Consider the following 57,147-nt stretch of genomic DNA (forward strand, 5'->3'; position numbering starts at 1 on the left):
GGACAATCGAACCGGATCGCTCGCACCCGAGTCGAGCGAGGGATTCATCGATATTCCACAAGCGGCCTGTGTCCGCCCGTGCGGTCTCGAATCCCCTTCCCTCGGGGCGAGCCGCAACGGAACGAGATCGCATGAGTGCAACACCAGCCGGCTGGTATCCCGACCCCGACGACAGAACGCAGCTCCGCTGGTGGGACGGGGAGACGTGGACGCAGAGCCGGTACACGCCGCCCGCCGGCGACGCACCGCCGGCGCCGCCGGCGTCACCGCCGAACGCACTGCGACCCTGGATCCCGACGATCATCGGAGGCGCTGTCACAGCCTTCTTCGCACTCGTCTTCGGCCTGACCAGCGGGCTCGCCGGCCTTCTCACGGTTCTCGGCCTGGCCGCCCTCCTCACCGGGATCTACGTCACGATCACCGGTCGACGGTCGTGGCTGCGCCTGCCCTCGCGCAACATCGGTGCGATCGTTCTCGCCGTCGGAGCGATCGCCTTCGTCGTCGGCCCGGTGTACGGAGCGGCGAACACATCGATGAACTCCTCACTCGACTCGGCGTCGATCGCCGAGCACTCCTCCCCCACTCCGTCGGCGACACGCACGCCCACCCCGACGCCCACGCCCGTCGTGACGCAGAAGGAGATCCAGGAGGTCGCCCCGATCCCCTTCGAGCGTGTCAACCTCGATGACACGAATCTGGATGCCGGCACGACCGTCGTGACCGTCGGTGGGGTCGACGGCGAGCAGACGACGACCTACACCGTGACCTACACCGACGGAGTGGAGACGGCTCGCACTGTCGCACGGCAGGAGGTCACCCGGCAGCCGGTCGCCGAGGTCACCAACGTCGGAACACGTCAGCCGCCGCCTCCCGTCGAGGCGCCGGCAGCACCCGCCGAGCCGGCGCCCGAACCCGCGCCCGCTGGGGACTGCGACCCGAACTACTCGGGCGGCTGCGTTCCCGTGGCGAGCGACGTCGACTGCGCGGGCGGAAGCGGCAACGGACCGGCCTACGTGGACGGCCCGGTCTACGTGGTCGGCAGCGACGTCTACGACCTCGACCGCGACGGAGACGGAACCGCCTGCGACTGACTCAGACCGCGTCGAATGAATTCGGCGCACACCTCCCTCCGCCGAAATCAGATCACGTTTACACGCCTGCCACATCTCTCTCGTAGCATGCGGTTATGCGACCGATTCGCACCGCCGTCACCGTATTCGGTTCCCTCCTCGCAGCCGCTGCGCTCATAGCGGTCGCCGGCCTGCCCGTCTACGTGTTCCCTCGCACCGATGATCCGGCCCCCACGGACGTCGTGGTCGTGCTCGGACCCCCGCGAGAAGAACGCGTCGAGGAGGCCATGCGCCTCCTCGACGCCGGGCTGGGCGATGCGCTTATGGTGTCGGTGCCGTCTCACGGAAAATACAGTGCAGCGGAGTTGGACGTCTGCACAGAGAAGCACAGCTACCCCGTCTACTGCGAGGTCCCCGATCCCTTCACCACACGAGGTGAAGCCCGATGGCTCAGACAAATGGAAGAGACCCACGGTTGGAGCAGCGCGACGGTCATCACCTTCACTCCTCACATCTCGCGTGCACGCGTGCGAATGGAACGGTGCTTCAGCGGGGAGATACGCATGATCGCAGCGGATCCCGAGATCCCACTGCTCGAGTGGGCGCGCCAATACATCTATCAGACGAGCGGATTCGTCAAAGTCGCCTTTGAGAGCGACTGCTGACCGCCGGCTCAGACCGCGTCGAGCCCGTACTGCGGGATGAGGGCCTCGATGTACGCGGCCGTGTCCTCCCAGCCCTCGACGGCCTGCGTGTCGACACCGAGCGCCTTGACAGGGTAGTCGTTGCCGTCGGGGTCGAGGCGGTCGCCGACGAAGAGCATGTCGTCGAGCGGGATGCCGGTAACCTCGGCGAGCTTCTTCATGCCGTAGGCCTTGTCGATGCCCCGGCGGGTGATGTCGATCGACGTCGAGCCGCCTGAGCGCACCTCGAGGTCGGGAAGCAGTGCGGCGACGCGTTCGCGCAGAGCGCCCTTCTTCTGGCCCGTCGGATCCCACTGCGACTTCGCGGCGACGGGCGCGGCCTGCCCGAGCGCGGAGAACGTGATCTGCGAGCCCCGGTCTTCGAGGATCGGGCCCCACGTCTCGTCCGCCCAGAAGCCCAGGGCCTTCGCCTCGGTCTCGAGGGCGTCGAGCGCGCGCGCCTTCTCGTCGTCGCTCAGGTTCTCGGCGTACACGAGCTGCCACTCGCCGTCTGCACGGTGGTAGTACTGCGTGCCGCAGGTGGGCATGAGGTGCAGCCTCTCGAGCACCGCCTCCGGGGCCACCGGCAGACGTTCGAGCACCTGGGCCCGGAACTGCCCGATCTGGCCGCCCGAGATGATGCACACCGGGGCGACCTCGAGCAGCCCGACGAGCAGCTCACCCATACGCGGGTCGATGGGCGATTTGGATGCCGCGAGAGTGTCGTCGAGGTCGAACGCGACGAGTCGGGGCGCAGGGGTGGCAGTCACGGCCTCCACACTATCGAACGCCGATGGTGGCTGACGTCGCCACTCGCCGCACGCACAACGCGCAGGATGCCGTGCCCGACTCCCCGCACGAGGGGCACCCATAGATGGGCTTCACGGCGTCCACCCGATGTGATTGCATCGAAACATCCCCAACCATATTTAACCGGAGTTAATGGATGCCCCCCGAAACCGTTCCTCCTGTCATCACGCGCCGATTCGGCTCAGAGAAGGCAAAGCCGAAAATCACCGCTCTGTACCATGCGAGCAAGGGCTGGATTCCGCCGCACACGCGTTCAGTGGTGCTGGCCCACGACACCGCGCAGCATTTCCGCCGCCAGGGTTTCACCATGGTGCGTGCGAGCTGGCGTCTTCAGACTCATGAGTTCTCGCTGTCTGAGATCGCGCCCGGCACGACCCTCTGACCCAAGACCCCGAACGACAGAAGGCCCCGGGATTTCTCCCGGGGCCTTCTGTCGTATCGCTTCTTGTACTAGAAGAGTTGCTTAGTGTCGGTTACCAACACCCTCTAGCAGGCTTCAGGCCTGTGCGCGCTGGCGGCGAACGATGCCCAGCACCACCACGAGGGCGATACCGAGAGCGAGGGCGCCACCGGCAGCCCAGATGATGAGAACGGGTGCGTCGTAACCGGTGGACGGAAGTCCACCGCCTCCACCGCTGCCCGAACCGGCATCAGCCGGTGCGACGGTCAGCGTGCCGACAGCAGTGACGCCGCCCGCCGTGACCGTGATCGTGTAGGTGCCCGGAGCTGTGGCCGACGCCGTGTAGCTGACCGCGCCATCGGCGTTGGTCGGCTTCGAGAGCGTGGTGGCCTTGAAGACGGCGAGCGTGACGGCGTCAGGCGCCGTGGCGGTGCTCGGCACATTGGCCGGGAACCCCGTGAACGTGAGCGTGGTCGAGCCGCCGACCGTCGTGGTGGCCGACGGTGCGCTCGGTGTGTAGCCGGCTGCGTTAGCAGCGGCAGGAACCGCGAAAATGGCCAAAATGGCCAGAACTACGGCCGCGAATGCCTTTTTTGCCATAGAAACTACCCCCTAAATAGTTTTGTTGGTGTGTCGCCGACACTGGCTCCCCCAGAACGAGGTACCTCTACCATAGAGCATTCTCACAGCTAAGGTCGAGTCGGGATGTTTCCAGACTGTAAACAAGAGGCGTATTTTCGATCACGATCCTCTTCTTCACGGGCTCGTCTCCGAGGAATCCGAACTCGTACGTCGCGGATTCTCCCGGGGCCAATTCGACCTGCAGGTAGCTCAGCGTGTACCCGCTGTCGCTCGTCGGCTGATATGGGGCGTCCTCACCGTCACGGGCGACGCCGAGGTTGTATGAGCCGGGCGGGCCGTAGACGGCGATGTTGGTTCTGATGCTTCCCGGCGTCACTCCGTAGACTCCCCCTCCAGTTACATAGGGGGGCAGCGAAGTGGCGGCGTCAGGCGGCGCAGTGTTTGCGAGAGTTACCCTGATACCGTAATTCGGCAGCCCGTCTCTGCGACAGATGACCTGACCAGTGGCGATCGAGACGTCCAGGTACGGGTCCATTTTGGCGCCCGTCGCATCGTTGAGGTAAACCCCAAACCGCTCTTCATCAGGCGTGCTTTGCGGTAAGCCGCCTGACAGCGTCGTTCCTGTGAGAATGTTTTGCGTGGCCGAATCCGAATTCCAGATCAGGATCCGGCGCTCGTTGCCTGCCTTCGCAAAAGCAGAGATGAGTTTGAGTGGGTCAACTTCACCGGATGCGACGGCAGAGAACACCGCGACAGCGGCTGCTTCGAAGAAGTCATCCTGCTCGCTAGATTTGGAATAGCGCGAGTAGACATCACGAAGGAGTAGCTGAACCGCGTTCTCGCTCGACAAAGTATCCCCTGTAGGCAGCATGATCGGGCCCGAGGCTTCCAGGATGTAGGACAGCGCCACGGGGTCGATCGCTATGACTCCGTCGATCGTGCCGCCGAATGCGTTTTGCCACATTCCGCTGGCGATCTGCGCGGCAAGCGGAAACTGAGGCGTGAGGTTGACGTCCTGGATATAGCGGGTCGTGTCATCGCCGTAGAGCGCCTTCGTCTCGATCGGCAAATCGAAAGGAGGAGGCTCGAAGCGTTGGAAGTCTCCCGACGACGCCTGCGCCGCGAGCTGAAGGGCGCCGTTGTCGGTGTGGATGAGCGCGATCGCGCCCGAGATCCCGCCCGTCGACCGCAGCTCCGCGTTGTTCTGGAACAGCACGAGGTAGTTGCGGGGGCCCTCGGCGCCGAGCATGGCCGGCACGAGCTTCACCGCCCCGTCGAGCGCGGTGACGGCCGTCGATGCGTCGCCGAGCAGATCGCTCAGTTGGTCGTGCGCGTCGGCGAGCGGGCCGATGACCCCGGAGCTGTCGATGCCCGATGCCCGTTCCTCCGCGTGTCCCAGCGCGTTGGCGGCGAGCGCGACGCTCGGTCGCGAGTCGATCATGGGCTGCAGATCCACCTGCCCGCCGACCGGCTTGAAGTCGCTCAGCTGGATGGAACCCGCGAGCTGGCTGAGGGGCAGCACGGCACCCTGCGCCACGTCGTCGACGGTGCCCGCGAGTTCGCGCATGACGGTGAGGTTCTTGCCGATCCACGGCAGCGTCTCTGCCGCTCGCCAGACCGGGTCGCTCGTGAGCTGTGCCGCGGAGGTGGCGTGCACCGTCAGCCGGGCGCCGTCGGCCTCAGCCGCCGCGCCGTCGGCGGCGACGATGTCGGACTGCACCTTCTTGGCGAGCGGCAACGCCGCCTCAAGCTCGCCCTTCGCCAGGAACGCCCGCACCCCAATCCAGGCGATCCCGGCCAGCAGCACCGCGAGCACCCCGACGATCGACCACAGCCAGATCCTGCGGGCACGACGCCTGCGACGGCGGCGGCTGCCGTGGCTGCGACCTCCGCCTCCATGGCTGCGGCTGCCAGCGCTACGTCCGTTGCCGCTGCGCCCGCTGCCGCTGCGACTGCCGCCCCCGTGGCTGCGGCCGGCGTGCTCGCTCGATGAAGGAGTCCCGGTCATCGGGCTATTCAAACAGACGAAGCTGCGATCACGGGCGACCCATCCCGCGGTAGGTCCAACCGGCGGCACGCCAGGCCTCGGCGTCGAGGCAGTTGCGGCCGTCGATCACGATGGCGTTCGCCACGAGCGCTTTCGCCGCGACCGGGTCGAGCTCGCGGAACTCTTTCCATTCGGTCACCACGACAACGGCTTCGGCTCCGTGCAAGGCGTCTTCGACGGTTTCCGTGAAGGAGAGCTGCGGATGTTTGCGCGCCGAGTTGGCGATGGCCTCCGGGTCAGTGGCCACGACCTCGGCGCCGAGGCCGTGCAGCTGCACCGCCACGTCGAGCGCCGGAGAGTCGCGGATGTCGTCGGAGTCGGGCTTGAAGGCGAGGCCGAGCACGGCGATCTTCTTCTGATAGACCTGGCCGCCGAGAGACTCGACGACGAGGTCGACGGCGCGCTGACGGCGGCGCAGATTGATCGCATCGACCTCTTTGAGGAAGGCGACCGACTCACCCCGCCCGAGCTCCTCCGCGCGCGCCGAGAAGGCGCGGATGTCCTTGGGCAGGCAGCCGCCGCCGAAGCCCACGCCGGCGTTGAGGAAGCGACGGCCGATGCGGGCGTCGAAGCCGATCGCGTCGGCCAACTGCGTCACATCCGCACCCGTGACCTCGGCGATCTCGGCCATGGCGTTGATGAAGGAGATCTTCGTGGCGAGGAAGGCGTTCGCCGAGACCTTCACGAGCTCGGCGGTCGCGTAGTCGGTGACGACGAGCGGGGTGTCGTTCGAGAGCGCGGTCGCGTAGATCTCGTCGAGCAGGGCCTTGGCGACGAGACCCCTCTCTCCCTCCGGGATGCCGTAGACGAGGCGGTCGGGCGAGATGGTGTCTTTCACGGCGAAGCCCTCGCGCAGGAACTCGGGGTTCCAGGCCAGGAGCGCGCCCGAGCCGGAGGCGTCGATGCGCGCGGCGAGCCGCGCCGCGGTGCCCACGGGAACCGTCGACTTGCCGACGAGCAGGTCGCCCTCCGACAGCTGCGGGATGAGCGACTCCACGGCGAGGTCGACGTAGGTCAGGTCGGCGGCGTACTCCCCCGCTTTCTGCGGCGTGCCCACCGCGAGGAAGTGCACCTTCGCGCCCTTGAGCTCGGTGACATCCGAAGTGAACCTCAGCCGGCCGGATGCGGTCGCCGATTTCAGGATCTCGGGCAGGCCGGGCTCGAAGAACGGCGCCTCCCCCGCGCTCAGCGACCTGATCTTGGCCTCGTCGACGTCGAAGCCGATGACGTCATGCCCGAGCTCCGCCATCGAGGCCGCGTGCACGGCCCCCAGATAGCCGCACCCGATCACAGAAATCTTCACGCGGTCGTCCCCTTTCACAGCATGATTCTCACATCGTTCCCTTGTATAGCGCAGGGAGACGACACGATCCTTTGGTTCCGCGCGACTCTACGAGGCGCGGGCGACCCGCAGGCCAATTATTCGCGAACGTTTCCGGTGTGTTCGCGATACCACTCGACGGTTGATCTCAACCCGTCCTCGAGGCCGATCCGCGAGGTCCATCCCGCGTCACGGAGCTTCGAGACGTCGAGCAGCTTCTGGGGTGTGCCGTCGGGCTTGCTCGTGTCCCACACGGTCTCGCCCTCATAGCCGACGACGCGGGCGATCGTCTGCGAGATCTCCTCGATCGTCACATCAGTTCCCGTGCCCACGTTGACCTGGGCCGGCCCGTCGTAGTGCTCGAGCAGGTGCAGGCTCGCCTCGGCCATGTCGTCGACGTGCAGGAACTCGCGTCGCGGCGTTCCCGTGCCCCAGTTCACGACGCTCGTCGCCCCGGATCGCACCGCCTCGTCGTACCGGCGGATCAGCGCGGGCAGAACGTGCGAGCCCGTCGGCGAGAAGTTGTCCCCCGGCCCGTAGAGATTGGTCGGCATCGCGGAGATCCACGGCAGCCCGTACTGACGCCGCACGGCCTGGATCTGCATGATCCCGGCGATCTTGGCGATCGCGTATGCGTCGTTCGTGGGCTCGAGGTGCCCGGTCAGGAGACTGTCCTCCACGATCGGCTGCGGCGCGAACTTCGGGTAGATGCATGAGGAGCCGAGGAACAGCAGGCGATCGACACCGTGCTCGAGCGCGGCATCCAGCACGTTGCCCTGGATGCGCAGGTTGTCGCTCAGGAAGTCGACGGGATAGGTGCTGTTCGCCAGGATGCCGCCGACCTTCGCCGCAGCGAGCACGACGTAACGCGGCTTCTGCTCGGCGAAGAACGCGAAGACCGCGTCCCGGTCTTTGAGGTCGAGCTCGGCGGAGCTGCGGCCGACGAGATCCTCGAACCCTTCGGCCTGCAGCCTGCGCCAGATGGCCGAGCCGACCAGGCCGCGGTGGCCGGCGACGTAGAAACGGCTCGAGCGGTCGAGCGGCGCCGGGGTGAAGTCGACGGCGTCTCGGTCGTCGTGCACGACCTGGGTTGCGTCGCTCATGGTCAGTTCGTGCTCCAGCTCGCGAGCTTCACGGTGTCGATCCACGGGCGGCCCGCGCATTCGAGCGCCTCGATGTCGGCATCGACCATGATCCGGGCGAGCTCCGCGGTGTCGACCGTGGGAACCCAGCCGAGCTTCTCGGCGGCCTTCGACGCGTCGCCGACGAGGGCGTCGACCTCTGTCGGGCGGAGGTAGCGCTCGTCGAACTTCACGTGATCCTGCCAGGTCAGCCCGGCGTGGCTGAAGGCCGTCTCGAGGAAGTCGCGCACCGTGAAGTTGCCGCCGGTCGCGAGCACGAAGTCGTCGGGCTCATCGGCCTGCAGCATGCGCCACATGCCCTCGACATACTCGGCCGCGTAGCCCCAGTCACGGATCGCGTCGAGGTTGCCCAGGTAGAGCGCATCCTGCGAACCCGCCTTGATGGCGGCGACGGCCCGGGTGATCTTGCGGGTCACGAAGGTCTCGCCACGGCGAGGCGACTCGTGGTTGAACAGGATGCCGTTGACGGCGAACATGCCGTACGCCTCGCGGTAGTTCTTCGTGACCCAGTAGCTGTAGACCTTGGCGGCGCCGTACGGCGAACGCGGGTAGAACGGCGTCTCCTCGTTCTGCGGAGGCGGCGTCGCGCCGAACATCTCCGACGACGACGCCTGGTAGAACCTGGTCTCGATGCCGGTCATCCGCACGGCCTCGAGCAGGCGCATCGATCCGACGCCGGTCGTGTCGCCCGTGTGCTCGGGCTCGTCGAACGAGACCCGCACGTGCGATTGCGCCGCGAGGTTGTAGACCTCGTCGGGGTTCACCTGGCCGAGCAGGCTGACCAGACGGGCACCGTCGCTCAGGTCGCCGTAGTGCAGGAACATCCGCGCCTCGGGATCGTGCGAGTCCTTGTACAGGTGGTCGATGCGCGCCGTGTTGAACGTCGATGAACGGCGGATGAGGCCGTGCACCTCGTAGCCCTTGTTCAACAGGAGTTCGGCGAGATACGAGCCGTCCTGGCCGGTGATACCCGTGATGAAAGCTTTCTTAGCCAAGCGGCCCCCTAGTCGCAATGGAAAATGTCGGTCGCGGCCTCATGGGCAGGCGCGGTGCGCACTCGACTGTCTTGTCAGCATACTGCTCAGCAGATTGCGAGCTGGTTAACGGTTGATGCGCGCGGTGTTACGTGCGGCAAGACTCTGGAGCCAGGTGTCGAAATGGTCGATGGCCGCGTCCTCGGCGAGCACCGCCTCCCGATACCGCTTGCCCGCGGCACCCAGCCGAGCCGCCCGCTCCGAGTCCGCGCCGAGGGAGACGGCCACCGCGACGAGCGCCGCCGGATCCTCGGCGTCGATCCTCAGACCGCCCTCCGACGCCTCGATCTCGCCCGCCGTGACGCTCTGCGCGTCGGTCGCCGCGACGACCGGCAGGCCGGTGCTGAAATACGAGGTGAGCTTGCTCGGCACGGCCATCTCGGCCACCCCCGCCTTCTCGTTGACGAGGAGCACGTCGGCGCTCGCCATCACCCGCTGGTACTCCCCCTCGGGCAGCGGGTCGATGAACTGGATGCGCTCGACACCCGCGGCGAGGCGCCCGAGCTGCTCGCGCTGGCTGCCGCCGCCGAGCAGCACGAAGCGCACGGGGGCGCCGTCGCGATCGGCGAGCCTCGCGGCATCCACGACGTTCTCGAGCGCCTGCTTGGTGCCCTGGTTGCCCGCGTGCAGCACGATGACCTCGTTCTCGCCCCAGCCGAGCCGAGCGCGCTCCGCCGTGCGATCGACCTCGGGCGACGGCGGCAGGTGCGTCCAGTTGCGGATGACCTCGACGCGGTCGCCGGGCACCGAGAGCCGCTTCACGAGATAGTCCTTGAAGCGCGTGTGGATGACCGCGACACCGGTGGCCGAGCGGGCCGTCCAGCGTTCGGTGGCCCCGAGGATGCCCGCGACGCGCGAGCCGCCCGCACCGGTCTCCACGATCCCGAGGCTGTAGATGTCCTGGATCCACACGGCGCTCGCGGGGCGCCGAAAGCCCCAGCGCACCCGCAGCATGGCGATCGCGCTCGAGATGAGCGCCGGCGAGACCAGGATCACGACGTCGGGCTTCTCCCAGCGCGCAAAGAGCGTGCGCACTCCGAAGGTCACCTCGGAGAACAGACGCCGGATGCCGCTGGGCCGAGCCGGCACGTAGTGCAGCACGCGCGTCAGCGGCACGTCATTGTGAAGTTCTTGTTTCGTCCATCCGCCGTACCCGTCTGCGATCTTCCAATCCGGATAATGTGGATGAGCGCTGATGGCTCGAATCCGATGACCGCGCTGGTGCAGTCCACGCGCCAGAGACGTCGTGTAGGGCGCGATGCCGGTGGGCTCCGGGGCGAAGTTGAGCCCCAGTATTGTGATTCGTGCAGGAGAGTGGGCCACAGCGGCACACTAGCGGAATCGCGTTTCAAGATTGTGACGCTGGTCAAGGCTGAGGGGGGCCTCCGACGATGAACGAGTCAGAGCAGGAGACGATCCCGATCGTCTCGCTGAAGAACGCACCCGGCGAGCGAGCGGCGTGGGATCGCCCGCGCGGCGTCGTCTACCTCTGGGCGATCATCGAGTTGCTCTTCGTCACCAATGCCTGGCAGATCAGCTCGTCGCTACGTGTGCGGATGCTCCGGCTGTTCGGCGCGGAGATCGGCTCGGGCGTGACCTTCCGCCCGCGCACCCGCGTGAAGTTCCCGTGGAAGCTGCACATCGGCGACGACTGCTGGATCGGCGAAGGCGTCTGGTTCCACAACCAAGACCACATCTGGGTCGGCCGCGACGTCGTGCTCTCACAGGAGACGATGCTCACGACCGGTAGCCACGCCCACCGCACCGACATGGCGCTCATCACCAAGCCGATCCGCATCGAGGACGGCGCCTGGGTCACCTCGCGCTGCATAGTGCTCGGCGGCGTAACGATCGGCCGTTCGGCCCTCGTCGGCCCCCTCACGGTCGTGCGCACGGATGTCGCGCCCAACACGGTCATCGGCCAGGCCGACCCCGTCGTGCGCGGCGAGCGTTTCCGCCGCAGCCCTCTCCGTCAGGAGCGCTGAGGTGCGCATCCTGCACGTCGCCACCCTCGTGACACCTGACGGCGCATACGGAGGGCCGATCCGCGTCGCGGAGAACCAGCTGCGCGAGCTGTCGAGCCGCGGCCACGAGGTCGAGCTCATCGCAGGCCACCGAGGTTTCGACACGGTTCCCACCGAGGTCGGCGGGGTGCTCGCCTCGCTCTTCCCCGTCTCGCGCATCGTGCCCAAGACGGGCTTCGCCGGGCTCACCTCGCGTCGGCTGCAGGCGCATCTCAGACGACGGTTCGCCGAGGCGGACGTCGTGCACGTGCACCTCGCACGAGATCTGATCACCCTGCCCGCCGCACGGGCCGCGGTGCGCGCCGGCGTGCCCCTCGTCGTGCAGACGCACGGCATGATCGACGAGTCGGCCAACCCTCTCGCCGGGCCGCTCGACGCCCTCATGACCCGATCGGTGCTCGCGAACGCCCGAGTGCTCACCCTGACCGGCGAGGAGGAACAAAGCCTCGTCTCCGTCGCGCGCAGGCCGCTCGACATCACGCGCATCCCCAACGGCGTGCCCACACAGGGACTGCCCGCCTCCTCCGACGATTCGCGCGAGGTGCTGTTCCTCGCTCGCCTGCACGCTCGCAAGAGGCCAGCTGTCTTCGTCGAGATGGCGCAGCGGCTGCTCGCCGAGGGCGTCGACGCGAGCTTCGTGCTCGTCGGGCCGGACGAGGGCGAAGGCCGTGCCGTCCGCGAGGCCATCCTGGCCGCGGGACTCGGCGACCGCGTGCGCTGGGAGGGCCCTCTCGCGCCATCGCAGACCCTCGAACGACTCGCGCGCTGTGCGGTCTACGTGCTCCCCTCGGTCAACGAGATCGTGCCCATGTCGGTGCTCGAGGCGATGTCGCTCGGCCGCCCCGTCGTCATCACGCAGAGCAATGGGCTCGCTGAGCCCTTGCGTGAGGCTGAGGCCGCTCTCGTCGTCGACGAGTCCGTCGAACAGCTCACGGACGCCGTGCGCAGCCTCCTGGCCGACGTGGCTCTCCGCCGCCGCCTGGGTCGCAACGGCCGAGCCCTCACCGACACGACCTACGGCATCCCCGCGGTGGGGGCGCAGCTCGAGTCGATCTACGAAGGACTCGCGCGCCGCGATGTTTTACCCGCAAAGCAGACCAATTGAAGGAGAGACCCGGAGCATGACTCGACCGGAAAGCACGACGATCGCCTTCGTCCAACCGTTCGTCCCCTCGTACCGACGAGGACTGTTCGACGCGATCGGACGCGGGCTCTCGTCCGAGGGTCTCGACCTCGAGGTCTGGCACGATCAGCCCAAGGGCATCGTCGCCTCGCGCAGGAACGCCATCACGGGCCCGTGGAGCGTGCCGATCAAGCAGCACAGGCTCACGGTGCGCAGGCGGAACGTCACCTTCCGCAACATCGGAGGCCGCGCTCGCCAGGTGAAGGCTGTCGTCGCGGGTCTTGCGAGCTCTAACCTCGAGACCTATCGTCTGGCGCTGGACCCCTCGGTCAACCTGATGCTCTGGGGTCACGGACGCAACTTCACGGCCGGCAACAATTCGGTCGACGAGCGGCTCGAGAACTGGCTCATCGGCCGCTCGACACACGTCTTCACCTACACGGACCGCGGAGCCCAGCACCTGGCGGCCTCCGGTGTGCCCGTCGAGAAGATCTCGGTGGTCCGCAACAGCACCGACACCGTCGCGCTCCGGGCAGCACAGGCCTCGGTCGAGCCGGGCTTCGCGGCCACGACGGCGAGCGAGCTCTCCCTCACGCCCGGGCAGGTCGGCCTCTTCGTCGGCGCGTTCGACGAGCCCAAGCGTCTGCCCTTCCTCTTCGCCGCGGCGGACAGGATCCACGAGAGGCTCCCGGGCTTCACGCTCGTGCTCGCGGGTGCCGGTCCACTCGACGACTACGTGCGGGATGAGACGGCGAAGCGCCCGTACACCCGTCTCGTCGGGCGCCTGGAGCTCCCCGAGCTCGGTCGGATGTCGACCGTCGTCGACGTCATCCTCATGCCCGGGCGCGTCGGCCTCGTCGCGGTGGACGCCCTCGCCCTCGGCGTGCCGCTCGCGACCACACGCTACCCCTTCCACGCGCCCGAGGTCGACTACCTGAACGACGACAACGCGATCTGGACCGACGACTCCCTCGAGGCCTACGCGGAGGGCGTCATCGACGTCCTCGCACGCCCCGACCGTCTCGGGGAGCTCAAGACGACCGCGAGGCGCGACGGAGACGGATTCTCAGCCGAGCAGAGCGCCCAGGTCTTCGTCGACGGCATCCTCTCGGGCCTTCGCGAGGGCGGGTCGCACGCGTCGTCGTCGAAGCGCGCCGGTAGCAGCGAGGCGCAGACCCGATGACACAGGTCGGTCTGGTGAGCGTGATCGTGCCGGTCCACAACGCCGAGGGCTATCTCGCCCACGCCCACGCGCAGCTCGCGCCCCTGTCGGGCCCGTCCGTCGAGTTCATCATCATCGACGACCACTCCACCGACGGAACAAGCGCGGGCATCTCGTCGTGGGCCTTCGGCGACAGCGGGGTCACGATCGCGAGCTCCTCGCAGCGCGGCGTCGCGCACACCCGCAATGAGGCCGTGGCCCTCGCCTCGGGCGAGTATCTGTGGTTCGCCGACTGCGACGACGAGTGGTCGGGCGACATCGTCCGGAAGCTGCACGCGCGCGCCGTCGCCGATGACGCCGACATCGTCGTCTGTAACGCACAGAAGGTGCTCGACGACGGCACCCCGCTCGAGGCGATCGTCGACGCCCCTGGCGACACCACGATCACCGGTGCGGAGTCCCTCGGGCGGCTGCTGCGCGGAGAGATCCAGGGTCACCTCTGGAACAAGCTCTTCCGCCGCTCGCTGTTCACCGACGCCGTCTTCCCGGCGACCCGCGCGCACTCCGACCTGGGCGGCATGTTCTCCCTGCTGACCCGGGCTCGACGCGTCTCCCTGCTGAACGCGTCGCTTTACACCTACAAGATCCACGCCGGCTCGATCCTCAACCAACGTCAGTACCGCTGGGAAGACCTCGAGGACTGCCTGGCGCTCGCCGAGAAATCCGTCGGCAGCACCGACGCGAGTCTCAAGGCCGACCTGCGGCGCTTCCGCTATCGCAACGTCGTCATCCCTCTGCAGAACGAGTCGATCCGGCGTGAGGGCTGGGGTGACGCGGCGGAGATCGACCGGGTGCGCCGACGTAACCGGAGACGCGTGAGCGTGAGCGACGTTGCGCAGCTGTCCACGCACGGCGAGGCCGCCGTGGCCGCGCGGGCTGCCCTCATCGCCTGGGCACCGTCGGTCTACCGCCTCATCTACCGCCGCCACCGGCAGCGCCGGTGGAGCGGTGTGGATGCTGCGAACGCCTCAACCTGAGTCGACTGCCTCGACCGGGCCGGCCGTAATCGAGGTAGAACCCGTCAGGCCTTGACGATGAGTGTGGCGAGCCGCTGCACCTCGGAGTCGAGCCGGGTGTGAGCATCTGCGAGACGGAGGCTCACCTCGTCGTGCCGCGTCTCCTGGAAGCGCAGGAACTCGACGACCGTCTCGGCCGTCGCCTGCTCGGCGTCGAGCGAGACCTCCGTGAGACCGACGGTCGCGAAGTGGTCGGCGACCTTCGGCTTGGGCTTGCGCGCGATCTCCACGGGGACGGCTCCGGCCTGAGCGGAGAGGATGAGCACGTGCAGCCGGTCGCTCACGACGAGGGCGCACTCCTCGTAGAGTGCGCGGATGGCCAGCTCTTGCTCCGCATCGCCCCGCGAGCCCCACGGGAGATAGCGTGCCACGCCCTCGCCGAAGCTCTCCGCGAGTTCGCGTGAACGCTCCTCGTCTTCGTCGACCTGGCTCATCGCGACGATCTCATAGTCTCCGGATGCCGCGAACTCCGCGATCCCAGCAAACCACGCCTCATCGGGGAACGCGCGCTTGCCCCGCATGCTCACGAGGATGGTCCGGCGCTCGGACGCCGGTCTGCCCGGGACGCGCGGCTCGCCGAAGGCCGTGTCGGGCACGAGCTTGCCGACGCGCATCTTCGCCAGGCTCGCGGCATCCCGCCACAGCACGACCTGCGAGAGACGGCACGAGAGACGGTAGAACCACGCCGTCAGCGCATGGTAATCGCCCACCGCCCGGGGAGGGCGCACGATCACGCCGCCGCGGATGCGGACGATGAGGGCCATAAGAAGGAACACGGCCTCCGACTTGAGGTGCTCCTTGCCGAGCGGCACCTCCCCCGGATCGAAGACGAGGGCACGCGGGCCCGGCCCGAAGAGCAGCTTCCGCAGCCAGAGCTTGCGCTGGCCGGCGTTGTAGGGGATCTCGCCGTCCCTGAGTCCGATCTGCTCCACCCAGCCCGGGGTGGTCCGGCCCAGATAGGCGTGGATCGTGCCCGTGCCGCGCACCCACTCGAGTACTCTCCGGCGGATGACCGCGTCGCCGAGGTTTCCGCTCACTCCGGTGAGCACGATGAAGACGTTCGTCGGTTTGTCAGACACCCGACATTCCTTTCTAGTTGGCGTTGCAGCCAGAGACGGTGGTGGTGGTGCGAGCGACGACGGATCAGTTCGAGCGGCGGACTCGCCGCACGACCTTCCAGAACTCGCGCTGAGCCTTGTTGCGCACCCTCGTGGTGAAGGTCATCTTCGTCGACTGCTGGTACGAATCGATGAGCGGCTTGATCGCATTGATGTAGACGCCGAGGTCGTTCTGCTCCTTCGCCGCGAGGAACATGTCGTGGCTCTTCGCCGAGATCTCACGACGGCGGCGGATCAGGGCCACCCGTTCGGCGTCGACGTGGCCGTAGCCTGGGGCGACGCGCTTGCGCGGGGTCCAGCGGCCGGCCTTCTCGTCGTCGGCGAGCCGCACAGCGAGGCCCTCGCGACGGTGGCGGAAGTTGCCGCCCTGGGTTTTCGCGACCGTGTCGATGTCCAGGATGTCCACGTCGATCTCGCCGCGCTCGAGTCCTTCGCGCACGATCTCGTCGATGACGACGTTGCGGGTGATGACGACGTTCGTCCCGCGCCAGTCGATCTCGTACTTCGACAGCCATGCGTCGCCGAAGACGACATCCGCCGTCTCCGCGAAGATGTCGTCGCAGTAGTTGCAGGCCTCGAGCTGGAAGACGGCGTGACCCCAGCTGCCGCCGACGAGCGAGAGCGTCTGCTTCTCGCTCCACTCGTCGGTGCGGCGATCCTGCGCGCCGAACTTGTACTGGCGCGAGGTCAGCTCGGGATCCTTGATCCGGAAGTCGACGTTCTCCACTTCTTCGGGCGGAATGCCGAGCTGCCACGCGAACGACTCCGCGTACGACATCGACTTCATGTGGCCGCAGACGATGCCCACGAAGTAGGCGATCTGCTCGGCGAGCACCTCGTCCTCCTTGACCACGAGACGGATGCTGCGGATGGCGCAGGGCACGCCGACGAACGCGTAGCGCTTGCCGTTGCCCCGCACACCGCGAAGGGTGTCGGCGAAGCTCGCCGGGTAGTACTGCGATTTGCGGCGCCCCATGAGCTCGTCCACCGAGTGCGAGACGACGTAGCCGAACATGGGCGACTCGGTCGAGCCCACGTGGATAACGCCATCGACCTCGCCCCTGAGGATCAGCTGAGTGAGGGTCCAGTTGGTCAGTCCGCCCGAGCTGCTCTTGGTAATCGCCTTGTCGTCGGTGATGCGCCCGGCGTACATACCCAGGTACCGTCCGGTCCGCGGGTCGCTCTGGAGCTCGGCGAAAGCCTCGTCGGCGATCTCGTCCTCGTTCTTCGACTCGTCGGCGAAAGGGCAGACCCGTGAGCCGATCTCCTTGTCGGCAGAGGAGACTCCGGCCAGATCGGCCTCGTAGGCACCACGGGTCGTCAGCCGGATGGGAATCCGCCCGCTCGTGGCGGTTCCACAGCCACCGCAGCCCACGCACATGCCGTTCGCGACGACGTTCTCGATCGAACTCATTGGATCTCTCTCTTCATGTCGCTCGTCCTATAAATCGGGTAGATCGTTTGCTGCACGCGCGGGTTTTCATCTATTCGGCTCCCGCCTTATCATGAACACCGCGAGTCTCGCCGCTAGCAATACCGCCTGGATTACGAACGAGATAGACAATCCGTACGCCGCTCCAACTGCGCCCGCCCAAGCTGCACCGATAGCGCATCCAACCAGGCACACCACAGTTGTCGCGACCGCAGTATGCGCCACATAGTGTTTGAGCCCAACCCCCTGCAACAATGAGCCAAGAAGAGCAGCAGCTGAGGCAAAGATAAGCCCGAAAGCGGTGATCTGGATCGGGAAGACTGCTTCGGCATATGCATCTCCTAACAAGACCGGAACGAACCACGGTGCCATTAGGACGATCACGATATACATTACGGAGAGCGCAGCAACGCAGACGGCTACAAGCCGAACGAGTCCGCGAATGGTCCGGTGATCTCTACGAGATGCGTGAGGAAGTAGAACGGACGAAAGAGACGCGGGTAAAATGCGCAGAGGTCCAGTGATTCTGCTCGCCGATGCATAGAGTCCTGCTTGAAACGCGCCTCCAAAGATCGCCGTAACCGTGACATCGAGATTCCTGGCCTGAGTGGCAACCGAATTAAGCCAATAAGGCCACGCCGCTTGCAGTAGAGACCCAATTGGTATGTCGGAAGCTGATGGTAATCGCCTCGCAACAAAGCGGTGCGCAAAGATAGACGATCCCGCCGATGCAATAGCACAAGCAATGCAGAATGCAAGCACCGGGAGCAGACCGCAAAATTGGAGACCTAGGAAGAGAGCAACAGTTATTCCCCGGCGAATGACTAGGTTCAGAGTCGTGACATGTACCTGTCCGTCTACGAAAGCGATACTTAGCCAGGCATCAGCGTTTCTCTCTGCGGCAACCCATATCACCAAGGGCAAGATTTGCCAGAGGAGTGGGCTCACCCACATCGCACCAGCAATAACTGCAGCTAAGGATACAAGAGCCAATACAAAAGACAACTTGTTGTTGAGTCGAAGCGCTGAGGTGACAACCCCACTATCAGGATTTTTTGCGCGCTCCCTGAGCGCAAGCGTCGACACACCAAGATCCACGACGGTCTGTGCAAGCGTGGCGAAACCGAGCACAGTCGAGAACAACCCAAAGTCCGTCGGTGTCAATCCACGTGCGAGCAACACGAACGAGACCGCCTGGATTAGGGCTGCAAGCACTCGTCCGGCGACAACCCAAGCAAATTGGCCAAATATCCGGTTGGCTTTCACGGACACCGCATCCTTCAGCTCAGATGTCTGACCCGTGCTCACACGGAACCCCTCGTGTGTCCTTTGATCTGCTTCCTTGTGTCATCTAGAACTCCTCGACGGCTGTTGTAGGCGATTGGTACGAGCGATGTCGCTTTGTTCCCCGAACATCGCAAGGCTTTTTGCCACCAGCACAAACGAGATGGGAATCCACAGGTATCTGTTAAAAAGACTCGGTGCCGTCATGGCGAAAGCGATCGCGGACACGGCAAGCGCAAGCGCGATTGAGGTGTCCAGACTGCGATCCGCATGTATCCACTGCCCTCGGAAGGGCCTAACAATTGCGAGTATCACAGCGAGAAGTACGAAGGTTCCGCCGCAGTATGCAGCTGCAATAAACAGGTTGTGGGCGGGAAATCGTCCGTCGGCAATCGTGGAGGAGTAATCCAGCCCTGCCCCGACAATGGGATTCCGAATAAACCCATCAACTGCAGCCTGATATGTCGATAGTCGCGAGCCTGAAGTGTTGTACTCGACGTTTCCTCCGAGACCTAGCGTCTGGAGAATACGAGTGAGGGGGTCCAGCGCATTCGATTTTACTTGAATGCTGATTACAAATCCCAGGATGACCGACCCAACGCCTGCGATCAACACAATATGTCGAACCTTGATAACTCGTCGGGCTGCTAGAACTAGGCAACCGACTAGCACTGCCAGAAGGCCGCTGACGCTCCCGCTGAGGAATAGTCCGATCGCGGAGAAGGAGAGAAGGATCAGGGCGCCGAATCTCTGACGACCGGCGGTTCCCGCGAATAGGCCGACCGCGCTCACCACTCCGAGCGATGTGATTGCTCCGGTATCAGAAACACTTTGCGCAAAGCCTGAAAATCGACCAACGTTCGTAACATCCGCACCGGGAATAATGCTGGCGCCTGCAAGATATTGGAGAACAGTACCTGACCCGCAGACAGCAGCGCCTAGGGCAAAGGCGACCAACGCCCTCTTGAACTGTTCCTTTTCTTTAAATACTGCCCGCATAGAGACGGGCAATAGAAACATCACAAGAACCAAACGGACAGCGATTTCAACTGTGCTCTGGGGGTCTACGGCGCGACCTGCTGACAAGACAGCGCCGACCACGAGCATCGTTAGAGCAAGCCAGACAGGAGGCGATATACGAGTGCGCGTAACCTGAATCGAACGCATCCGGGTCATAAGTGTCCCCGCACCTGCGAAAGCGATGCCGATCAGTAGGAGAATATCGCCAACCGTCAGGCCTCCACCAACACGAATACTCAACAACGAACTGAAGAAAATTCCCACATAAAAGAACACTCGCGATGCCCGAAGAAGAAAATCTTCTCCTGAATCGTCTTCGCGTGCTTGAGTCATTCGATGTGCTTTCATTCAGCTGCACGGCTCTGTTGTGTCTTGGCGCCTCTTAACGAGCGCCATAGAGAAACCAGCGGCAAATGAAAAAGATAGCCAACCCATTGCCACCGTCTTTGAGCCCAGACAAATAAGAAGCCGACGAATAGCCCAGCTGCAAGAGACGCGAAGAACAGAACCCATATATTACTGACCCCGACCCGCACAAGCACGTTGAACGTGATAAGGATTGCAGACCAATGAGTGACGTAAAAGACAATTGAGTGCTGACCATATTTCGCGACCCATCTGCCGAATGGACGTGACTGCACAAGCATGCTCAATGCGACCAAAATCAATACCCCTGCGGCCGTTCCCGGAGCCCAGATTGCCTCATAACGAACAGGGATTTTCAGCGCGGCGAACGCTGCAGTTGTCGTGGCGATAAGAGAAGCGGTGATCATTACAGGCCACGAGACCACCATGGCTCCGAGGAGGTTACCGCTGCGAGCGATGAGATCGCCTGCAAGAAAGAAGGAGAAGAGAAAGAGCATACGCTGCCATTCATCTTGATCTTGGAGCAGTTGGGATGCGACCAGGGCCACAGGTATGAGCAGAGAGCGCACTACGGTCGGAAGGAACAAGGAAACCAGATAGAAGATCAAAAGATATGCGAGGTACCACAAATAGCTGGGAGGGTTGTAAAAGATCCGAAGCACCTGATGAAGATCGACCGAGGTGTTACCCGATAGCGAACTAGTGGCAGCAATGAGTCCCAGAATGACCCCCGACCACACCAGGTAGGGCCAACCAATCCGACCAAGTTTACCGAAAACAAACTCAGAATGTGGTTTTGCTAAAGATCGAGGTAAAAGAAACCCAGACAAGAACATTAGAGTCGCCATCCTGAACGGACTTATCGCATCGTTGAAAGTGGTCACACCAAAGAGCGGACTGCCTGTATTCGATGTCACTTGATCAGCTGCGTGATCAAGGATGACCAGAAGGATAGCCAGCCCCCGGAGCAGGTCCATCCACACATGCCGATCTTGCGCTCGTACACGCTTGTCGAGATTCATGATGACTTTCCCCTAAGCTCAATCGCTCTGCCCAGCCGGACTTCGAAAAAAACTGAAATGTCGATCGTAGAAGACTCATCCTGCGAGCAATGTCGCAGGCGCTAGCGCCAAGTTAAGGAGAACCAGACAGTTTACTTCGACAGTCATATCAATAGGCCCCGTCCCGCGCTAATACCGCCCTCGCAGTTCGCCATAAGATCACGATGTCGCCTGTGATCGACCAGTTCTCCACGTAGTAGAGATCGAGGCGCACGGTGTCCTCCCACGAGAGGTTGGAGCGGCCGCTGACCTGCCAGAGGCCCGTGATGCCCGGCTTCACGAGGAAGCGACGGTGCACGTGCGACTCGTACTGCTCGACCTCGCGCTCAAGCGGCGGGCGGGGCCCTACGAGCGACATACTGCCGCCGAAGACGTTGAAGAGCTGGGGAAGCTCGTCGAGGCTGTAGCGACGCAGAAAGCGGCCGATCGGGGTCACCCGAGGGTCGTTCTCCATCTTGAACATCACGCTGTTGCCCCTGTCGCGCTGCTGGGCCTGGATCTGCTCGAGCAAGTCTTCGGCGTTCGTGACCATCGAACGGAACTTGAGCATGTTGAAGTGCTTGCCGTTGATGCCGACGCGCTGCTGGCGGAAGAGCACGGGGCCCTGCGACGAGAGGCGCACCGTCATTGCGATGAGCGCGAGAAATGGTGACAGGAGCAGGATGAGCAATCCCGACGCCACCACGTCGAACGCGCGCTTCGCGAAGAGCTTGCGGCCCTCGTAGCGCGGCGTCTCCACATGGATGAGCGGGAGGCCCGCAACCGGGCGGGTGTGGATGCGCGGGCCGCCGATGTCGGTGAGACCGGGGGCGACGACGAGGTGCTGACGCCCCGGCTCCAGGCTCCAGCTGATCTCCTTGACCCTGTTCGCGGGAAGCTCGTCACTGCTCGTGATCACGACCGTGTCGGCGTCGCTCGCTACGAGAGCGGCCTGGAGTCTGTCGAGGTTGCCGAAGACCGGGATGTTCGGGAGCCCCGGAAGGCTGTCGGCGACCCTGCCGTTCGGCACACATGCACCGACCACGAGATAGCCCGCTGCCGGCTGCCGCGCCAGCTCGCGGGCGATGTGCGTCGCCGACTCGCTCGAGCCGACGAGGAGAACGCGGGACACGTACTTTCCGCGCAGACGCTGGACACTCAGCCACTGACGCCAGATCCAGCGGGAGAAGAGCAAGACAAGCAGGCCGAGCGGAAAGGCGATGAGGATGTAGCCACGAGCGAAATCGATCTGGAAGAGGAAGGCGATGATCGCGATGAGGCCGAAGAGCCGCACGGACGAGTCGGCGATGAGCTTGTACTCCTGCGTGCCCGTTCCGAGCACCCGGTAGCCGCGGGTTCCGAAGACCTGGAGGATGATCATCCAGGCGGCGACGATCACGACAGAAATTACCGTGTAGCTGACAGCAGCCTCTTCCATAGAGCCACGAAACTGCACATCCGCTGTCGTGAATCCGAACCAGGCGATCTGCACGCCGAAGACCACCCAGATCAGCACGAGCGCGTCGGTGACCATCAATCGCGTCGCATAGCTCTCACGCCAATCGCGTGCAGGCCGCACGGTCTGGCCATCCACGTGTGTTGTCCCCTGGTCGATCATGCGCCCCTCAGCCCCGAATCCTAGAACCGGGACTCCGGTGGCCCATGCCTGAGAGTAGCGGTAAGCGTCGTGCAGAATGTTCCGGTTTACGAAGTCTTAACGTAAGCAGACCCGAAGTGGGGATAGTCGTCACCACGTGACGCCTCCGTCTTGCGAGATGCGAGTCGTGCCGCCGCTCCAGAGCCACAGGGTCGAACCCGACTGCGAAAGCGTTGCGGCGAGAGGCGAGGTCTCGTCGGCGACGCATCCGAGAACCGTCGCGGGTGCGCCTCCGAGAGGCGAGGGGAGCGCCTCGATGGCGATTCCCGCGCACCCCTCGGCTCCCGAGACCGCAACGGTCGATCCTGTGTCGGTCGGCGTCACGGCGAGAACCCCGGGAACATCCGTGGTCGACCAGGTCTGGGCGCTCGGGATGAACTCCGCCACCTGGCCGGCGCAGACCGCGAGAACACGATCGGTGGTCGCAACCGCCTGGAGCGCCGGCGAGCACGGCGTCGCCTGTGCCGATCCCGTCACGATGAGGGTCGCGCGATCCGCCGGATCCACGTAGCTGTACGAGCTCAGCGTCTCCGGATAGCTCTGCCAGAAATCCCCTGAGGTGAAGCTCGAGAAGACGCTCGTGGTCGTGCACCCGTCGCCCGCTTTGCCGACGACGGACACCTGGGTCTGGTCGATCGGCGCGAGGGCGAGCACCTCGTGCACCGCATCGTCGCCGGTGGAATGCGGAGCCCACGTCGCGCCGCCGTCTGTGGTGCTCTCGAGAACGGCGTCGGCACCGCCGCACTCCCCCGGACTCGATCGCCATGCTGACGTCGGGCTGGTCGCCACGAGGAACCGGGGCGCGGGCACGACGGGGGGCGCGGTCGGAGTGGGAGTCGACGACGCCTCGACGCCGACCGTCGGAAGGGTCTCGGGCTCCGGCGCAGCACCTGAGCTGCGGTTGAGCGATATCGCGAAGACGACGAGCACGACATCCACGAGGAGGAAGGCGATGACACCGGCGATCACCCACGCCCCTCTGGCCGCAGAGGCTTCCGGTCTGACCCGCCGACGGCGTGATGTGCTCGCCATGTCAGTGCACCTCCGTCGAGACCGCGAGTGCGCGCACGATCGAGGTGACGGCACGATCGATGCTCGCACCGGCCTGATCGTAGACGGCCTGGCTCTGCCGGTACGGATCCACGACGTCATCGTCGGCAGGATCGTCGAGAGGCGGCGCGAAACCCCGACTCGCTGCGACCTCGTCGACGATCATCCTCAGAGACGCGTCGACATCGTCGGACGAGGCGATCGGGAACACGTGCTGCTCGGCATGGAGCTGATCGACGATGCGGGCGAACTGGCGCAGGGTGAACGTCTTCCGAGAGGCCCGCGGCAGAAGCGACACGACCTCGCTCCGGTGCTCCCTGGTGGCGGTGAGCACGAGGTCGGCATCGCGCACGGCTGCCACGTCGAGCTGCCGCGCCGTGTGGCCGCTGGGAAGGCCGCCGTAGTGCAGTGACAAGGCCGCCGCCTCGTCGGTCATCGAAGAGCCGACGTGCGCGAAGGTGCCCGCGCTCCCGATGCTCGCCGACACCCCAGCTGCAGCGAGGCGCGCACGAAGCAGCTGCGCCGCGAGAGGCGAACGGCAGATGTTGCCCGTGCAGACGACCAGGATCGCGAAGCGCGCAGACTCGACGAAGCCGAGAGACATCAGCAATCCTCCCCTAAAGAATTGAGTCTCGGTTATGCGCAGCCGCAGTGCTGCGCGCTAATTGATGGCGACGACGAGCGACACCACAGCGCCTGAGATCACACCCCCATGGCTGCCGGCTCGGCCTGATCGCCATACCCATATCCGTACCCATAACCATAGCGACCGTAGCCGTAGGCGTCGGGCCCCTTCGTGGGCAGCATGGTCAGCACCAGGCCCGAGATCGGGGCGTCAACGTTCTGCAGTGCCGTGATCGCGCCCTTGAGCTGGTTCTTGTGCGTTCGACCGGCCGCGCACACCACGATCGTGCCTCCCACGTTACGGGCCAGGATGGCCGCATCCGTCACCGGCAGGAGCGGCGGGGCGTCGAAGAGAACGACGTCGAAGGCCCGGTTGAACTCCTCGATGAGCTTCACCATGGCCACGGAACCGAGAAGCTCGCTCGGGTTGGGCGGAACCTTGCCCGCCGGAAGCACGAAGAGCTTCCCTCGCCCCCACGGCTGGATGACGTCTTGCAGCTCGGCCCGGCTGATGAGCACGTCGGTCAAGCCGACGACACCCTCGAGCCCCATGTAGTCGGCGATCTTCGGACGCCGCAGGTCGGCGTCGACGAGAAGCACCCGCGCCCCGGCATCCGCCAGGGCGATCGCGAGGTTCGCCGCCGAGGTGCTCTTGCCCTCGCTCTCGATCGACGAGGTCACCACAAAACTGCGCTCGTCGCGGCCGACATCGAGGAACTGCAGATTGGTGCGAAGCGTGCGGAAGGACTCGGCCCGCGGGCTGCGCGGATCGGCGTGCACGATGAGCGGACGCTCCTGCGCCTTGGGGTCGAAGACGATGCCACCGAGGATGGGGGTGTCGGTCACGAGTTCGACATCCCGCTCGTTGCGGATACGCGTGTCGAGGGTCTCACGCAGCACGGCGACGCCGACGCCCAGTACAAGTCCGATGAGGGCGCCGAGCGCGATGTTGAGCGGGACGTTCGGACTCACCGGGCGCTGGGGAACCGCGGCGTGCTGCACGAGCGTGAGCCGCACAGGCGGAGCCGCAGCCTCGGAATCCGAGGTCTCGATGGTCTCGACCACGTTCGTGAGGCTCTCGGAGACCGCCGTCGCGATCGCTGCGGCCTGGGCAGGATCGGTCTCGGTCACCGTGATCTCGATGAGTGTCGTGTCCAGCGGAGCGGATGCGCTCACCCATCCCGAGAGCTGCTCGCTCGTCATGTCGAGCCCGAGGTCGGCGATGACCGGAAGCAGGACGATGGGCGTGTTCACGAGATCGGCATAGGTCTTCACTCGCTGCTGCGTGAATGTGTTGCCCTGCTGCAATTCAGAGACCGTCGAGCCACCGGACGTCGACACGAAAACCTTCGCCGACGAGCTGTAGACCGGAGTCTGCGTGATCGAGTACGCGGCCGCGGCACCGATGCCCACGAGAACGAGCACGACGATCAGTACCCAACTCTTGCGCAGAATGCGAATGTAGTCGCGAAGCTCCACTCCGGCGGCCTTCCCCTCAAGGTGCATGGTGCTCGGCGCCCGAAAGCGTCCGTGATCATGTTGCCACACATCGACAGGGTCGCCCGCCCATTCCGGTTACGGGCGCGTAAACGGTTAAGCCTGGTGGTGACTAAAATTCCATCGAGGACGTCAGCTCGAGGCGGGTCGACCCGCCTGGCAGAACGGGCACCACGACGACGTCACGAGCCTTCCGTCGCGCTCGTATTGGGTGAACATCACCATGTGGTGTGTCTCGCACTGTGTCGCCGTCGCCATCTCTCCCCCTCGTCGCTCGATAGAACCGGTGAAGTCATAGTGCGCGCTCCCGCCCCGAGAGTCAAAGAGGCTGGGCGACTTTTTTTGCTCCCCCATCCGATGCGAGCCCATGAGTCCCGGGAGCCTGCGGGACTCATGGCTGCTTGAGGACCGCACCGAGTCACACACTTAACCAATCCGAAACACAGCGATAACACAGGAAGCCGTGCGCGACCCTAGCGTGAGCCTTGTACCTCGATCACGGGTCGGTCGAACCAGGCAAACGATTGCTCACACGCCGATCCGACAACCATTTCTCTCACGAATAGGAAGTCGATGTCTCGAACACCCACAACCTTCAGCCGAACCGGGCGCACGCTCGGCCTGGCCCTCTGCCTGACGGTCGGAGCCGTGGCGCTGCCGCTCGGCGCCTCGCCCGCACTCGCAGGAGTCCCCTACGACGCTCCTCCGGTCGTCGACCTCGGCATCAGCGACATCGACGGGCTGCTGGCCTCCGGGCAGACGACATCCGTCGAGCTCGTCAAGCAGTACCTGGCGCGCATCGCGGCCTACGAAGACGCCTACGGCGACCAGCCGGGCATCAACGCGATCATCACCCAGAACGAGAACGCCCTCGCCGAAGCCGCAGCGCTCGACGCCGAACGCGCCGCAGGCCACGTGCGCGGGCCGCTGCACGGCGTTCCGATCGTGGTCAAGGACAACTACGACACGGGCGACATGCCCACCTCGAACGGCTCGGTGGCCCTCAAGGACTTCCGGCCCGCAGACGACGCCACCCAGGTCGAGCGCCTCCGCGCCGCGGGAGCGATCATCGTGGCGAAGACCAACCTGCACGAGTACGCCTCGGGCATCACGACCATCAGCTCGCTCGGCGGCCAGACCCGCAACCCCTACGACCAGACCCGCAACCCGGGCGGTTCGAGCGGCGGAACCGGCGCCGGCGTCTCGTCGAGCTTCGCCGCGGCCGGCATGGGCTCCGACACCTGCGGCTCCATCCGCATCCCCGCTGCCCAGAACAACCTCGTGGGCCTGCGCCCGACCCTCGGCCTCTCGAGCCGCGACGGCATCGCGCCGATGTCGGCCACGCAGGATGTCGGCGGCCCGATCGCCAAGTCGGTCACCGACATCGCGCTGATGCTCGACGCGACCGTGGGCTACGACCCGAAGGATCCGATCACCGCGCTCTCGGACGGGCAGATCCCCGACAGCTACACGACCTCGCTGACCGATGCGGGCCTGCAGGGCCGCACGATCGGCCTCGTCGTCAACTACCTGGGCACCTCCGAAGCCGAGCAGCCGACCACCGAGCTGATCCGCGCCGCCGTCGACGACCTCGAGGCGCAGGGCGCGACGGTCGTCGAGATCACCTTCCCCGACGAGCTCAACGCGGCCGTGAGCGGCGCGGGCGTCATCAACGACGAGTTCAAGCGCGACCTCAACGCCTACCTGGCGCAGGATGGCGCGAGCTACCCCGCCGAGCTCGCCGCCCTCACGGCGCCGGCCGAGACGCTGACCCTCTCCGACATCGTCGCGAGCGGACTCGTCACCCCCTCGGTGCTCTCCTCGCTCGCCACACGCGACGCGATGCCCGATCTGCCGAACCCCGCCTACGACGCGAAGATCGCCAACCGCGCGCTCGCCGGCGCGCTCGTGACGCAGATCTTCGGCGACAACGACCTCGACGCGCTCGCCTACCCGACGATCAAACAGGTCGCCGTTCCCGTCGAGGAGAGCCAGCCGGGCTCGAACTGCTCGCTCTCGGCCAACACGGGCTTCCCCGCGCTCTCGGTCCAGGCCGGCTTCACCCCGGCCGGGATGCCGGTCGGCCTCGAGCTGCTCGGCCTGCCCTTCACTGAGCCGACCCTCCTCGCGATGGGATACGACTTCGAGCAGGCGACGGGGCACCGCAGCGCGCCCACGAGCGTTCCCGAGCTCGCTGCCGACCCGGCGCCTACGCCCGAGCCGACGACCGACCCGGACACCGGTCTGGTGACCACGCCGGCCGACTCCTCGCCGCGCCTGCCGGCCACCGGCGCCGACCCGCTGCCGACGGTGCTCACCTCCGGGGGGATCCTGGCCCTCGGCCTGGGAGCCGTGCTCGCGGCCGGGCTCATCCGCCGACGCCGTTCAGATCTCCGGTAGTTCGCCAACCGATCGTGCCGTGACTGTGTGCGGGCCATGTCTTAAGGCAGTCACGGCACGATCGATGAAGACACGATCGTACTCATCCCCATTGGTTACTAGCTAACGACGGAGACGCTGCCCCGGATGATCTCTCGGACACGTCATGCGTCCGAAATGTCGGGCGACTAGTATCGCGATCATGGGGGAACCACCGAAAATTTTCGCAGAAACATTGATACGACGACAGCCTTTTCGCTCAGATATTCAGGGGCTGCGTGCTTTTGCCGTCGGCTTCGTCGTGCTTTACCACGGCGGATTGCCCTTCCTGCCGGGTGGCTACGTCGGAGTGGACATCTTCTTCGTGATCTCAGGCTTTTTGATCACGAACCATCTGATATCCAGTCTTTCTGCTGATGGCAGGATCAGCTTCGCCTCGTTCTACGCCAAACGCGCTCGCCGTATTTTACCGGCCTCGTTCGTCGTCCTCATTGTATCCCTCGTCCTGGGTTTGCTGTTGCTGCCAGCCCTGCAACGGGAAGCGCTTCTGAAAGGCGCACTCGCGACAGCCCTCTACGTGCCAAACCTTCTTTTCGCCGCCAACGGCACCGACTACTTGGCCGACACGACTCCATCGCTGTTTCAGCATTATTGGTCTCTTGGCGTCGAGGAACAGTTCTATCTAATCTGGCCAGCACTGCTTGTCGTCGGATTCTTGTCGGCCAAACGATCAAAAAGAAGTCTGTTCTGGATCATTCTCGTATTGGTAATAGTCTCTTTCGCCGCTTGCGTCTTCTTGACCACATCATCCCAGCCTTGGGCCTTCTTCTCTCTTCCGACCAGAGCCTGGGAACTGGGCGTTGGAGGCCTTGTCGCTTTCCTCATCGGTTCCAATGCAGTCAAACGCCTCCAGCCAGTCGCGGCGGTCGGGGGATGGATCGGCCTGGGCGGCATCATCGCAGTAGGCCTGTTTTTCACAGAGACAACCCCGTTCCCCAGCTATACCGCTGCTTTTCCAGTCCTTGCCACCGCGCTGGTTATCGCATGCGGAAGCCTGGAGAATAAGCTCGGACCCTCCCGGCTTCTCGGCTTACGTCCGCTTGTTTTTGTGGGAACCATCTCATATTCGCTCTATCTGGTGCATTGGCCTCTGCTGATTATCCCGGAACAAATGAACGGACAGGGCAAAGAGCTTCCTCTCTGGGCGAGTCTCGGTCTGAACTTTCTCGCAGTGCCAATCGCCTATTGCCTCTATCGATGGATCGAGACGCCGGGCATGAAGCTAAAGCCGCTGATTTCACACACACCGAGAACGACCCTCCTTGCTGTCGCAGCCACGTCCGTCCTCATCGCGGGCATCTCCGCCACAGGATTGCTCACTTTCGCCAAAGCACCGATCGATTCGGGCACTGTCGCGGCTCCAGTGGGAATCACGATCAATCCGACGTTCACCACCTTCGTACCGAGCAACATGTCGCCCTCTCTTGTCGCCTCGTCGTCCGACAACCCCTCGATCTATGCCTCCGGATGCCATGCCGAATCTGCCAGAACGCAGCCGATCGGTTGCGAATTCGGCAGCTCCGATGCTCCGATGTTCGTCGCCTTATTCGGCGATTCTCACGCGGCACAATGGTTCCCTGCTCTTCTCCAGCTGGCAGACGAAGGACTCATCCACCTGCGAGTGGACACTAAGAGCTCATGCCCCTCTGTCGACGTTCGTAAGGAGGTACGGGGAACAAACTATGTTGCCTGCGACGTCTGGCGAACCACCGTGATCGCAGAACTCAATGAAGAACGCCCTGACCTCGTCATAATGTCAAATTTTGCACGAAGTGACGGACTTTCCAGTATCGACACATCAGAGTGGTCCGACGGACTCGCGCGCACGATCGATAGTCTCGATGGTGCAAAGCGCGTTGCTGTGGTCCAGGACACACCCCTCTTCGTCTCCACGCCGGCGCTATGTCTTTCCGCGCACACCAAAGACGCACTCGCCTGTGCATCTCCTCGCTCGTCTGCAATTGATGAGGCGATTGCGTCAGCCGAGGAGCAGGTCACCATCGACGCCGGCGGCGAGTACGTCGATCTCAACGATTACATCTGTTCATCAGAGATATGCGGTCCGATCATCGGGAACACCCTCGTCTACCGCGACTACAATCATCTGACTGCGACCTTCGTCAGATCGCTGGCTCCAGAATTTCAAGACGCTCTGATCCGCTAAGGCTCAGCGCGCCTTGTTGCCCAAGACCCGGCTCAGGGCCGCGACGTCCTCAGAGGTGAACGACTGCGAGGCGTCGTGCCCCGTCGCCGTCGCCTGTTCCGACGGCTCGACGGGCGCCGGACGACGCTCCTCGAGGTTCCGCCGACGGATGACGCGCCCGAACAGGAGCGCGACGAATACTGCGAGGGTCAGCCATACGGCGACCACGATTGCGATGATGACGACTGCGTCCATCGCACACTCTCCTTCGGGTTGAGCGTGCCAGTTGCGCCACGGCTAGGGACCGTCGCGCGCTGCGCCCGGCGGCTAGGGACCACCGTTCACAGTGCGGTCATCATACGCCGTCCACTCGATGGAATGCAGAAAAATTGTGAGCGGCTCAGACGGTGAGACGTTTGACCATCTCGAGCTCGTTCGCCGAGGGGTCGAGAACGTAGGGAAAAGTGCGGCCCGTCGGCACGAAGCCGCGCTTCGCATACGCGGCACGGGCTCGCGGGTTGTGCTCGTGCACGTGCAGCCGCAGAGCGTTTCCGTGGCCGATCGCCCACTCCTCGACGCCGCCGAGAAGGGCGTCGAAGACGCTCGAGCGGGAGCCGCGGAACTCGGGGGTCACGTAGACGCTCACGAGCAGCGGCATCCGCTCGTCGACGACACCGCCCATCGTGCCCACCCAGCGTCCGTCGACCGTGACGGCTGCGAGGGCGATGGCCCGGCCGTCGGAGCTTCCGCGGGACGCCCACTCGCGCCACCGCTCCTCGCCGAACGAGAGAGCGGTCTCGAGCGTGTCGGCGAACGCGAGCGGGGTGTCGGCGAGCATCTCCAGACGCAGCTCGCGCACCCGCTCCCAGTCGTCGCTCGTGGTGCGGTGAATCGCGAAGTCCGGCGTGCCCATCGGCCCAGGATACGACGGGCCGCTAGTCGGGCGAGGGCACCAGCTCACGCAGCGAGAACTCCTTCGACCGCAGACGCCAGCTGACCCGCACCATCGTTATGCCCTCGGCCCGCAGCCCGCGTGCGCTCGTCGCCGTGAGCCGCAGCCCGGCATCCGAGGCGGTCCACCCCGTGCCGGCCTTGTACACCTGGATGATCCGGGGTTTCGCATTCGGCGATCCGAGCCGTCGCGCAACCGCCGGAAGAACATCGTCAGCCATTATTCGTCACTCCACGCCTCACCGGGACGGGTTCAGAAATCGACGAACAGCTGCGATGGTGGCGTCGGGTTCCCCTGCTTGAACTCTCCATCAGCTAAGCACCCGCGGCACACGGCTGTCCACAGGAAAAAACCCGCCGTCAGGCCGATGCGCACCCCAATTCGGGGCGACGACGGTGTGCCGCCGTCAGCTGTTCGCCAACAGTTCTTCCGGGCTCAGCCGTTCTGCAGATCCGTCGCGATCCGCTCGCTCTGCTCGGGGCAGAACTTGGCCGCGGACTCGGTGAGAGCACGACGCGCCAGGCCGAGCTTCTGATCCTCCGGCACGTTGCCGGCGGGGTACATCTCGAGAACCTTGGCGACGAGGTCGTTGACGTTCGCATCGGGCAGCTCGGCGAGCTTGCCGCAGACCAGCTTCCCGTACAGGTTGACGTTGGTCGTCACCAGCTGATCGGCCTTCTGCTGCTCGGTGAGCGAGGTCGGCGTGGGGGTCGAGGTCTTCGTCGCGGTCGGCGCGGGAGTCGGCGCCCCGGCGCAGCCCGCGAGCAGCAGGGCGGTGAGCACGACGATCGTTGGCTTCGCGAGACGCATGCTTCGAGGGTAGCCGACGAGCTTCCCCCACCCCTCGTGCACGGCCCGATGCCAGGAAAGTCTGCGCACGGAAATGGCGCTCACAGCTCATGCAGCGCATCCGCACCTCTGGCGTCGAGGACGCAAGATGGCCACGGAGCCTCGGCCGCGCGCCGGTTTCAGCCGCGCATGCTCGCCTTCGCGACGACCCATTCGAGCGGACCCCGGCCGACGAGACGCCGCCAGAGCGAGGCGAAGAGCAACGACCCGACGATGAGGCCGATCGTGAGCCCCCAGGAGTCGTCGGTGGTCACCCCGGCCTCCTGCCGCTTGGAGACCACGAGCACGAGGATGTGCGCGGTGTAGATGGTGAGCGGCATCGCGCCGACAGCGGCGACGGGCCAGAACACGGCGCGGGCGACACGGCGGGCACCGGTCGGCGCGAGACCGGTGAGCGCGAGAAGCGCGGCGACGATCGCGACCGCCACCGAGACGTTCATCACGGTGAAAGCGGATTCCGCCAGGAGCGGGTCCCCGGCGTTGCCCGCGAGCTGCCAGGCGATGAGACCCGTCACGATGCCGACGACGCCGGCCGCCGACATCCAGACGACCGTGCGCACCGCGGCGAGGTCGAGACGCACGAGGGCGAGGCCGATCATCATCACCGGCACCCAGATGACGAGGGGGTACGCGCCCGTGAGCAGCCAGTCCAGGGGGATTCGCCAGCCCTGCGCATCCGGGGGCAGCACCCGGAACGCGGCCGTCGCGGCCCAGGTGAACGCGGGCATGACGGCCACCAACACGCAGCCCACGACCAGCAGGATCTCTGCACGAACGAAGATGAGGGGGATCATCAGGAGGAACGCCAAGCCGTAGACCTCCAGGATGACGATCACAAGAGGCTGCAGAGAGATGAGCAGCGCCCCGAGCGCGAAGATGAGAACGGCGCGGATCGCCACCTGTCCGCGCACTCTGCCCCGATCGGCTGTCAGAGGCGTGACACCGCCCGAGATGAAGCCGAGTCCCATGCCGGCGACGAGCGCGAACAGGATACGCGGGCGCTCGTCGGAGAAGGCCACGAGCTGTTCGACGACCGGTATCCCGTCGGCCGCCGGCGCGACATGGGCGATGAACATGCCGAAGAGGGCCAGTCCGCGTGCGATGTCGACGGCTTGCACGCGTGACTGCGTTGCACGCACCACACCCTCGGAAACAGCAACACCCACTCCCACAAGCTATGCGATCGGCGAACCCCGCGAAAGAGCCGCCGATCGCCGGATGCCGCCGGCCGGCCGTGCGCGCAACGGCCTCGCATCAGGCGAGCCACCTCTCCTGCACACGACGACTCCCGCGTTCGCACCCCACCGTTTCGGCGAAACCACCCCGAGAGCGGTTCGAACACATCTAGCGTTGGTGCCTCAGAAGCACGAGAATATGAGGGTGATCGACATGAACGAAGCACAGACCTGGGCGACGATCGGGGTGCTCACCACGGCCCTGCTCGCCACGATCACACTCGTCGTGACGATGCTCATGCGCACCATCACGGCTCAGATCGGCGGGCTCCGCAGCGAGATGCACAGTCTCCGCAGCGAGATGGGCAGCCTCCGCAGCGAGATGGGCAGCCTCCGCAGCGAGATGGGCAGCCTCCGCAGCGAGATGGACACCGGGCTCAACGCCCTGCGCAGCGAAATGAACGCGCGGTTCGAAGCGGTCGACTCCCGGTTCGAGGCCCTCAACACCCGGTTCGAGACGATCGACACCCGATTCGCCACCATCGACACCCAGTTCGCCGCCATCAACTCACGGTTCGACACCGTCGACGCGCGATTCGAGCTCATAAACGCGCGGATCGGCGCCCTCGACCGCGACGTGCACATCCTCTTCGACCGGGTGTACGGCAACACACCCGGTTCTCTGTAGCCGTCGGAAGGCGACACCGCCTCGCCCAACAGAAGAACCCGAGCAGAAGAGCCGAGCCGCCTACGAGACGATCGTCGGATCGACGGGTCGCAGCGTTGGGATCTTCGCCGAACGGCCGTCGCCCGACGAGCGGCCCGTGAGACGCCGGCCGATCCAGGGCAGCACGTGCTCGCGGTAGTACGCCGCGGTGTTGCGGGATCGTTCGCCCGGCGCGGCGGCCGCGACCTCGTCGACACCCCACTCCGGCGGCACGGGCACCCCGAACGCGGTGAGCACATTGCTCGCGACACGCGCATGGCCGAGGGCGTTCAGGTGCAGCTTGTCGGGTGACCAGTACCGGATGTCGCGCAGACCGGCATCCGCCCAGTTGTCGACGTAGGTCACACCCTCGCGCGGGAAGCGGGCGCGCACGGCGTCGGCGAGCTCGTTTCCGCGCCGCGACAGCAGGCCGCCGAGGGGAATGTGGTCGGAGGGGTTGGCCCCGCTCAGCAGCAGCATGTGAGAGCCGCTCGCGACCACCCGGTCGACGGCGCCGTCGAGCCGGTCGGCGACGCTCGCGATCGAGACCCGGGGGCGCATGATGTCGTTGCCGCCGCCGTTGAGGCTCACGAGGTCGGGGCCGAGCGCGAGCGCGGCGTCGAGCTGCTCCTCGAGGATCGGGCCGAGCTTCCGGCCGCGGATGGCCAGGTTCGCGTAGCCGACCGGCGCATCGGATGCCGCGGCCAGACCCAGGGCGACGAAATCGGCCCAGCCACGCACCCCGCCGTCCGGCCGCTCGTCGCCGACGCCCTCGCTGAAGCTGTCGCCGATGGCCACATAGCGCTGGAACATGCCGTCAACGCTACTCGCATCGCCTTTGCGCTTCTGTGGACTCCGCGCTCCTTCCGCGGGCTCCGCGCGCATGCGGGCTCGCTTTCCCCCGGCGCCGACGAGACGACGATCCCGGAAATCGACGACGCGACGGGCGCTACAGTGGCGGGATGAGACCGGCGACCGTGTGGGCGATGATCTTCGTGCTCGCGCTCGCCGTCGCCGTCGCGATTCCCGTGTGGATCGTGCGCCTGGCCGCCATCGTGCTGATGGTCTGGGCCCTCGGAACGCTCGGCTGGCTGGCCCTGCGGGACAGGTTCCGCGGCGGCGCCCCACGGCAGCCCGCGAGAGCGCGGCGGCACCGGTAGAGTGTGTGCGTAGTGTGAGGCGGCAATCGCGGCATCCGGTGTTCTCTCGACCGTCGCGATCGCGCCCCGGGTGATCGAGGAGTTGAGAATGGCGCGCAACGAACTGCCGAAGCCGGCACAGGGACTGACCGGAGTCGTGCTCTGGATCGTCGCGATCGTGATGTGGATCGTCGCACCGTCGATCGCCTACGCGCCCGCCGGGGCTTTTGTGATCGACACGGGCATCGCGCTCGCGTCGGCCGGTTTCGCGATCTTCTTCGTGAGCTCGCTCCGCAGCTACCTCCTCGCCCTCCTGCTCGCGGTGATCGCGATCATCCTGTTCGCGGTGGGCGACTTCGCTCAGGTGACGCCGCTCCTCTACTTCCTGCGGATCTTCGTGCCGTTCATCGCGCTGCTGATGCCGCTCAACAAGCAGCTCAACGGCATCCGCATCTTCGCGTAGCGGCTCGATCCGAGAGGGTCGCGCACGGCGTCAGCCCAGGATCGTCTGGAGCGTCTTCCTCGCGCCGACTCGGTGGAGGCTCATGAGCGCCGCCCGATAGGGCTCGGAGAACGACTGCAGCTCGGCGAGGTCGCCGAAGAGCTCACGGTTGCGGAGAAAGGCGAGCGGGTTGTCCCGCTGCGAGCGTGCGAGGGGCCCGAGAACGCTCCCACGAGGGTCGACGACCTCGACCGACGCCCCCGCCTCGTCGATACCCTCGGCGTAGCGCGCCCAGCTGGCCACGATCGCCGCTGAGACCGCGACGGGCCGACCGGCAGCCAGATTGTCGCGCACGACGGGCAGCAGAAAGGCGGGAATACGATCAGAGGCGTCGACCGCGAGACGCGCGAGAGTGTCTTTGATCGCCGCGTTGGAGAACCTCTCGATGAGAGTGAGCTGGTATTCGTCGAGGTCGATCCCGGGCACGGGGCTGAGGGTCGGGCGAGCCTCGTCCATATAGCGCTCGAGGAGCGCGACCACAAGAGGGTCGGATGCCGCCTCGTCGACGTAGCGGTGCCCCGCGAGCAGACCGAAGTACGCCATCGCCTGGTGGCTCGCGTTGAGCAGCCGGAGCTTCATCTGCTCGTACGGCGCGACGTCATCGACCAGCTGCACACCGACGAGTTCCAGCGGCGGACGGCCGGCGGGGAAGTCGTCCTCGAGCACCCATTGAACAAAGGGCTCGCTCACGACCGGCCATGCGTCGTGGTACCGATAGGCATCGAAGACGAAGCTCCTGTCGTCCTCCGTCGTCACCGGTGTGATCCGATCGACCATCGAGTTCGGAAACGCCACGTTCTCTCCGACCCATCGACCGAGAGACTCGTCTTTCGCTGTCGCGAAGGCCACGACGGCCGCACGCGCGACAGCTCCGTTGCCCTGGATGTTGTCGCATGACATGATCGCGAAGGGCATCAGCCCGCGTTCGCGTCGCAGGGCCAGCCCGGCCGTGATGAGCCCGAAGACCGTGCGGGGAGCCGCACCCGGAAGCAGGTCGGCCACGACATCCGGGGTTCGCTCGTCGAAGACGCCCGTGGTGTGGTCGACGTTGTAACCACCCTCTGTGATGGTAAGCGAGACGATCCGCGTCTGAGGCGACGCAAGCTTCTCGACGACGGCCTGCGGGTCGTCGGGGGCGTAGAGGTACTCGGTGATCGAACCGATGACGCGCGCATCGCGTGAGCCGTCACCGTTCGCGAGAACGAGGGTGTACAGGCCGTTCTGCGAGATGAGCGCGTCGCGCATTCGGGCGTCCGCCGGCATCACCCCCACCCCGCAGATCGCCCAGTCCTTCGCCTCGCCGAGTCTCAGCAGGGCATCGACGAACATCGCCTCGTGTGCGCGGTGGAAGTTGCCGACGCCGAAATGCACGATGCCGGTGGATGTCGCGGCGCGATCGTAGTCCGCTGCGCCGATCGCCAACCGGCCGATCTCCGCCTCGCTCAGCCATGCCATCGCTATTTGACCGCGCCGCCCGTGATGCCCGAGATGATGCGACGCTGAGCGAAGATGAAGACGATCAGCAGCGGCAGGCTCGAGATCACGACATAAGCGAAGATCAGGTTCCAGTTGTTCTGGTAGAGGTTGCTGCTCGCTATCTGGAACAGGTTGAGCTGGAGCGTCGTCGTCGATCCACCGCCGAGCACGAAGAACGAGTAGAACACGTCGTTCCAGATGTAGAGGCACACGAGAATGGTCGCCGTCGCGATCACCGGCCGCAGCAACGGCAGGATGATCCGGAAGAAGATCCCGAACGGGCTCGCGCCGTCGATGCGCGCAGCCTCCTCGAGCTCGAGCGGGATGGTGCGCACGAAGCCCGTGATGAAGAAGATCACGATCGACATGTACATTCCCATGTACACGAAGATCATGCCCGTGGGTGTGCTCGCGAGTCCCAGCTGACGCAGGAGCAGCACGATCGTGACGACCGCCGGCGGCAGGATGATCCCGCTGATGGCGGCCGAGTAGAGCACGGCGGCCCAGCGACTCGACCGACGGGCGAGGATCCAAGCCGCGAGCGATCCGAAGAGGATGACGCCGATGACAGCCGGAACCATCACGAGCACGCTGCCGAACAGACCACGCCAGACCTCGCCCTGGCTGAAGGCCTGTGCGTAGTTGTCGAGGAGATGCCACTCGCTCGGAAGCGAGAGATCGGGCAGGTTCGCCTCGCCCTGCGACTTGGCCGATGTGATGAGGGCGAGCCACAACGGGATCCCCACCGCGATCAGGCACAGCAGGATCACGACGATCGGCTGAACATAGCGTGACCATACGCCGTGCTGGAGGTGGCTCGCACCCGGGCGCGTCTTCACAACGATTCCACTCATCAGAGCACACGCTCCCTCTTACGCAGGTATCCGATCACGGGGAAGGCGAGCACCAGCACGAGGAAGAAGAGCACGAGGCTCATCGTCGTCGCCTGCGCGTAGAGCCCGTACCCGAAGATCTGGAAGATGTAGATGTTGAGAACCTCGGTGGTCTGAGCCGGGCCGCCCCCGGTTGTGGCTTGCACGGTGTCGAAGCCGTTGAGCGATCCGAGGAGCGCCGTCGCGAAGTTGAACGTCACCGCGGGGGCCAGCAGGGGGAACTTCACGGAGAAGAACGTCTTCCACGGGCCCGCGCCATCCATCTTGGCGGCCTCGAGAACATCCTCTGGCACGGTCTTGAGACCCGCGAGGTAGATGATCATCGCGAGACCCATCCATTTCCAGGAGTTGACGAAGGCGACGACCACAAGGGTCCACGTCGTGTCGCCGAGCCAGGGGATGTCGACATGCTGTCCACTGAAAAAGCCGAGGATGCCGTTCACCGCCCCGTCCGGCTTCAAAAGGGCCTGGAAGATGTAGCCGACCGCGAGCGCCGACATCAGCACGGGAATGAAGAAGATCACCCGGGCGAAACGGTTGATCCTCGTGTCGCGCTCGAGCAGCACGGCCAAGCCCAGGCCGAAGAGGTTCTGCATGATTCCGACGAGCGCCGCGTAGATGAGCGTGATGCGCAACGCCGATAGGAGCGAGCCATCGGAGAGCAACGAGGCGAAGTTGTCGAAGCCGACGAAGTTGATCGTGTTCTTGAACGCCGACCAGTCCGTGAAGGCGTAGACGAAGTTGAAGAGGGTCGGCAGGAAGAAGAAGATGCCGAGAACCGCGAACGCCGGGATCAGGAACCAGGCGGGATGCGTGACCGTCTGGCGCTTTCGGGACGCCCTGCTGTTGCGGCGCAATTGCGCGGGAGTATCCACCACGGGGTAAGCCATAACTCCATTTTCCTTTCGCGACCGAGGGGCGGGGTAGCGATCGCGACCCCGCCCCGATGATGCGCTAGAAGCCCGAGACTCCGAGCGCCTTCGCGAGCTGTTCGAACTGAGCCTGGGTGAGCTGTCCGACCTCTTCCGGGGTCTTCGTCCCGTGCACCATGTCGGCGAGGAACTTGTAGAAGTCGGGGTTGACCACGGCGTCCTGCTGCATCGAGCCCACGGAGTTCTCGAGCGCGTCCGCGGCCACCTGGGCCACCTCGGGCACGTCCGACGGCGTCTCGACCGAGGGTTCGATCGAGACCTGCTTCGAGGACTCGACGTACGACGCGTAGTCCGTCTCCATCCAGAAGCGCAGGAACTGACGTGCAGCCGCCTCCTTCTTCGGATCGCCGGTCTTCGGCGCGACGAGCGCACTGTCGCCCCCGGGCACCGAGGTGCCGATGTTGCCGTCCTTCGAGATCGGGAACCAGCCGATCGTGTCATTGATCGTCGCGGTGTCGGCCGTCGACTGAAGAAGCGAGACGAAGGAGCTGATCTGAAGCACCATTCCGGCTTCACCGTTCAAGAGCGCGGGACCGGACTCGTTGTAGGTCGAGGTGCCGTTGTCGTCGTTGAAGTAGCCGGCGTCGAGCATGTCCTTGTACTCCGTGATGGCACCTTGGATGTCGTCTCCGGTGAAGGTGTCCTCATTCGAGTTGACGCGATCCCAGAGGCCGTCCCTCGCCTTCTCGGCGAGGAGCACCTGAGGCCACCACTGGGTGGGCCAGCTGTCGCCGGCTGCGCCGAAGAACGGTGACACACCGGCATCCTTGATCTTCTGGGAGTCAGCGAGAAGCTCGTCGAAGTTCGCCGGGGTGTCGGTGATGCCAGCCTTGGCGAAGACGTCTTTGTTGTAGAAGACGCCGATGACCGAGGGCACGTTGACGAACGCGGCATAGTGGGTGCCGTCGACCGTTCCGAGTTTCTGGATGGCGGGCGACAGCGTGTCGAGCCAGGGTGCGGTGTCGAGGTTCTGCAGTCCGGTCTTCGGCTGGAGGAGCGCGAGCACGCTCGCCGTCGGCTGCCAGGTCGCGAGATCGGGCTTGGCGCCCGATGCGAGCTTGGTGGGGGCGTTCGTCTCATAGACGTCCGGGATGATGACCTTGTCGATCTTCGCGCCGGTCTGATCCTCGAAGGCATCGATGACCTGATCGGCCATGGTCGCGGTCTGCGTGGCTGTCCAGTAGGTCAGTGTCACGCCGCTGAGATCGGCGGTCGGCTCATTCCAGGTGACCTCGCCGTCGCCCCCGTCCGACGAACCGGGGTTCGCTGCGGAGCAACCCGCCAAGAGCAGTGCGCTCGTCGCCGCGAGGGCCGCGGCGACGACGATCTTCTTTCCTAACATTCTGTGCATTCTCCTCATCGTTGATCGAATTGTGCGGCTGAGTTCGTGGACGTCGGCATCATGCGGATGCCGGTCGCTCCGCGGTCGCAAGGCGGAAGATTCGGGCGGTCGGGCCGGAGCCGACCGGGGTGAGCGTCAGGCGTGCTGTTGCAGCATCCCATTCGGAGCCCCACGAGGGGAGGCTTCGCGGGTAGATGGTCTCGATATCGAGCCGCGCGCCACCGAACGGCGGCAGATCGAGTGCGATGCCCTCGGGCCGGTCGCCGCGATACCAGACAGCGAGATAGCTCCCCCCGCCGCTGCGGAAGCCCAGGGCGATCACGTCGTCATACCAGTTCGGGAGTCCGAGCGGCCAGAACGGCTCGGCGGTCGTGAGCTGTGAACGCAGCGCCTTGTAGGCGTCGACTCCCTCGGCGACCAGTGCCGCCTCGTGCTCGTCCATACCGTCGAGGTGACCCGAGAGATAGAGACGACCCACAAGGCCGTTGACCATGGTGAACGCGATCTCCTCGTCGCTCATTCCGGGCTGCGGGTAAGCCCAGTTGCCGGCCTGCTCGGGCAGGAGCGAGACGGGAGCCGCTGCGGCGATGGTCGCGTACAGCCGGAAGTCCTGCTGATCCGAGGTGGACTGCAGGTCGAGTCGCGACATCATGGCGTAGTCCATGCGCATCGCACCCGATGCGCAGTTCTCGAAGACGACATGCGGGTGCCGTTCGACCATGCCGTCGAGCCAGGCCAGATGGGCCCGGTTGTGTGCAAGGAGCCCCTCGCCTGCGCTCAAGACGTCGAGGTCGGTTCCCGGCCCCGGAGTGACGTTGTAGTCGAGTTTGAAGTAGCGCACTCCGAGGTCGTCGACGAGATGGGCGACGACCGCGTCGAGGTGCTCCACAACAGCCGGGTGACGGAAGTCGAGATGGTAACGGTCGTGCTCGACGACCCGCTGACCGTACCGTTGGAGGAACGCCTCATCCGGCAGACGGTCGGCCATGGGGCTGAGCACACCCACGACCTCGGGCTCGAGCCAGAGGCCGGGCTTCATACCGCGCGAACGGATGTGATCGAGCACGCGTTCGAGTCCCCCATCGGGAAATCTGCTCGTCGACGGCTTCCACTCGCCCACGCTCGGCCACCAGTGCCCGTTGTCGTCGTACCAGCCGGCGTCGACGCAGAAGTATTCAGCACCGGATGCCGCGGCCGCATCGATGAGCGGGAGCAGCTTCTGCGTGGTCGGGTCGCCCATAAGCGTGTTCATGTAATCGTTGAAGATCACGGGAAGACCCGCGTCGGGCTCGCTGCGGCGGCGGATGGCCCGGCGCTGTGCGGTGAGAGCCGCGAGGGCGCCCTCGTAGCCGTCGTCGGAGACCGCGAGCGACACCGGCACGGAGACGAACTCGTCGCCGGGCGCGAGCGCTGTGTCCCACTGGTGATCCATGTCGTTGGGGCCGGCAACGATGAGTGCAACGGCGTTCTCGCCCTCGCGACGCCCGTCGACTTCCCATCGCCATGCACCGTTGTGCTCGACCTGCCACGCCCAGCTCCGACCCGTGCGGGTGTTGACGAGAAAGCCGGTGGGCAGATACTCCCCCGACGACCAGGTCGTCTTGCTCACCGTGGTGAGAGTTCCTCGTGCATCGTGGTCGTGCAGCGTGGTGTTGATCTCGGGCAGGCCGTCGGGCCCATACAACGGAGTCCAGGCCCAGCGTCCCTCGCCGCACCATTCGGATCGGCCGCGGAGGAGGGACACATCCGCCATGCCCTCGCCGTCACCCAGGAAGGCGCCACTCGCGAGCGAGCTCACCATCTGCAGGGTCACCGCACTCGAGCCCGTGTTGACGACCTCGGTCCAGGTCTGGATCGCAGGCACGCCCGCCCAGATCCGGAAGACCGAGGCGACCTGCAGACCGGTCTGCGAGTCGGCCTGAACGACGCGCAGCATCGATCGACCGCCCTCCTCGCCGGTCTCGTGGCTCAGGTAGCGCAGCCGGGAGCCGACGCCCGTGTGGCTGAACCGGGTGTTGGAGAGGGAGTGACCGTCCCCGAGGACGAGAACCTCGACGAGCGGCTGCACACGATCGATGGGTGCCGCTCCTGCGCGATCGGGAGAGACCGAGATTCCGGCCAAGAAGGCGGGAGCTTCCTCGGATGTCCGGATGGCCAGGTCGAGAATGTCGTTGCCCCAGCGAATGGTCGATCCCATCAGGCTCCTTTGCACTTCGCCGCCGGATCTTCCGGATGCGGACTTCATGAAAACGTTGATCAAATTTGATCGCTCAGAGATAGTAACTCTTTGATCAACGTTTTCACAAATGTGAGAGGGGTCGATTCCCGAGCGGGTCGCACTACCCGCTCGAGCGCTCAGATACGGGGCGGCGCAGTGCTCTCGCGCACAACGAGATGCAGCGACGGGGTAGCCGGATCCTCGGTCGGCTCGCGGCCATCGGCCAGCAGACTGCGAAGGGACGCCGCTCCGAGCTGTACAAAATCCTGTGCCATCGTGGTCAACGGGGGCGACCACAGCGAGGCATGCGGGTGGTCGTCGAAGCCGACGACGCTCACGTCGCCCGGCACCGAGAGGCCGCGGGTCTGGAGCGCCTTCATCACCCCGAAGGCGATCTCATCGTTGCCGCACAGCACCGCGGTGAGTCCCGGACGTTCGGCGAGCAGAAGCCCCGCCTCAAAACCCGACTGCGCCGTCCAATCGGTATCGATAACCTCGGGGACCACCGCTCCAGCCGTGCGAAGCGCCTCTTGCCAGCCCTCCATCCGGCCACTCGGACGCCCCGTCCCCGGAACGGCCACGTGATGGACGGTCCTGTGGCCGAGCGCCAGGAGGTAGTTGGTCGCCTCCCGTCCTCCGGAGCGGTCGTCGAAGAGGATCCGGCGAACCGGCCGGCCCTCTCTCGTCGACGTGACGGCGGCGATCGGGAGCGTTTCCGGCAGAGCCAGGAGCGCCTGCTCGCCCTGGCGATCGAAGTCCAAGACGATCACACCCGCGAGCGGCTGACCGAGCATAAGATCGACGGCGATCTTCACATCCGCCTCGCTCTCGGAGTCCACGACGGTGATCGCGACGAGCAGCCCGACGGCCCGTGCTGCCTCCTCGATGCCCTGGATCGTCGTCGCGTAGCCGAAGCGGGTGGTGTTGCTCGTGATGACGCCGATCATCGACTGGCGACCGCGCACGAGCGCACGAGCGGCCTCATTCGGGCGATAGCCGAGCTCGCGGATCGCGTCCATAACGAGCTGGCGGGTCTTGTCGCGCACCGGGGTCGAGCCCGTCAGCACTCGCGAGACGGTGGGCACGGAGACCCCGGCCACGCGAGCCACATCCGCGATGACGGGTGGACGGCCGGGTGGGCGGCCGTGCGGGGAGTGCTCCATGATGCCGAGTCTATGACGGCTTCCGTTCGCCATCGTGCAGCCGCATGGGCACGCGGCCGGCACACGCCGAGAGCCCATCATCCCACTCGGTAACGATTTCCCATCAATCGCACAACCACGACTCATAGTGTGACAAGTGTGAACGCAGAACCCGCACGACTCGACGACGACCACCACGCGCACTCTCCCCGGATGAGCACCGACGGGGTCCGCGGACTCATCACCATCGACGCCTCGAGCGTCGACGAGATGAAGCAGCTGCGCGACGATTTCACCCGCTTTATGATGCAGTACAAGTTCGGCATCGACGAGGTGACGACGAAGATCTCGATCCTGCGCGAGGAGTTCTCGCACATGCACGACTACAACCCGATCGAGCACGTCTCGTCGAGACTCAAGACGCCCGAGAGCATCATCGACAAGGTGCAGCGCAAGGGCTTCGACCCCTCCTTCGAGACGATCCGCGAGTCGATCACCGACATCGCCGGAGTGCGCATCACCTGCAGCTTCGTCTCGGACACCTATCGGGTCTTCGACATGCTCACGAGCCAGCACGACATCCGCCTCGTGGCCGTCAAGGACTACATCAAGAACCCCAAGCCCAACGGCTACAAGAGCCTGCACGCGATCGTGGAGGTTCCCGTCTTCCTCTCCGACGGCGTCGTGCCGGTGCTCGTCGAGGTGCAGATCCGCACGATCGCGATGGACTTCTGGGCGAGCCTCGAGCACAAGATCTACTACAAGTACGACCAGCAGGTTCCGCAGGAGCTGCTCGACGATCTGCGCGAGGCCGCCGAGACGGCCAGCCGCCTCGACCGCAAGATGGAGCGCCTGCACGACGAGATCCGGGTCGTCGCCCAGCCCGAGAACCCGCCGCAGTCGAGGCCGTCGGATGCCGGCGACGCCGTCGTTCCGACCGTGCAGGCCATCGAGCAGCTGCAGCGCTTCCGCGCCCACTTCGGCGAGGTGTAGAGCGCGAGCGCGAGTGTGTTCGCGAGCGACGGGCCCCGAGCATCCGCGGTCGCGAGAAGAGCCGCGCCCGACGTACCGCAGGCGCGCCGCTGAGCTGCGGCGCGGCGAGTCGCTATCGACTCAGCGCCCGCGCAAGACGTCTGCTCGAGCACGGGCGAGTTCGGGCTCGGTGATGGCACCGCTCGTACGCAGGCGGTCGAGCTCGGCGAGACGCTCCTCGATCGGGGCATCCTTCGCGAGCAGCCGGCTGTCGAGGGCCCGCGAGGCGAGCTCGGCCTGAAGGGTGAACGGGTCGTGGCCCGCTCGTCTGACCGTGCTCGTACTGCGCACGACCGAGATGATCACGATGACGATGACCGCGGCGATGACGACCGCGGCGATGGTGAAGACGATCCAGAACGGGAACGTCGTCTGTTCGAGATTCGGCATGAAGTCCTCCTCAATCGATCCCTTCCAGACTTTCACAGGACGGCGACGGCGGCGAGGATACCCACCAGGCTCCCAGGCGCAGGGGCAGGCGCAGTCCCAGGCGCAGCCGCCGACCCCGACGCCGTATTCCGGATGCCGATCGCGCTCCCACCGCCGCCAACCACCGGCTGTGCCGACCGCCAGGTCGGGATCGGCGCCGCACGCGGCCTGCATCGTGATTGACTGATCCCGTGCGAATCAACGGTGTGCATCACATTGCGATCATCGCGAGCGACTACGAGCGTTCCAAGGAGTTCTACCGCGACGCCCTCGGCTGCGAGCTGATCGCCGAGTACTACCGCGCGGAGCGGGAGTCGTGGATGGGCAAGCTCGCGCTCGGCGGGGTGTACCTCATCGAGCTCTTCAGTTTTCCGAACACTCCCCCGCGTGCGTCCGGGCCCGAGGCTCTGGGGCTGCGGCACCTCGCGTTCGAGGTCGACGACGTGCCCGCGGCCCGCGACGAGCTGCTCGCCAAGGGCATCGAGTGCGAGGAGCTGCGCGTCGACCCGAACAACGGCAAGCAGATGTTCTTCTTCCGCGACCCCGACGGTCTGCCCCTCGAGGTCTACGAGAGCTGAGCACGACCCGTCCGCGGTCCGCTCGGGCACCCGGATACACCCCACGACGGGATGCCGCAAGGCCCTCGGCCCGCGGTGCGCCCGCGTGTTAGCGTGCTCCACACACCCCCGATCGGGGTGATCGACAGCGCGCCCGGCACGCCGGCGCGCTCGAGAGAAGGAGGGCACCATGGGTATCGGAACAGGAATCGCCTTGATCGTCATCGGAGCGATCCTCGTGTTCGCGCTCGACGTCGACCTGGGGTGGATCGACCTCGACACCGTCGGCTACATCCTCATGGCCGCGGGCCTCGTCGTGGCGATCATCAGCCTCGTGCTGCTGACCCGCCGCCGCCAGACCATCGCGACCTCGCGCTCGGCGGTCGACCCCGCCAGCGGTGAGACGGTCACCCGCCGCACCACCGAGAGCGACGACCCGCTCGCCTGATCCCACGCGACCACGACGACGAAGGAGGCCCCCGCCGTTCCCGGCGGGGGCCTCCTCGTGTCAGTGCTGCTGCGCCTGCGCCGCTCGTGGCTAGCGCGGCTTCACGCTCAGCGCTTGGCCGCGCGACTGCGACGGAACAGGACCGTTCCCGCACCGAGCGCGAGCAGCAGAGCCGCGAGCGCCGCGTAGGGCAGGCCATCGAATCCGGTCGACGCGAGGTCGCCGTCCGCCGTTCCGCTTCCCGAGTCGCCGTTGTCGGATGCCGGCGCGCTGGGCGTCGACGTCGGCTCGGAGCTCGGCGGCGTGGTCGGCTCGTCGCTCGGCGTGTCCGTCGGCGTGTCCGTCGGGTCGGTGACATCGGCCGGCGCGACCGCGCCGGTCGGGTCGCTCGTGACCGACTTCGGCTCGTAGCCGGGGGCGGTTGCCGTCGCCGTCACGCTCATGTGCGCGCCGAGGTCGGCGTCGGTGAGCGTGTAGCTCGCGGCCGCGGCATCCGCCACCGGCTCGCCGTCGCGCAGCCAGTTGTAGCCGATCGCGACATCCGGAACACCCCAGTCGCCGGCCGCCGCGGTCAGGGTCTCGCCGACCGTTGCCTCGCCGGTGATGGTGACCTCGGGGGTCCTCGGCAGCTCGATCGCGGCGATCGCCACGGTCTCGTCACTCGTCGTCGAGACGGTGGCGAGGCCGTCGGCCGAGACCGTCACGGTCACCGAGAGCTTCGCGCCGAGGTCGTCGACACCGGCCGCATAGCTCGCCGTCGTCGCGCCGTCGATCGGCTCGCCGTCGCGCAGCCACTGATAGCCGACCGTCGCGCCGTCGGGCGCGCCCAGCGCGGAGAGGTCCGCGATCAGAGTGCTGCCGAAGGCGGGGTCGCCCGTCACCGAGACGACTCCGCCGGTGACCTCGAACTGCGCCGTGGTGCTGACGCCGTTCATCGTAAGCGTTGCCTCACCCGAGCCCGCGTGAAGGCCGGTCAGCACGTGCGTCGACGGGTCGATCGCGGCGATGGCGTCGGCTGGGGCGTCGGCCACGGGCCCGACGAACAGCGAGTCCGACCCGGTCCAGGCCCAGCTCATCGGCCACAGCACGTCGCGGACGCGCGTGGTGTCCTGCGTCACGGTCGGCGCGAGCTCGACGCTCGAGCCGGAGGCGATCGGCGAGGTCGGCGCCGTGACGTCGAGCTCGTCGACGCGGGTCTGCGTCTCCGCCTCGAGCCACGCGTTGCCGGAGGTGGCGAGCTCGGACGAGACGGCGGGAGCCGCGGCATCCTTCCTCCACTCACCGGCGGCGGGGTCGATGCCGATCATCGTCCAGCCGGTGAACTCGCCGAACTCGGGCGACTCCGAGGGCGTCTTGCCCGAGTTGCCGTTGATGATGTACGGGATGCCGTCTTCGACCTTCGAGTGGAAGGTTCCGACGTGGCCGTTGACCATCGCGATCGACTTGCCCGAGCTCTCGCGGAAGTCCTCGAGCCACTCGCGCTCCATCTCGGCGTCCTGACGGTTCACCAGCTGGCTCGCCTTGTTGACGAGCGGGTCGTCGATCGGCATGTGCTGGAGCACGACGACACCCGTGATGTCGGGGTTCGTCTTCGCGTCGTCCAGCTGGCTGCGCAGCATCTGGAGCTGGGGGAAGTTCTTCGAGAGGGTTCCCGTCGAGGCGTCCAGCAGGATGAAGCGCGTGCCGTCCTGGTCGACCGTCTTGACCGGGTCGCCGAAGACGTTCCTGAAGTTCGTCAGGTCGGAGGTGCCCATGATCTCGTGGTTTCCCGGCAGGTAATACCACGGGAAGTCGACACCGGCGAGCTCCTCGTCGAGGATGCTCTTGGCGAGCGCGAAGTCGGCCGGCGAGGCCTCGTCGACGAAGTCTCCGACGAGGAACATCACATCGGGCTTCGAGGCGACGATCTCCTTGAGAGTGCGGTGCGCGGCCTGGACCTGCCCGCTCGTGGGGTTCGCGGCGATGAACTGCGCGTCGGAGATGATGGCGACGCGCTGGGCGTCGTCGTCGGTGGCGCCGTCGGAGGCGATGACGTCGCTCGTCACGAGCGGCGCGATCGGCAGCTCGACGTTCGGCGCGACCTCGGCGGTCGCGTCGTCGAACCACATCTCACCGCGGTAGAGCTGGTCGGCGTTCGTCTCGTAGGCGGCGACCTGGGTGAACTGGATCGGGTAGGCCGTGCCCTGCGGGATCGGGAAGTTGATCTGCTGCCAGCCGTTGCCCACGGGCGCGCTGGAGTAGACGAACTTCGTGCTGCCCGTCGCGTCACGGTAGCCGAGGTAGGTCTCGGCGTTCGCGCCGATCGTCGACGTGCCCTTCACCCAGACCTTGAGGTTCTGCGGCTGGCCCGGGATGTCGTAGCGCGCCGGCGGGAGCGCGTTCGCCGTGCGGGTTCCGGTCTGCTGCGAGAAGTCGTACGTCAGGTGCACCGAGGTGCCTCCCGTGCGTCCGGCGTCCGAGCCGATCTGCGCCGTGGCGCGCGCCGTCGTGACGCGCCAGGTGGCGACGTCGTCGAAGGTCGAGATGGGCGCATCGCTCACGCCGACGGTCAGCGCGACATCCACCTTCTTGCCCTGCACGTCGAAGTGCAGCTCGGTGCTGTCCTCGTCGACGAGAGGGGTGATCGAGAAGGTGTCGCCCTCGCCGGGCGTGATGGCGAACTTGCCTGCCTCGTTGCCGGTGATGGTGACGTCTGCCGGGTCGATGGGGGCCTCGTAGCCCTGGTCGTCGTGCCCCACGAGGGTCAGGGTGCCGACCGAGGTCTTGTCGACGAGCGCCACGAGCGAGGTCGAGGCGGTGACCCGCTGGAGGGCGCCGAGCACCTGCACGTCCATGGTGCCGGTGGCCTCACCGGATGTCGCGTCGACCGCGACATCGCCGGTGGTCTTGCCCTCGACGGATGCCGTCGGGCCGTCGAGCTCGGTGATGCTCACGGCGTCGGACTCGGCGGTCCAGGCGGGATCCGTGCCGGTGACCGGGGCGTACATCTCGTCGTAGCCCTTGGCCGTGAGAGTGCGGTGCAGGCCCGGGAAGACGCGCTGCGCGTCATCCGTCGCGTGCTCGGCGACGAGCCGGTAGCCGTGCGCCGTTCCGGATCCGGGGGCCACGAAGAGCCCGAGGCCGTTCGGCACGAGGCGCTCTTCGCCGTCGGAGGGGTTGTGCAGCAGGGTGGCCTGCTCGTCGCCGGCCTCGCGGGCGAGGATCGTCGAGGATCCGCCGCCATCGAGGTTGACGGCGTCTTCGGCGCCCAGGTCTTTGAAGAGCTGACCGAACTGCGTGAGCTTCATGCCGATGCTCGTGGTCTGGCGCCCGTCGACGAGCGCGAGGTACATCGTTTGCCCGTTGTCGGAGAATCCGACTCCGGTACGCGGCTCGACGGAGGCGTCTCCGTTGTTGGTGACGGTGCCGTCGGTGAGCAGCGTCTGGTTGGCGCCGATGGCGGCGACCACGTTGCCGGCGTTGGCGCTCAGGCCGTAGCTGATCGTCGCGGCGTCGCCGACGGCGAGAGCGCTCAGGGCGTCGAGGTTGGCACCGGCCCCGCGGGCCACGAGGATCTGGGTGCCGGCGGGGATCGCGCCGGAGCCGACGGCGGCGGTGACCTTGGTCACCTTTCCGTCGACGACCCAGACCTCGACGCCCGGGTCGGCGGGACCGCTGGCGTTCTGCAGCACGCGGGCACGGTTGCCCTCGCCCCAGGTGGAGTTGAAGAGCGCGATGTGGCCGGCGCCGAGCACGGCCGTGTTGACGCCCGAGATCGCGAGCGTGCCCGCTGCGCCGAGGTCGACGGATCCTTCGAGCATAAGCTGGGCGATCGAGCCGAGGCCGTCCTCGCCGAAGGTGACCGGCTGGCTGCCTTCGCCGCTGCCGTCGGGCGCGGTGACGATGCCGTCGGTCTTCGAGATGCCGATGCCGTTCGGGGCGTTGGTGTTGTTGATGTCGAAGAAGCTGCCGTTGACACCGGCGACGGCGCCCTGGCGGGTGATCAGGTCGCGCACCTTCTCGGCCTGCGAGACGGCGCCGGGGTAGAGGTAGTCGGCGTGCACGGGCGAGTCGCCGCCGAGCTTGGCGACGAGGATCTCGGCGTGGAGGGGGCCGGCCGACGAGAGCCGGCGCAGGCTCACCCGGTCGAGCCCGGGCGCGATGACGGTGTGCTCGACATCGGTGACGATGGCGGCACCGTGGTCGTCGAGCACCATGCTCGACAGAAGATCGTCGGCAGGCTGCTCGACGGCGGCGAAAGCCGGAGCGGACACCCCGACCGCTGAGCCGGCAACGAATGCCACCCCGACGATCGATGCGGTCCATCTCCAGGCCCTGGATGTGCCCGGTTGGGCGCTCCTCAACAACACAGATGTATCCCTTTCAGTACTTCACTGATCTCCGCGGCCGCCGTGTCCGTTCATGGCGCACTCACGAAAACGGGCGCAAGCTTCGAGAAGCCGCGCCCATCGCGGTGTACTCCGCACCGGCGATCATCGATCGTGTCCGGTGTGAAATATCACATCGCGGCGAAGCTACGTTCGCATCGTGAATACGCGTCTATGGCGAGATGAATGACACCCCAACAGGAGGTAGCCGTCGCAGACGAGGGGCGGAGGCACGAAAAAGGGCCGCCGACGACGGATCGCGTCGCGACGGCCCGGGCACGCCCTTGCACAAGCGTGCCTGCCTCGATGAGGCCGATCGCTCGGCCACGTGGTGCAGGGGTGGCGGCCCAGGAGAGTTCCGCCGGTGCGTGCTCATCGGCACACACCCAGTCAACCGTTAATAATATATCACGCACCACGCCCCGAACGGGGGTCATGGATGCCGCGGCCGGCGAGCTCGCCCGTGTCGCCGTGATGCGGCATCCGGCACAATGAAGACATGAGTGATGCAATAAGGGCGTCGAAGCGCCGGGAGATCGGCGGATTCGCGGAGTTCGCCATGCTTTTCGTACTCGTTCTGGCGGTCGCGATCTGTCTGCCGCTCGGTCTGTCGCTGTGGGGCAAGCCCCACGCCGAGCTCGCCTTCGACGCGGTCGTCGTCGCGGTGGGAACGGTGATCTTCATCGCCGCGAAGTCGCCGACCGGAAACCTCGTGCGGGCCGTCGCCGTGCTCGTCACGCTCGTCGTGCCGGGACTGCTCCTGCTGATCTCGTGGCCGTTCTGGCTCGTGATCCTGCTTCAGCTCATCATCCTCGTCGGCTGGCTCGCCACCTCGCGCACCTCGTACACGAGCGACGACTGGCGCGTGCCGCCCATCATGCACTGAGCGCGCCAGCCCACTCGACTGCTCCGGCCCGGCTCTCAGTCCCGCTCAGCCGCTACCGCGACAGGGTCGGCACGAGCCGCTACGCCCGCCTGAACTGGTTGACCATCGGGCAGTCGAAGGGGTCGCGGGCCGAGAGGCCGACGCGATTGAGGTAGTCGATGACGATACCGTACGAGCGCATGAGGGTCGTCTCGGTGTAGACGATGCCCTGGGTCTCGCAGTGCTCGCGCACGATCTCTCGCGCCCTGCGCAGGTGCGGCCGCGGCATGCTCGGGAACAGGTGGTGCTCGATCTGGTAGTTGAGACCGCCCATGAAGATGTTCATGCCGAAGCCCTGGATGTTGCGCGAGGTCAGCACCTGCTTGCTGAGGAAGTCCATCTTCACGCCGGCGGGGATGATCGGCATGCCCTTGTGGTTGGGCGCGAACGACGCGCCCATGTAGATGCCGAAGATCGCGAGCTGCACGCCGAGGAAGGCGAACGCCATGCCGAGCGGCAGCACCCAGAACACGGCCGCGATGTAGAGCGTCAGGCGGGCGGCGATGAGGCTCAGCTCGAGCGCGCGGCCCTCGACCTTGCCGCGTTCGAAAAGGGTGAGCACGGAGCGGTAGTGCAGGTTGAGGCCCTCGAGTGTGAGCAGGGGGAAGAAGAGATAGCCCTGCTTGCGGGTGAGAAGGGCGAAGAAGCCCTTCTGCTTCGCGGCGTCCGCCTCGATGAACGAGATCGTGTCGATCTCGATGTCGGGGTCTTTGCCGATCGTGTTCGGGTTGGCGTGGTGCCGGGTGTGCTTCGTCATCCACCAGGAGTAGCTGATGCCGACGATGCCCGCCGCGAGCAGGCGGCCGGCGCGGTCGTTGGCGGGGCCCGACTCGAAGACCTGGCGGTGCGAGGCCTCGTGGGCGAGGAAGGCGAACTGCGTGAGCACGATTCCGAGCGCCGCCGCGATGAGCAGCTGGAACCAGGAGTCGCCGAGCAGGATGAACCCGGCCACGCAGCCGGCGAGGGCGAGGACGAGCACCGAGAAGGTCACGATGTAGAAACCGCGCTGGCGGCGCAGGAGCCCGGCTTCGCGCACCGTCTTCAGGAGCGCGGAATACGTGCTCGTGGGCGGAACAGAGCCTGCGGCTCTCGGACTCGTCGGGCGGATCGGCCCGAGGGTAGCACTGAACGTCATCGTCGCCTTCGAGGGGTGTCGGATACGACTTCCCAGCCGGCGTGATCGAGCATGTGCTCGTAGATGTACTCAGGCTAGTGGGCATGGCTGATGAAAAGCCGTGTCTCGCGGAAACGGCGGTTCGAGACATCCGCTCGGCCTGTGCCCTTGTGTTCTCAGGCGGGTGCGCTATGGTTGACCCGCGACTCCGATCGTTCCTCACCGAACGAGCACCGTCGCACAAGTTGTTGTGTTGCGCATGAATTTCAAGCGCCGCTCTCACCACAGGGGTGGGAACGGCCGCTTTTCTGAGGGGCGAATCAAGAACACCGCGACGAGCGGTTCCGACAGTCGGAGCCGGTCACCTCATTGAAAAGAGAACATCATGTCCACAGGTACCGTTAAATGGTTCAACGCCGAAAAGGGCTTCGGATTCATCGCTCCCGATGACGGAAGCGCCGACGTGTTCGCGCACTTCTCGGCCATCGCGAGCGACGGCTACCGTTCGCTCGACGAGAACCAGAAGGTCGAATTCGAGACCGCCCAGGGCCCCAAGGGCGCCCAGGCCGAGAACATCCGCGTCATCTAAGACGCTGTAGTCTCCACCGTTCACTGAGCGGCACGAGGCCGTCGCCCTTCGGGGCGGCGGCCTTTTTCGCGTCCAGCCCCTCCCCCGTCGCATCCGCCGATGAGAGAATGTCGCCGTGACCAGCAACGATGATCATCAGAGCAGACGAGACGGCGTGGACGACGCAGACGGCGACGCGGTGCCCGGCGACGGGCGCGACGAGACCGAGACCGAGAGGCTCGACCGCAACTGGAACGAGATCCTCCAGGAGCTGCGGGTCATCCAGACCGGGACGCAGATCCTCACGGGCTTCCTGCTCGCCGCGGCCTTCCAGTCGCGCTTCGAGGAGCTCGACCGGTTCCAGCTCACCGTCTACCTGAGCCTCGTGGTCGTCGCGACGCTCACGACCGCGCTGGGGCTCGCGCCCGTGAGCCTGCACCGCCGCCTGTTCCGTCAGCAGGCCAAGGAGCAGATCGTGCGCTACGCCGACCGCGTGCTGCAGGCGACGCTCGTCGGAGTCGCCCTCACGCTCACCGGCACGGTGCTGCTCATCTTCGACCTCGTGGCGGGGCCGACGGCCGGCTTCATCGCCGCGGGCGCCGTGCTGGTCATGCTGGCCCTGCTGTGGCTGCTCGTGCCGTCGCGGGCGCGCACGCGGATGAGCGCGCGGTAACCGCTCGGTGCGCTCGAGCGGCCCGCGCGTCGGCCCGCACACGACCGCTCACTCGACGAGCGACTCGGCGAACAGGCTCGCGAGCGCCGGGACGCCTCCCCGACGGTAGGCCTCTCGCTGCGCGTCGGCGCCCGTGCCCTCGCTGAGCAGCCGCTCGAGGCCCGAGCCGACCTCCTCGAGGTCGCCCTCCTCGACGAGCGCGGGCTCGGCGTGCGCGAGCAGCGCCTCGACCGCGACGCGCGCCGCGACGAGCTCCCCCGTGCGCGGATCGACGAGCATCGACCGGGTGCCGTACCGCGCCGCGTGCCACACCGCCGACTCGAGCACCTCGGGCGGCGGCGCGGCGTCCGCCCCCGTCGTGCGCCCCTCGGCGAGATCGGCGAGCGCGCGCACCACGAGGCCGCGCACGGCACCCGCGATCGTGACGGCGTGCCTCACCGTGAGCTGCGCGTCCGAGGCGCGCACCTCGAGTGTGGGGTGTTTGCTCGAGAGGCGCGCGTTCCAGGCGATGAGCGGGATGTCGGTCGTGCCGCCGAGGCCGACGAGGTTCTCGGTTCGAGCCGCGTAGTCCGCGGCATCCGCGAAGTGCGGAGGGCAGCCCTGGGTCGTCCAGCGGCGCATCTGGATGGTGCGCCAGCTGGCGAACGCGCTGTCGTCGCCCTGCCAGAAGGGCGAGTTGCCGCTGAGCGCGACGATCGTGGGCAGCCAGCTCCTCAGAGCGTTGAGCGCGTGCACGCCCGACTCCCTGTCGGGGATCTCGACGTGCACGTGCATGCCGTTGACGATGTGCTCCCGGGTGATGGCGCCCTGCTCCGCCGCGACCGCGAGATAGCGCGACTGCTCGGTGATCGTGGGGGTGGCGTCGATCGTGAACGGCGCGCCCGTGGCAGCCGCGACGGCACCCTGCTCGCGGGCGATCGAGCCGAGCTCGCGACGGAACTGCGCGAGCTCCCCGGCCGCCTGCTCGAGCGAGCTGCAGATGGATGTCGCACACTCCACCTGGCACGCGAGGAACTCCTCCTGCGCGTGCTCCCCCGCCGCCGAGAGCCGCCCGATCACCTCCCGGGCGATGTAGCGCGGGCCGAGCCCGGCGGGGTCCAGCAGGATGAATTCCTCTTCGACACCGAAAGCCGTCACAGTCCACACGCTAGGTGCGGTGCCGCGGCTCGGCAAGGCCTTGACGGCGACGACGAGGGAGGGCAAGGCGACCCTGGCTTGTCAAGGGGTGTGCCGGGCCGCCCGCCCGTTTCTAGGATGGAAGGCGCTCGGGCACGCCGATCTCGCAGCCGGCGGGCCGACGACGGGGTGCGAGGGGAGACGACGATGACGACGACCACCGAGGAACGCGCCGGGACACGCGCCGGGACGCGCTGGGATGTGCGCGGCCACCTGGCCGATCTCGACTATCCGGCGACACGCGACGACATCCTGCGGATCGCGTGTCGATCGGATGCCGACGACGAGACGATCGCCCGGATCCGCAGCCTTCCGGCCGCCTCCTTCAACGGCACCTACGAGGTGTGCAGGAGCCTGGCCGCACGATAGCGTGACGGGGTGGACTCTGATGCGGCACGCCCCGCCCCGGTAGACGCCGGCGCGGCCGGAGGCGGCGCGGTCACGCAGCGCCCGGTGCGCTGGGGAATCCCGGAGGCCTTCGCCGGGGTCGCGATCGCGATCGTGCTCGTTCTCGTGCTGTCGTGGCTCGTCCGCACGGTGATCATCGATCCCCACCTCCAGCTGCTGCTGAGCTACCTCGTCGTCTGGGTTCCGCTGCTCGGGGCGTGCGTCTACGCGACCGTCGTCCGCGGCAGCCGCTCCTTCTCGCGCGACTTCGGCCTGCGCTTCACGGGGCTCGATCTGCTCTGGGGCGTCGGGTTCGGGCTCATCGCCCGGGCGATCGCAAGCGTCGTCGAGATCGCGGTCTACGGCAGGATGGCGGGGCTCGGCGTCAGCTTCGGCGAGACGGTCTACGACGGCTGGTGGGTGTTCCAGATGATGCTCGCGCCCGTGCTGCTCGCGCCCGTCGTCGAGGAGCTGTTCTTCCGCGGCCTCCTGCAGCGCGCCGTGTACCGCTCCGTCGCGGCCTCGCGCGGCTGGGCGATCGGGCTCTCGGTCGCGATCTCGGCGGCCGTCTTCGCGCTCGTGCACCTCCTCGACGTCGCCACCCCCGGCGCCGCGCTCGTCGTGGGGCTCTCGACCTTCGTCTTCGGCGTGGGCAGCGGGCTCATCGCGGCCTTCACGGGCCGGATCGGCGGCTCGATCGTCGCGCACGTGACCTTCAACGCCGCACTCCTGGCGGCCGTGCTCACGTCCTGAGGCGTGCCCGCCGGCGCCGGAACACATCCCGCCGCCTTGCTCGACCCACGCTGTTCGCCCCCAATGCAGGGTTCCCCAATGCAGGAGTTCCCAAACGCAGGAGTCCCGGTGGTCAGAGCAGGAGAACGTCGGCGAATCCGGCCCCTGCGCTCACAAACTCCTGCATTCGGGAGAAGAACTCCTGCATTCGGGAGAAGGACGGGACGGTGGGGACATCCTTCAGGGGCGCAGCGCTCCGCCCGACTCCTGCAGGTAGCACACCGCGCACAGCGACTCGTAGGTGACCTCGACGCCGTCGATCGCGACCTGCGCGCCGTCGAAGACGTAGCGGTCGCCGACGCGACGCCCGTTGAAGACGGCCTTGCGCCCGCACCGGCAGATCGTCTTGAGCTCTTCGAGGCTGTGCGCGATCTCCAGCAGGCGCCCGCTGCCCTCGAAGGCCACGGTCTGGAAGTCGGTGCGGATGCCGTACGCGAGCACGGGCACGTTCTCGAGCACGGCGATGCGCAGGAGGTCGTCGACCTGCTCGGCCGTGAGGAACTGCGCCTCATCGACGAGCAGGCAGCTCACATCGCGCAGGTTCCGCGCGGCCGACTCGGTGCGGTAGCCCTGGAAGGTCTCGTAGGCGTCGGAGTCGGGCGCCAGGAGGAAGTCGACGTCGCGCTCGACGCCCAGCCGCGAGACGATCGCGCGATCGGCCTTGGTGTCGATGGCGGGCTTGGCGAGCAGCACGTCGTGACCGCGCTCCTCGTAGTTGTGCGCGGCCTGCAGCAGGGCGGTGCTCTTGCCGCTGTTCATCGCACCGTACCGGAAGTAGAGCTTGGCCATCCGACAAGCTTAGAACGCGGCCGAGTGCACGTGCTCTCGCGGGCTACAACACGGTGTGCAGGATGCCGCCCCCCTGCGTCACGTCGATCATGCGGGTCTCGCGCGCCTCGACGATGACGCTCGCGAACGTCGACCGCCCCGGAGGCAGGATCCGCGCCGTCAGCCGCGCTCCCGGCCCCTCGAGCAGGGCGAGCTCCCCGACGACCGTGTCGACGATCGCCGACACGAGCAGGGGGTCGTAGCCCTCGCCTCCGCCGTCGTCGAGCAGCACGACGTCGACGCCGCGCTCCCGGGCGGCGAACGCGGCATCCGTCAGCTCGGTCACGTAGAGGCCGCGCCCGCGCACGCCGTCGCGCAGGGTCGCCTCGAGCAGCAGGCAGCGGTGGCGGTCGGCCGCGCTCAGGGTCTGCCCTCGGGCGA

The 57,147-nt window shown here is 66.1% G+C and carries 54 protein-coding genes (1 of these 54 cut by a window edge); 20 read left to right on the forward strand and 34 right to left on the reverse strand.

Features of this window, described 5'->3' with window-relative positions; genetic code table 11:
- The first annotated feature begins 131 nt into the window (after positions 1-131).
- Positions 132-1,091 carry a G5 domain-containing protein gene (locus tag CLV54_RS14265; protein ID WP_170062007.1) on the forward strand — a complete coding sequence of 320 codons (960 nt, stop codon included), beginning with the start codon at positions 132-134 and terminating at the stop codon, positions 1,089-1,091.
- A gap of 95 nt (positions 1,092-1,186) precedes the next feature.
- Positions 1,187-1,735, forward strand: a complete 549-nt coding sequence (locus tag CLV54_RS14270; protein WP_100345659.1) for a YdcF family protein — start codon at positions 1,187-1,189, stop codon at positions 1,733-1,735.
- Between the two features lie 8 nt (positions 1,736-1,743).
- Here the strand turns inward: CLV54_RS14270 and CLV54_RS14275 are convergent, their stop codons facing one another.
- A complete protein-coding gene (locus tag CLV54_RS14275; protein ID WP_245861748.1) occupies positions 1,744-2,523 on the reverse strand; it encodes an HAD-IIB family hydrolase in 780 nt (259 codons plus the stop codon).
- A 176-nt stretch (positions 2,524-2,699) separates the two neighbouring features.
- Here CLV54_RS14275 and CLV54_RS17585 point away from each other — a divergent pair, with 176 nt between their 5' ends.
- Positions 2,700-2,945, forward strand: a complete 246-nt coding sequence (locus CLV54_RS17585; protein ID WP_157802988.1) for a hypothetical protein — start codon at positions 2,700-2,702, stop codon at positions 2,943-2,945.
- A 114-nt stretch (positions 2,946-3,059) separates the two neighbouring features.
- On the opposite strand, the gene CLV54_RS14280 is transcribed toward CLV54_RS17585, so the two are convergent.
- From CLV54_RS14280 to CLV54_RS14305, 6 genes are all read right to left on the reverse strand, one after another.
- The gene (locus CLV54_RS14280; RefSeq protein WP_157802989.1) at positions 3,060-3,563 is read right to left on the reverse strand and encodes a hypothetical protein; all 504 of its coding nucleotides are present in this window, start codon (positions 3,561-3,563) and stop codon (positions 3,060-3,062) included.
- A gap of 67 nt (positions 3,564-3,630) precedes the next feature.
- Positions 3,631-5,553 (reverse strand): DUF4012 domain-containing protein, encoded by a 1,923-nt coding sequence (locus CLV54_RS14285; protein ID WP_157802990.1) that lies wholly within the window; start codon positions 5,551-5,553, stop codon positions 3,631-3,633.
- Between the two features lie 28 nt (positions 5,554-5,581).
- Entirely contained in the window at positions 5,582-6,895 is a 1,314-nt protein-coding gene (locus CLV54_RS14290) for a UDP-glucose dehydrogenase family protein (RefSeq protein WP_100345908.1), read from the reverse strand.
- A gap of 116 nt (positions 6,896-7,011) precedes the next feature.
- Positions 7,012-8,016, reverse strand: coding sequence for a GDP-L-fucose synthase family protein (locus tag CLV54_RS14295; RefSeq protein ID WP_100345663.1), 1,005 nt, complete (start codon positions 8,014-8,016; stop codon positions 7,012-7,014).
- 2 nt (positions 8,017-8,018) lie between these two features.
- Positions 8,019-9,050 carry a GDP-mannose 4,6-dehydratase gene (gene gmd / locus CLV54_RS14300; protein ID WP_100345664.1) on the reverse strand — a complete coding sequence of 344 codons (1,032 nt, stop codon included), beginning with the start codon at positions 9,048-9,050 and terminating at the stop codon, positions 8,019-8,021.
- 105 nt (positions 9,051-9,155) lie between these two features.
- Positions 9,156-10,412: a glycosyltransferase gene (locus CLV54_RS14305; RefSeq protein WP_100345665.1), complete on the reverse strand. Its 1,257-nt coding sequence runs from the start codon at positions 10,410-10,412 to the stop codon at positions 9,156-9,158.
- A gap of 68 nt (positions 10,413-10,480) precedes the next feature.
- Between CLV54_RS14305 and CLV54_RS14310 the strand changes: the two genes are divergently transcribed.
- Genes CLV54_RS14310 through CLV54_RS14325 form a run of 4 tightly spaced genes read left to right on the forward strand, consistent with a single transcriptional unit; the run spans position 10,481 to position 14,435 of the window.
- Entirely contained in the window at positions 10,481-11,074 is a 594-nt protein-coding gene (locus CLV54_RS14310) for an LbetaH domain-containing protein (RefSeq protein ID WP_100345666.1), read from the forward strand.
- A gap of 1 nt (position 11,075) precedes the next feature.
- Positions 11,076-12,218: a glycosyltransferase gene (locus CLV54_RS14315; RefSeq protein ID WP_100345667.1), complete on the forward strand. Its 1,143-nt coding sequence runs from the start codon at positions 11,076-11,078 to the stop codon at positions 12,216-12,218.
- Positions 12,219-12,234: 16 nt separating this feature from the next.
- Positions 12,235-13,419, forward strand: coding sequence for a glycosyltransferase (locus tag CLV54_RS14320; protein WP_157802991.1), 1,185 nt, complete (start codon positions 12,235-12,237; stop codon positions 13,417-13,419).
- The gene (locus CLV54_RS14325) at positions 13,416-14,435 is read left to right on the forward strand and encodes a glycosyltransferase family 2 protein (protein WP_100345669.1); all 1,020 of its coding nucleotides are present in this window, start codon (positions 13,416-13,418) and stop codon (positions 14,433-14,435) included. The genes CLV54_RS14320 and CLV54_RS14325 overlap by 4 nt, the downstream gene beginning before the upstream one ends.
- A gap of 44 nt (positions 14,436-14,479) precedes the next feature.
- On the opposite strand, the gene CLV54_RS14330 is transcribed toward CLV54_RS14325, so the two are convergent.
- The 9 genes from CLV54_RS14330 to CLV54_RS14370 form a co-directional block, all read right to left on the reverse strand.
- On the reverse strand, positions 14,480-15,553 hold the full coding sequence (locus tag CLV54_RS14330) for a polysaccharide pyruvyl transferase family protein (protein ID WP_100345670.1): 1,074 nt from the start codon (positions 15,551-15,553) through the stop codon (positions 14,480-14,482).
- 64 nt (positions 15,554-15,617) lie between these two features.
- A complete protein-coding gene (locus CLV54_RS14335) occupies positions 15,618-17,006 on the reverse strand; it encodes a Coenzyme F420 hydrogenase/dehydrogenase, beta subunit C-terminal domain (RefSeq protein WP_100345671.1) in 1,389 nt (462 codons plus the stop codon).
- A 66-nt stretch (positions 17,007-17,072) separates the two neighbouring features.
- Positions 17,073-18,332, reverse strand: coding sequence for an oligosaccharide flippase family protein (locus tag CLV54_RS14340; protein WP_100345672.1), 1,260 nt, complete (start codon positions 18,330-18,332; stop codon positions 17,073-17,075).
- A gap of 39 nt (positions 18,333-18,371) precedes the next feature.
- Entirely contained in the window at positions 18,372-19,661 is a 1,290-nt protein-coding gene (locus CLV54_RS14345; RefSeq protein ID WP_157802992.1) for an O-antigen ligase family protein, read from the reverse strand.
- A gap of 11 nt (positions 19,662-19,672) precedes the next feature.
- A complete protein-coding gene (locus CLV54_RS14350) occupies positions 19,673-20,716 on the reverse strand; it encodes an acyltransferase family protein (protein WP_100345674.1) in 1,044 nt (347 codons plus the stop codon).
- A gap of 148 nt (positions 20,717-20,864) precedes the next feature.
- Positions 20,865-22,352, reverse strand: coding sequence for a sugar transferase (locus tag CLV54_RS14355; protein WP_100345675.1), 1,488 nt, complete (start codon positions 22,350-22,352; stop codon positions 20,865-20,867).
- 129 nt (positions 22,353-22,481) lie between these two features.
- On the reverse strand, positions 22,482-23,360 hold the full coding sequence (locus CLV54_RS14360) for a hypothetical protein (RefSeq protein ID WP_100345676.1): 879 nt from the start codon (positions 23,358-23,360) through the stop codon (positions 22,482-22,484).
- Positions 23,361-23,424: 64 nt separating this feature from the next.
- Entirely contained in the window at positions 23,425-24,045 is a 621-nt protein-coding gene (locus tag CLV54_RS14365; protein ID WP_100345677.1) for an arsenate reductase/protein-tyrosine-phosphatase family protein, read from the reverse strand.
- A gap of 98 nt (positions 24,046-24,143) precedes the next feature.
- Complete coding sequence (locus CLV54_RS14370; RefSeq protein WP_100345678.1) at positions 24,144-25,544, reverse strand: tyrosine-protein kinase domain-containing protein; 1,401 nt, start codon at positions 25,542-25,544, stop codon at positions 24,144-24,146.
- A 591-nt stretch (positions 25,545-26,135) separates the two neighbouring features.
- On the opposite strand from CLV54_RS14370, the gene CLV54_RS14380 reads away from it, so the two are divergent.
- Together CLV54_RS14380 and CLV54_RS14385 are read left to right on the forward strand one after the other, a co-directional pair.
- Complete coding sequence (locus CLV54_RS14380; RefSeq protein WP_100345680.1) at positions 26,136-27,962, forward strand: amidase family protein; 1,827 nt, start codon at positions 26,136-26,138, stop codon at positions 27,960-27,962.
- A gap of 181 nt (positions 27,963-28,143) precedes the next feature.
- Positions 28,144-30,165, forward strand: a complete 2,022-nt coding sequence (locus tag CLV54_RS14385; RefSeq protein WP_100345681.1) for an acyltransferase family protein — start codon at positions 28,144-28,146, stop codon at positions 30,163-30,165.
- Positions 30,166-30,168: 3 nt separating this feature from the next.
- Here CLV54_RS14385 and CLV54_RS14390 read toward each other — a convergent pair whose 3' ends face one another.
- From CLV54_RS14390 to CLV54_RS14410, 5 genes are all read right to left on the reverse strand, one after another.
- Complete coding sequence (locus CLV54_RS14390) at positions 30,169-30,399, reverse strand: hypothetical protein (RefSeq protein ID WP_100345682.1); 231 nt, start codon at positions 30,397-30,399, stop codon at positions 30,169-30,171.
- Positions 30,400-30,544: 145 nt separating this feature from the next.
- Entirely contained in the window at positions 30,545-31,057 is a 513-nt protein-coding gene (locus tag CLV54_RS14395) for a GNAT family N-acetyltransferase (protein WP_100345683.1), read from the reverse strand.
- Between the two features lie 22 nt (positions 31,058-31,079).
- Positions 31,080-31,316, reverse strand: a complete 237-nt coding sequence (locus CLV54_RS14400) for a hypothetical protein (RefSeq protein WP_100345684.1) — start codon at positions 31,314-31,316, stop codon at positions 31,080-31,082.
- A gap of 215 nt (positions 31,317-31,531) precedes the next feature.
- On the reverse strand, positions 31,532-31,906 hold the full coding sequence (locus tag CLV54_RS17590) for a hypothetical protein (RefSeq protein WP_157802993.1): 375 nt from the start codon (positions 31,904-31,906) through the stop codon (positions 31,532-31,534).
- A gap of 158 nt (positions 31,907-32,064) precedes the next feature.
- The gene (locus CLV54_RS14410) at positions 32,065-33,063 is read right to left on the reverse strand and encodes a DUF418 domain-containing protein (RefSeq protein ID WP_157802994.1); all 999 of its coding nucleotides are present in this window, start codon (positions 33,061-33,063) and stop codon (positions 32,065-32,067) included.
- Positions 33,064-33,334: 271 nt separating this feature from the next.
- On the opposite strand from CLV54_RS14410, the gene CLV54_RS14415 reads away from it, so the two are divergent.
- On the forward strand, positions 33,335-33,808 hold the full coding sequence (locus tag CLV54_RS14415) for a hypothetical protein (protein ID WP_157802995.1): 474 nt from the start codon (positions 33,335-33,337) through the stop codon (positions 33,806-33,808).
- Positions 33,809-33,868: 60 nt separating this feature from the next.
- Here CLV54_RS14415 and CLV54_RS14420 read toward each other — a convergent pair whose 3' ends face one another.
- Positions 33,869-34,639 (reverse strand): SGNH/GDSL hydrolase family protein, encoded by a 771-nt coding sequence (locus CLV54_RS14420; protein WP_100345687.1) that lies wholly within the window; start codon positions 34,637-34,639, stop codon positions 33,869-33,871.
- A 149-nt stretch (positions 34,640-34,788) separates the two neighbouring features.
- Between CLV54_RS14420 and CLV54_RS14425 the strand changes: the two genes are divergently transcribed.
- Complete coding sequence (locus tag CLV54_RS14425; protein WP_100345688.1) at positions 34,789-34,986, forward strand: hypothetical protein; 198 nt, start codon at positions 34,789-34,791, stop codon at positions 34,984-34,986.
- A gap of 88 nt (positions 34,987-35,074) precedes the next feature.
- On the forward strand, positions 35,075-35,428 hold the full coding sequence (locus tag CLV54_RS14430) for a hypothetical protein (RefSeq protein WP_100345689.1): 354 nt from the start codon (positions 35,075-35,077) through the stop codon (positions 35,426-35,428).
- Between the two features lie 30 nt (positions 35,429-35,458).
- Here CLV54_RS14430 and CLV54_RS14435 read toward each other — a convergent pair whose 3' ends face one another.
- The 6 genes from CLV54_RS14435 to CLV54_RS14460 form a co-directional block, all read right to left on the reverse strand.
- Entirely contained in the window at positions 35,459-36,922 is a 1,464-nt protein-coding gene (locus CLV54_RS14435; protein WP_100345690.1) for a mannitol dehydrogenase family protein, read from the reverse strand.
- A 2-nt stretch (positions 36,923-36,924) separates the two neighbouring features.
- Positions 36,925-37,797 (reverse strand): carbohydrate ABC transporter permease, encoded by an 873-nt coding sequence (locus CLV54_RS14440; protein WP_100345691.1) that lies wholly within the window; start codon positions 37,795-37,797, stop codon positions 36,925-36,927.
- Positions 37,797-38,726 carry a carbohydrate ABC transporter permease gene (locus CLV54_RS14445; RefSeq protein ID WP_170062008.1) on the reverse strand — a complete coding sequence of 310 codons (930 nt, stop codon included), beginning with the start codon at positions 38,724-38,726 and terminating at the stop codon, positions 37,797-37,799. The genes CLV54_RS14440 and CLV54_RS14445 overlap by 1 nt, the downstream gene beginning before the upstream one ends.
- Before the next feature lie 64 nt (positions 38,727-38,790).
- A complete protein-coding gene (locus CLV54_RS14450; protein ID WP_100345692.1) occupies positions 38,791-40,110 on the reverse strand; it encodes an ABC transporter substrate-binding protein in 1,320 nt (439 codons plus the stop codon).
- A 58-nt stretch (positions 40,111-40,168) separates the two neighbouring features.
- A complete protein-coding gene (locus CLV54_RS14455; RefSeq protein WP_157802996.1) occupies positions 40,169-42,307 on the reverse strand; it encodes a glycoside hydrolase family 36 protein in 2,139 nt (712 codons plus the stop codon).
- A 158-nt stretch (positions 42,308-42,465) separates the two neighbouring features.
- Positions 42,466-43,491: a LacI family DNA-binding transcriptional regulator gene (locus CLV54_RS14460; protein ID WP_100345694.1), complete on the reverse strand. Its 1,026-nt coding sequence runs from the start codon at positions 43,489-43,491 to the stop codon at positions 42,466-42,468.
- 192 nt (positions 43,492-43,683) lie between these two features.
- Between CLV54_RS14460 and CLV54_RS14465 the strand changes: the two genes are divergently transcribed.
- A complete protein-coding gene (locus CLV54_RS14465) occupies positions 43,684-44,463 on the forward strand; it encodes a GTP pyrophosphokinase (protein ID WP_100345695.1) in 780 nt (259 codons plus the stop codon).
- 120 nt (positions 44,464-44,583) lie between these two features.
- Here CLV54_RS14465 and CLV54_RS14470 read toward each other — a convergent pair whose 3' ends face one another.
- A complete protein-coding gene (locus tag CLV54_RS14470) occupies positions 44,584-44,892 on the reverse strand; it encodes a hypothetical protein (protein WP_100345696.1) in 309 nt (102 codons plus the stop codon).
- 245 nt (positions 44,893-45,137) lie between these two features.
- On the opposite strand from CLV54_RS14470, the gene gloA2 reads away from it, so the two are divergent.
- Positions 45,138-45,509, forward strand: a complete 372-nt coding sequence (gene gloA2 / locus CLV54_RS14475) for an SMU1112c/YaeR family gloxylase I-like metalloprotein (RefSeq protein WP_211294565.1) — start codon at positions 45,138-45,140, stop codon at positions 45,507-45,509.
- Positions 45,510-45,678: 169 nt separating this feature from the next.
- Positions 45,679-45,936, forward strand: coding sequence for a DUF6458 family protein (locus tag CLV54_RS14480; protein ID WP_100345698.1), 258 nt, complete (start codon positions 45,679-45,681; stop codon positions 45,934-45,936).
- A gap of 107 nt (positions 45,937-46,043) precedes the next feature.
- On the opposite strand, the gene CLV54_RS14485 is transcribed toward CLV54_RS14480, so the two are convergent.
- The gene (locus CLV54_RS14485) at positions 46,044-50,219 is read right to left on the reverse strand and encodes a phosphodiester glycosidase family protein (RefSeq protein ID WP_100345699.1); all 4,176 of its coding nucleotides are present in this window, start codon (positions 50,217-50,219) and stop codon (positions 46,044-46,046) included.
- A gap of 583 nt (positions 50,220-50,802) precedes the next feature.
- Between CLV54_RS14485 and CLV54_RS14490 the strand changes: the two genes are divergently transcribed.
- Positions 50,803-51,189, forward strand: coding sequence for a hypothetical protein (locus CLV54_RS14490; protein ID WP_157802997.1), 387 nt, complete (start codon positions 50,803-50,805; stop codon positions 51,187-51,189).
- A gap of 79 nt (positions 51,190-51,268) precedes the next feature.
- On the opposite strand, the gene CLV54_RS14495 is transcribed toward CLV54_RS14490, so the two are convergent.
- The gene (locus tag CLV54_RS14495; protein WP_100345701.1) at positions 51,269-52,363 is read right to left on the reverse strand and encodes a fatty acid desaturase family protein; all 1,095 of its coding nucleotides are present in this window, start codon (positions 52,361-52,363) and stop codon (positions 51,269-51,271) included.
- Between the two features lie 364 nt (positions 52,364-52,727).
- On the opposite strand from CLV54_RS14495, the gene CLV54_RS14500 reads away from it, so the two are divergent.
- Together CLV54_RS14500 and CLV54_RS14505 are read left to right on the forward strand one after the other, a co-directional pair.
- Positions 52,728-52,931, forward strand: a complete 204-nt coding sequence (locus CLV54_RS14500) for a cold-shock protein (RefSeq protein WP_100345702.1) — start codon at positions 52,728-52,730, stop codon at positions 52,929-52,931.
- 115 nt (positions 52,932-53,046) lie between these two features.
- On the forward strand, positions 53,047-53,583 hold the full coding sequence (locus CLV54_RS14505) for a DUF6328 family protein (RefSeq protein ID WP_245861749.1): 537 nt from the start codon (positions 53,047-53,049) through the stop codon (positions 53,581-53,583).
- Between the two features lie 48 nt (positions 53,584-53,631).
- Here CLV54_RS14505 and CLV54_RS14510 read toward each other — a convergent pair whose 3' ends face one another.
- Positions 53,632-54,720 (reverse strand): carboxylate-amine ligase, encoded by a 1,089-nt coding sequence (locus tag CLV54_RS14510; RefSeq protein WP_157802998.1) that lies wholly within the window; start codon positions 54,718-54,720, stop codon positions 53,632-53,634.
- 186 nt (positions 54,721-54,906) lie between these two features.
- On the opposite strand from CLV54_RS14510, the gene CLV54_RS14515 reads away from it, so the two are divergent.
- Both CLV54_RS14515 and CLV54_RS14520 read left to right on the forward strand, forming a co-directional pair.
- Complete coding sequence (locus CLV54_RS14515) at positions 54,907-55,128, forward strand: DUF2795 domain-containing protein (protein WP_157802999.1); 222 nt, start codon at positions 54,907-54,909, stop codon at positions 55,126-55,128.
- A gap of 9 nt (positions 55,129-55,137) precedes the next feature.
- Positions 55,138-55,899 carry a CPBP family intramembrane glutamic endopeptidase gene (locus CLV54_RS14520; RefSeq protein WP_100345706.1) on the forward strand — a complete coding sequence of 254 codons (762 nt, stop codon included), beginning with the start codon at positions 55,138-55,140 and terminating at the stop codon, positions 55,897-55,899.
- A 219-nt stretch (positions 55,900-56,118) separates the two neighbouring features.
- Here the strand turns inward: CLV54_RS14520 and CLV54_RS14525 are convergent, their stop codons facing one another.
- Together CLV54_RS14525 and CLV54_RS14530 are read right to left on the reverse strand one after the other, a co-directional pair.
- Positions 56,119-56,727 carry a thymidine kinase gene (locus CLV54_RS14525; protein ID WP_100345707.1) on the reverse strand — a complete coding sequence of 203 codons (609 nt, stop codon included), beginning with the start codon at positions 56,725-56,727 and terminating at the stop codon, positions 56,119-56,121.
- A gap of 43 nt (positions 56,728-56,770) precedes the next feature.
- Positions 56,771-57,147: the final stretch of an ATP-binding protein gene (locus CLV54_RS14530; protein ID WP_100345708.1), read on the reverse strand. 1,957 nt of this gene lie beyond the right edge of the window; only the last 377 of its 2,334 coding nucleotides appear in the window; its start codon lies beyond the right edge, outside the window; it ends in the stop codon at positions 56,771-56,773.

The sequence above is a fragment of the Compostimonas suwonensis genome, assembly GCF_002797855.1.
Classification (GTDB): domain Bacteria; phylum Actinomycetota; class Actinomycetes; order Actinomycetales; family Microbacteriaceae; genus Compostimonas; species Compostimonas suwonensis.

Excerpts from the sequence above, each read along its gene's own strand:
- CLV54_RS14265 (WP_170062007.1), top strand. The coding sequence starts at position 132 with ATGAGTGCAACACCAGCCGGCTGGTATCCCGACCCCGACGACAGAACG.
- CLV54_RS14270 (WP_100345659.1), top strand. The coding sequence starts at position 1,187 with ATGCGACCGATTCGCACCGCCGTCACCGTATTCGGTTCCCTCCTCGCA.
- CLV54_RS17585 (WP_157802988.1), top strand. The coding sequence starts at position 2,700 with ATGCCCCCCGAAACCGTTCCTCCTGTCATCACGCGCCGATTCGGCTCA.
- CLV54_RS14280 (WP_157802989.1), bottom strand. The coding sequence starts at position 3,563 with ATGGCAAAAAAGGCATTCGCGGCCGTAGTTCTGGCCATTTTGGCCATT.
- CLV54_RS14285 (WP_157802990.1), bottom strand. The coding sequence starts at position 5,553 with ATGACCGGGACTCCTTCATCGAGCGAGCACGCCGGCCGCAGCCACGGG.
- CLV54_RS14295 (WP_100345663.1), bottom strand. The coding sequence starts at position 8,016 with ATGAGCGACGCAACCCAGGTCGTGCACGACGACCGAGACGCCGTCGAC.
- CLV54_RS14310 (WP_100345666.1), top strand. The coding sequence starts at position 10,481 with ATGAACGAGTCAGAGCAGGAGACGATCCCGATCGTCTCGCTGAAGAAC.
- CLV54_RS14320 (WP_157802991.1), top strand. The coding sequence starts at position 12,235 with ATGACTCGACCGGAAAGCACGACGATCGCCTTCGTCCAACCGTTCGTC.
- CLV54_RS14325 (WP_100345669.1), top strand. The coding sequence starts at position 13,416 with ATGACACAGGTCGGTCTGGTGAGCGTGATCGTGCCGGTCCACAACGCC.
- CLV54_RS14335 (WP_100345671.1), bottom strand. The coding sequence starts at position 17,006 with ATGAGTTCGATCGAGAACGTCGTCGCGAACGGCATGTGCGTGGGCTGC.
- CLV54_RS14345 (WP_157802992.1), bottom strand. The coding sequence starts at position 19,661 with ATGACTCAAGCACGCGAAGACGATTCAGGAGAAGATTTTCTTCTTCGG.
- CLV54_RS14350 (WP_100345674.1), bottom strand. The coding sequence starts at position 20,716 with ATGAATCTCGACAAGCGTGTACGAGCGCAAGATCGGCATGTGTGGATG.
- CLV54_RS14355 (WP_100345675.1), bottom strand. The coding sequence starts at position 22,352 with ATGATCGACCAGGGGACAACACACGTGGATGGCCAGACCGTGCGGCCT.
- CLV54_RS14365 (WP_100345677.1), bottom strand. The coding sequence starts at position 24,045 with ATGTCTCTCGGCTTCGTCGAGTCTGCGCGCTTCGCGATCCTGGTCGTC.
- CLV54_RS14380 (WP_100345680.1), top strand. The coding sequence starts at position 26,136 with ATGTCTCGAACACCCACAACCTTCAGCCGAACCGGGCGCACGCTCGGC.
- CLV54_RS14385 (WP_100345681.1), top strand. The coding sequence starts at position 28,144 with ATGGGGGAACCACCGAAAATTTTCGCAGAAACATTGATACGACGACAG.
- CLV54_RS14390 (WP_100345682.1), bottom strand. The coding sequence starts at position 30,399 with ATGGACGCAGTCGTCATCATCGCAATCGTGGTCGCCGTATGGCTGACC.
- CLV54_RS14395 (WP_100345683.1), bottom strand. The coding sequence starts at position 31,057 with ATGGGCACGCCGGACTTCGCGATTCACCGCACCACGAGCGACGACTGG.
- CLV54_RS14400 (WP_100345684.1), bottom strand. The coding sequence starts at position 31,316 with ATGGCTGACGATGTTCTTCCGGCGGTTGCGCGACGGCTCGGATCGCCG.
- CLV54_RS17590 (WP_157802993.1), bottom strand. The coding sequence starts at position 31,906 with ATGCGTCTCGCGAAGCCAACGATCGTCGTGCTCACCGCCCTGCTGCTC.
- CLV54_RS14415 (WP_157802995.1), top strand. The coding sequence starts at position 33,335 with ATGAACGAAGCACAGACCTGGGCGACGATCGGGGTGCTCACCACGGCC.
- CLV54_RS14420 (WP_100345687.1), bottom strand. The coding sequence starts at position 34,639 with ATGTTCCAGCGCTATGTGGCCATCGGCGACAGCTTCAGCGAGGGCGTC.
- CLV54_RS14425 (WP_100345688.1), top strand. The coding sequence starts at position 34,789 with ATGAGACCGGCGACCGTGTGGGCGATGATCTTCGTGCTCGCGCTCGCC.
- CLV54_RS14430 (WP_100345689.1), top strand. The coding sequence starts at position 35,075 with ATGGCGCGCAACGAACTGCCGAAGCCGGCACAGGGACTGACCGGAGTC.
- CLV54_RS14435 (WP_100345690.1), bottom strand. The coding sequence starts at position 36,922 with ATGGCATGGCTGAGCGAGGCGGAGATCGGCCGGTTGGCGATCGGCGCA.
- CLV54_RS14440 (WP_100345691.1), bottom strand. The coding sequence starts at position 37,797 with ATGAGTGGAATCGTTGTGAAGACGCGCCCGGGTGCGAGCCACCTCCAG.
- CLV54_RS14445 (WP_170062008.1), bottom strand. The coding sequence starts at position 38,726 with ATGGCTTACCCCGTGGTGGATACTCCCGCGCAATTGCGCCGCAACAGC.
- CLV54_RS14450 (WP_100345692.1), bottom strand. The coding sequence starts at position 40,110 with ATGTTAGGAAAGAAGATCGTCGTCGCCGCGGCCCTCGCGGCGACGAGC.
- CLV54_RS14455 (WP_157802996.1), bottom strand. The coding sequence starts at position 42,307 with ATGGGATCGACCATTCGCTGGGGCAACGACATTCTCGACCTGGCCATC.
- CLV54_RS14460 (WP_100345694.1), bottom strand. The coding sequence starts at position 43,491 with ATGGAGCACTCCCCGCACGGCCGCCCACCCGGCCGTCCACCCGTCATC.
- CLV54_RS14465 (WP_100345695.1), top strand. The coding sequence starts at position 43,684 with ATGAGCACCGACGGGGTCCGCGGACTCATCACCATCGACGCCTCGAGC.
- CLV54_RS14470 (WP_100345696.1), bottom strand. The coding sequence starts at position 44,892 with ATGCCGAATCTCGAACAGACGACGTTCCCGTTCTGGATCGTCTTCACC.
- CLV54_RS14480 (WP_100345698.1), top strand. The coding sequence starts at position 45,679 with ATGGGTATCGGAACAGGAATCGCCTTGATCGTCATCGGAGCGATCCTC.
- CLV54_RS14490 (WP_157802997.1), top strand. The coding sequence starts at position 50,803 with ATGAGTGATGCAATAAGGGCGTCGAAGCGCCGGGAGATCGGCGGATTC.
- CLV54_RS14495 (WP_100345701.1), bottom strand. The coding sequence starts at position 52,363 with ATGACGTTCAGTGCTACCCTCGGGCCGATCCGCCCGACGAGTCCGAGA.
- CLV54_RS14500 (WP_100345702.1), top strand. The coding sequence starts at position 52,728 with ATGTCCACAGGTACCGTTAAATGGTTCAACGCCGAAAAGGGCTTCGGA.
- CLV54_RS14515 (WP_157802999.1), top strand. The coding sequence starts at position 54,907 with ATGACGACGACCACCGAGGAACGCGCCGGGACACGCGCCGGGACGCGC.
- CLV54_RS14525 (WP_100345707.1), bottom strand. The coding sequence starts at position 56,727 with ATGGCCAAGCTCTACTTCCGGTACGGTGCGATGAACAGCGGCAAGAGC.